Annotated in this window: 43 protein-coding genes; 24 read left to right on the top strand and 19 right to left on the bottom strand. The window is 73.9% G+C overall.

Annotation, left to right across the window (positions count from 1 at the left end):
- Window positions 1–114: 114 nt before the first annotated feature.
- Entirely contained in the window at window positions 115–1,110 is a 996-nt protein-coding gene (locus ACFY1T_RS34590; RefSeq protein ID WP_390791717.1) for a DUF5937 family protein, read from the bottom strand.
- An 89-nt stretch (window positions 1,111–1,199) separates the two neighbouring features.
- Here ACFY1T_RS34590 and ACFY1T_RS34585 point away from each other — a divergent pair, with 89 nt between their 5' ends.
- The gene (locus ACFY1T_RS34585) at window positions 1,200–2,150 is read left to right on the top strand and encodes an aldo/keto reductase (protein WP_390791714.1); all 951 of its coding nucleotides are present in this window, start codon (window positions 1,200–1,202) and stop codon (window positions 2,148–2,150) included.
- Window positions 2,151–2,189: 39 nt separating this feature from the next.
- Here the strand turns inward: ACFY1T_RS34585 and ACFY1T_RS34580 are convergent, their stop codons facing one another.
- The gene (locus tag ACFY1T_RS34580; RefSeq protein WP_390791713.1) at window positions 2,190–2,840 is read right to left on the bottom strand and encodes a hypothetical protein; all 651 of its coding nucleotides are present in this window, start codon (window positions 2,838–2,840) and stop codon (window positions 2,190–2,192) included.
- A gap of 132 nt (window positions 2,841–2,972) precedes the next feature.
- On the opposite strand from ACFY1T_RS34580, the gene ACFY1T_RS34575 reads away from it, so the two are divergent.
- The 9 genes from ACFY1T_RS34575 (at window position 2,973) to ACFY1T_RS34535 (ending at window position 10,455) form a co-directional block, all read left to right on the top strand.
- Window positions 2,973–3,650, top strand: coding sequence for a response regulator transcription factor (locus ACFY1T_RS34575; RefSeq protein WP_384705830.1), 678 nt, complete (start codon window positions 2,973–2,975; stop codon window positions 3,648–3,650).
- Between the two features lie 121 nt (window positions 3,651–3,771).
- Entirely contained in the window at window positions 3,772–5,154 is a 1,383-nt protein-coding gene (locus tag ACFY1T_RS34570) for an ATP-binding protein (protein WP_390791716.1), read from the top strand.
- A gap of 145 nt (window positions 5,155–5,299) precedes the next feature.
- Window positions 5,300–5,527 (top strand): hypothetical protein, encoded by a 228-nt coding sequence (locus ACFY1T_RS34565; protein WP_030161020.1) that lies wholly within the window; start codon window positions 5,300–5,302, stop codon window positions 5,525–5,527.
- Window positions 5,524–6,450 (top strand): sigma-70 family RNA polymerase sigma factor, encoded by a 927-nt coding sequence (locus ACFY1T_RS34560; RefSeq protein WP_390791712.1) that lies wholly within the window; start codon window positions 5,524–5,526, stop codon window positions 6,448–6,450. The genes ACFY1T_RS34565 and ACFY1T_RS34560 overlap by 4 nt, the downstream gene beginning before the upstream one ends.
- The gene (locus ACFY1T_RS34555; protein WP_390791711.1) at window positions 6,434–7,210 is read left to right on the top strand and encodes a hypothetical protein; all 777 of its coding nucleotides are present in this window, start codon (window positions 6,434–6,436) and stop codon (window positions 7,208–7,210) included. Before ACFY1T_RS34560 ends, ACFY1T_RS34555 begins: the two co-directional genes overlap by 17 nt.
- A gap of 100 nt (window positions 7,211–7,310) precedes the next feature.
- Window positions 7,311–7,757, top strand: a complete 447-nt coding sequence (locus tag ACFY1T_RS34550; RefSeq protein ID WP_384705837.1) for a GntR family transcriptional regulator — start codon at window positions 7,311–7,313, stop codon at window positions 7,755–7,757.
- Complete coding sequence (locus ACFY1T_RS34545; RefSeq protein WP_390791710.1) at window positions 7,754–8,689, top strand: ABC transporter ATP-binding protein; 936 nt, start codon at window positions 7,754–7,756, stop codon at window positions 8,687–8,689. The genes ACFY1T_RS34550 and ACFY1T_RS34545 overlap by 4 nt, the downstream gene beginning before the upstream one ends.
- Window positions 8,686–9,633: a transporter gene (locus ACFY1T_RS34540; RefSeq protein ID WP_390791709.1), complete on the top strand. Its 948-nt coding sequence runs from the start codon at window positions 8,686–8,688 to the stop codon at window positions 9,631–9,633. The genes ACFY1T_RS34545 and ACFY1T_RS34540 overlap by 4 nt, the downstream gene beginning before the upstream one ends.
- 48 nt (window positions 9,634–9,681) lie before the next feature.
- Window positions 9,682–10,455, top strand: a complete 774-nt coding sequence (locus tag ACFY1T_RS34535) for a class I SAM-dependent methyltransferase (RefSeq protein ID WP_384705843.1) — start codon at window positions 9,682–9,684, stop codon at window positions 10,453–10,455.
- A gap of 80 nt (window positions 10,456–10,535) precedes the next feature.
- Here ACFY1T_RS34535 and ACFY1T_RS34530 read toward each other — a convergent pair whose 3' ends face one another.
- The 3 genes from ACFY1T_RS34530 to ACFY1T_RS34520 form a co-directional block, all read right to left on the bottom strand.
- On the bottom strand, window positions 10,536–11,825 hold the full coding sequence (locus ACFY1T_RS34530; RefSeq protein WP_390791708.1) for a serine hydrolase domain-containing protein: 1,290 nt from the start codon (window positions 11,823–11,825) through the stop codon (window positions 10,536–10,538).
- A gap of 130 nt (window positions 11,826–11,955) precedes the next feature.
- Window positions 11,956–15,843, bottom strand: a complete 3,888-nt coding sequence (locus ACFY1T_RS34525) for a helix-turn-helix domain-containing protein (protein WP_390791707.1) — start codon at window positions 15,841–15,843, stop codon at window positions 11,956–11,958.
- 173 nt (window positions 15,844–16,016) lie between these two features.
- On the bottom strand, window positions 16,017–16,373 hold the full coding sequence (locus ACFY1T_RS34520) for a hypothetical protein (RefSeq protein WP_384705849.1): 357 nt from the start codon (window positions 16,371–16,373) through the stop codon (window positions 16,017–16,019).
- 355 nt (window positions 16,374–16,728) lie between these two features.
- Between ACFY1T_RS34520 and ACFY1T_RS34515 the strand changes: the two genes are divergently transcribed.
- Together ACFY1T_RS34515 and ACFY1T_RS34510 are read left to right on the top strand one after the other, a co-directional pair.
- On the top strand, window positions 16,729–18,843 hold the full coding sequence (locus tag ACFY1T_RS34515; RefSeq protein ID WP_390791706.1) for a SpoIIE family protein phosphatase: 2,115 nt from the start codon (window positions 16,729–16,731) through the stop codon (window positions 18,841–18,843).
- Between the two features lie 41 nt (window positions 18,844–18,884).
- On the top strand, window positions 18,885–19,892 hold the full coding sequence (locus tag ACFY1T_RS34510; RefSeq protein WP_390791705.1) for an endonuclease/exonuclease/phosphatase family protein: 1,008 nt from the start codon (window positions 18,885–18,887) through the stop codon (window positions 19,890–19,892).
- Here the strand turns inward: ACFY1T_RS34510 and ACFY1T_RS34505 are convergent.
- The 3 genes from ACFY1T_RS34505 to ACFY1T_RS34495 are packed head-to-tail and all read right to left on the bottom strand — an operon-like array spanning window position 19,861 to window position 21,539.
- The gene (locus ACFY1T_RS34505) at window positions 19,861–20,730 is read right to left on the bottom strand and encodes a hypothetical protein (protein WP_390791704.1); all 870 of its coding nucleotides are present in this window, start codon (window positions 20,728–20,730) and stop codon (window positions 19,861–19,863) included. The genes ACFY1T_RS34510 and ACFY1T_RS34505 overlap by 32 nt on opposite strands.
- Entirely contained in the window at window positions 20,730–21,053 is a 324-nt protein-coding gene (locus ACFY1T_RS34500) for a MazG-like family protein (RefSeq protein ID WP_390791703.1), read from the bottom strand. The genes ACFY1T_RS34505 and ACFY1T_RS34500 overlap by 1 nt, the downstream gene beginning before the upstream one ends.
- A gap of 42 nt (window positions 21,054–21,095) precedes the next feature.
- Entirely contained in the window at window positions 21,096–21,539 is a 444-nt protein-coding gene (locus ACFY1T_RS34495; protein WP_390791702.1) for a nuclear transport factor 2 family protein, read from the bottom strand.
- Window positions 21,540–21,640: 101 nt separating this feature from the next.
- Between ACFY1T_RS34495 and ACFY1T_RS34490 the strand changes: the two genes are divergently transcribed.
- Both ACFY1T_RS34490 and ACFY1T_RS34485 read left to right on the top strand, forming a co-directional pair.
- Complete coding sequence (locus ACFY1T_RS34490) at window positions 21,641–22,210, top strand: PadR family transcriptional regulator (RefSeq protein WP_384705859.1); 570 nt, start codon at window positions 21,641–21,643, stop codon at window positions 22,208–22,210.
- Window positions 22,197–22,973 (top strand): SGNH/GDSL hydrolase family protein, encoded by a 777-nt coding sequence (locus tag ACFY1T_RS34485; protein ID WP_390791701.1) that lies wholly within the window; start codon window positions 22,197–22,199, stop codon window positions 22,971–22,973. The genes ACFY1T_RS34490 and ACFY1T_RS34485 overlap by 14 nt, the downstream gene beginning before the upstream one ends.
- Before the next feature lie 4 nt (window positions 22,974–22,977).
- Here the strand turns inward: ACFY1T_RS34485 and ACFY1T_RS34480 are convergent, their stop codons facing one another.
- From ACFY1T_RS34480 to ACFY1T_RS34460, 5 genes are all read right to left on the bottom strand, one after another.
- Window positions 22,978–24,168, bottom strand: coding sequence for a low temperature requirement protein A (locus ACFY1T_RS34480; protein WP_390791700.1), 1,191 nt, complete (start codon window positions 24,166–24,168; stop codon window positions 22,978–22,980).
- 64 nt (window positions 24,169–24,232) lie between these two features.
- Complete coding sequence (locus tag ACFY1T_RS34475; protein ID WP_390791699.1) at window positions 24,233–26,224, bottom strand: hypothetical protein; 1,992 nt, start codon at window positions 26,222–26,224, stop codon at window positions 24,233–24,235.
- A 90-nt stretch (window positions 26,225–26,314) separates the two neighbouring features.
- Window positions 26,315–27,067: a hypothetical protein gene (locus tag ACFY1T_RS34470; RefSeq protein ID WP_390791698.1), complete on the bottom strand. Its 753-nt coding sequence runs from the start codon at window positions 27,065–27,067 to the stop codon at window positions 26,315–26,317.
- A 44-nt stretch (window positions 27,068–27,111) separates the two neighbouring features.
- Window positions 27,112–27,492: a hypothetical protein gene (locus ACFY1T_RS34465; protein WP_390791697.1), complete on the bottom strand. Its 381-nt coding sequence runs from the start codon at window positions 27,490–27,492 to the stop codon at window positions 27,112–27,114.
- 77 nt (window positions 27,493–27,569) lie between these two features.
- Entirely contained in the window at window positions 27,570–28,277 is a 708-nt protein-coding gene (locus ACFY1T_RS34460) for an aspartate/glutamate racemase family protein (protein WP_390791696.1), read from the bottom strand.
- 537 nt (window positions 28,278–28,814) lie between these two features.
- Here ACFY1T_RS34460 and ACFY1T_RS34455 point away from each other — a divergent pair.
- On the top strand, window positions 28,815–31,148 hold the full coding sequence (locus tag ACFY1T_RS34455; RefSeq protein ID WP_390791695.1) for a HelD family protein: 2,334 nt from the start codon (window positions 28,815–28,817) through the stop codon (window positions 31,146–31,148).
- 27 nt (window positions 31,149–31,175) lie between these two features.
- Here ACFY1T_RS34455 and ACFY1T_RS34450 read toward each other — a convergent pair whose 3' ends face one another.
- Window positions 31,176–32,090 (bottom strand): helix-turn-helix domain-containing protein, encoded by a 915-nt coding sequence (locus ACFY1T_RS34450; protein WP_390791694.1) that lies wholly within the window; start codon window positions 32,088–32,090, stop codon window positions 31,176–31,178.
- Window positions 32,091–32,191: 101 nt separating this feature from the next.
- On the opposite strand from ACFY1T_RS34450, the gene ACFY1T_RS34445 reads away from it, so the two are divergent.
- Together ACFY1T_RS34445 and ACFY1T_RS34440 are read left to right on the top strand one after the other, a co-directional pair.
- On the top strand, window positions 32,192–33,679 hold the full coding sequence (locus tag ACFY1T_RS34445) for an MFS transporter (protein WP_390791693.1): 1,488 nt from the start codon (window positions 32,192–32,194) through the stop codon (window positions 33,677–33,679).
- 197 nt (window positions 33,680–33,876) lie between these two features.
- Window positions 33,877–35,196: a cytochrome P450 gene (locus ACFY1T_RS34440; protein WP_390791692.1), complete on the top strand. Its 1,320-nt coding sequence runs from the start codon at window positions 33,877–33,879 to the stop codon at window positions 35,194–35,196.
- Window positions 35,197–35,223: 27 nt separating this feature from the next.
- On the opposite strand, the gene ACFY1T_RS34435 is transcribed toward ACFY1T_RS34440, so the two are convergent.
- Window positions 35,224–35,781 (bottom strand): DUF3291 domain-containing protein, encoded by a 558-nt coding sequence (locus ACFY1T_RS34435; RefSeq protein WP_390791691.1) that lies wholly within the window; start codon window positions 35,779–35,781, stop codon window positions 35,224–35,226.
- Between the two features lie 246 nt (window positions 35,782–36,027).
- Here ACFY1T_RS34435 and ACFY1T_RS34430 point away from each other — a divergent pair, with 246 nt between their 5' ends.
- The gene (locus tag ACFY1T_RS34430; protein ID WP_390791690.1) at window positions 36,028–36,642 is read left to right on the top strand and encodes a TetR/AcrR family transcriptional regulator; all 615 of its coding nucleotides are present in this window, start codon (window positions 36,028–36,030) and stop codon (window positions 36,640–36,642) included.
- On the top strand, window positions 36,626–38,269 hold the full coding sequence (locus tag ACFY1T_RS34425; protein WP_390791689.1) for an isovaleryl-CoA dehydrogenase: 1,644 nt from the start codon (window positions 36,626–36,628) through the stop codon (window positions 38,267–38,269). Before ACFY1T_RS34430 ends, ACFY1T_RS34425 begins: the two co-directional genes overlap by 17 nt.
- 306 nt (window positions 38,270–38,575) lie before the next feature.
- Here the strand turns inward: ACFY1T_RS34425 and ACFY1T_RS34420 are convergent, their stop codons facing one another.
- The gene (locus ACFY1T_RS34420; RefSeq protein ID WP_390791688.1) at window positions 38,576–39,067 is read right to left on the bottom strand and encodes a DUF3995 domain-containing protein; all 492 of its coding nucleotides are present in this window, start codon (window positions 39,065–39,067) and stop codon (window positions 38,576–38,578) included.
- Window positions 39,068–39,132: 65 nt separating this feature from the next.
- On the opposite strand from ACFY1T_RS34420, the gene ACFY1T_RS34415 reads away from it, so the two are divergent.
- Entirely contained in the window at window positions 39,133–39,723 is a 591-nt protein-coding gene (locus tag ACFY1T_RS34415; RefSeq protein ID WP_390791687.1) for a TetR/AcrR family transcriptional regulator, read from the top strand.
- A gap of 284 nt (window positions 39,724–40,007) precedes the next feature.
- On the opposite strand, the gene ACFY1T_RS34410 is transcribed toward ACFY1T_RS34415, so the two are convergent.
- A complete protein-coding gene (locus tag ACFY1T_RS34410) occupies window positions 40,008–40,595 on the bottom strand; it encodes a TetR family transcriptional regulator (RefSeq protein ID WP_390791686.1) in 588 nt (195 codons plus the stop codon).
- Between the two features lie 101 nt (window positions 40,596–40,696).
- Here ACFY1T_RS34410 and ACFY1T_RS34405 point away from each other — a divergent pair, with 101 nt between their 5' ends.
- Window positions 40,697–41,680: an aldo/keto reductase gene (locus tag ACFY1T_RS34405; RefSeq protein ID WP_390791685.1), complete on the top strand. Its 984-nt coding sequence runs from the start codon at window positions 40,697–40,699 to the stop codon at window positions 41,678–41,680.
- A 67-nt stretch (window positions 41,681–41,747) separates the two neighbouring features.
- On the opposite strand, the gene ACFY1T_RS34400 is transcribed toward ACFY1T_RS34405, so the two are convergent.
- The gene (locus ACFY1T_RS34400; RefSeq protein WP_390791684.1) at window positions 41,748–43,166 is read right to left on the bottom strand and encodes an amidase; all 1,419 of its coding nucleotides are present in this window, start codon (window positions 43,164–43,166) and stop codon (window positions 41,748–41,750) included.
- Window positions 43,167–43,269: 103 nt separating this feature from the next.
- Here ACFY1T_RS34400 and ACFY1T_RS34395 point away from each other — a divergent pair, with 103 nt between their 5' ends.
- A complete protein-coding gene (locus tag ACFY1T_RS34395; protein ID WP_390791683.1) occupies window positions 43,270–43,872 on the top strand; it encodes a TetR/AcrR family transcriptional regulator in 603 nt (200 codons plus the stop codon).
- 74 nt (window positions 43,873–43,946) lie between these two features.
- Window positions 43,947–44,234 carry a DUF6225 family protein gene (locus ACFY1T_RS34390; protein WP_390791682.1) on the top strand — a complete coding sequence of 96 codons (288 nt, stop codon included), beginning with the start codon at window positions 43,947–43,949 and terminating at the stop codon, window positions 44,232–44,234.
- On the opposite strand, the gene ACFY1T_RS34385 is transcribed toward ACFY1T_RS34390, so the two are convergent.
- Window positions 44,213–45,145 carry an alpha/beta fold hydrolase gene (locus tag ACFY1T_RS34385; protein ID WP_390791681.1) on the bottom strand — a complete coding sequence of 311 codons (933 nt, stop codon included), beginning with the start codon at window positions 45,143–45,145 and terminating at the stop codon, window positions 44,213–44,215. The genes ACFY1T_RS34390 and ACFY1T_RS34385 overlap by 22 nt on opposite strands.
- Before the next feature lie 90 nt (window positions 45,146–45,235).
- Here ACFY1T_RS34385 and ACFY1T_RS34380 point away from each other — a divergent pair, with 90 nt between their 5' ends.
- Entirely contained in the window at window positions 45,236–45,658 is a 423-nt protein-coding gene (locus ACFY1T_RS34380; protein ID WP_390791715.1) for a MarR family winged helix-turn-helix transcriptional regulator, read from the top strand.
- Window positions 45,659–45,765: the final 107 nt, after the last annotated feature.

Raw genomic sequence — 45,765 nt, 5'->3', positions numbered from 1 at the left:
GGGCGAAATCCCGAGTACGTCCAGTACAAGGGCTTCCGCCCGGCACACCGAGAGCACGCACCGGACGCCGCGGGACCGCCCTCCGGGCGGCCGGCGCTACTTTGCGGACACCCCCTAGGGCCTGTCGGTGCCGAGTAGGCTCTCGCCGACCGCGGTGCGGGCGTACAGGACCGAGCGGCCCGCGCGGTGCGCGCTGACCAGGCCCGCGTCGCGCAGCGCCGTCAGGTTCTGGGACACCCCGGCCGCCGACAGCCCCGTACGCCGGGCCAGTTCGGTGGTGGAGGCCGGGGCGTCCAGCTCCGTCAGCAGCAGGGTCCGCGAACGGCCCAGCACCGCGGCGACGGCTTCCGTCTTCGCGGTCGGCGGCCGGGAGGCCCACAGCGCGCCCACCCCGCGCGCCGGGTACGCGATCTGCGGCGGATCCGGCGGGGTCATCCGGGTCAGCAGGCCCGGCCCGAGGAAGGCCGAGGGCACCAGCAGCAGCCCCCGGCCGGCCATCTCCCGGGTCAGCGGCCGGGTGCGGCGCACCAGGCTCAGTGCGTTCTCGTCCCAACGCAACGCGCTGTGCAGCTCGTTGATGACCCGGCCCGCCCCCTGCTCGGCCGCCTGCCGGGCCCGGTGGAAGACGTCGGCCTCCAGCACCGCGCGGATCCGCGCCCAGTACGGGGCGAGCGCCAGCTTCCAGTACGCCTCGATCTCCTGGGCCAGCCGCGGCAGTCGGGCCGCCGGGTCCGCGTGCAGGGCCCGGGCGCGGGGGCCGAGCGAGTCCTGGTGGTGGCGGAGGTGGTCGAGATTGCGGCGCACCGTTTCGGCGGGCGCGGCCACCAGCTCGGCCAGCTCCGCCGCGAGGACGGGGGCCGGTCCGGCGGGTGCGGGGTTCAGGAAATGCGGCACGTACTTCGAGGACGGGACCAGCTCGGCGAGCCAGCCCCGGTCCAGCCCGGCAGCCGCCAGCCGGGGCCGCACCTGCGCTGCCCAGGGCCGGTACACGGGCGACACGGCGCCGTCGTTCAGCAGCCGCCGGAAACTGGTCACCACTTCCCAGAGCGGCGAGACGGCGAACCGCATCTGCGCCAGATCGCCCGCCGAGAACGCCAACTCCGCCAGCAGGACCACCCCTTGGACTCATCAAGACGCACATGGATTCAGCCATGCCTGAATCAATGGCCCCGACCCTACCGCGCACAGATCATTCCGGCATGACCTCCACGACCTCCACGACCTCCGCGACCCCCACGACGCCCACGACCACTCGGGCCGTCACCGCGGCGGCCTCCGGCACCTGGCGGCTCGGCGACCTCGAAGTCAACCGCCTGGGCTTCGGCGCGATGCGCCTGACCCAGGACGGCCCGGCGTTCGCCCCCGGCGCCGCCCCCAGCGACCGCACCCGGGCGATCGGCGTCCTGCGCCGCGCCGTCGAGCTCGGCGTGAACCACATCGACACCGCAGCCTTCTACTTCTCCCCGCTGCGCTCCGCCAACGAGCTGATCAACGCGGCCCTGGCCCCCTACCCGGACGACCTCGTCATCACCACCAAGGTCGGCCCCGGCCGGGCCCTGTCGGGGGAGTTCCTGCCGCACGCCACCCCCGACCAGCTGCGCGGTCAGGTCGAGGAGAACCTGCGCCAGCTCGGCCGCGACCACCTCGACGTGGTGAACCTGCGCATCGTCGGCACCGATTCGATCGCCGAGCGCTTCGGCGCCCTCGCCGACCTGCGCCGCGCGGGGCTCATCCGCCACCTCGGCCTGTCCAACGTGCAGCCCGGGCACCTCGCCGAGGCCCGGGCCATCGCGCCGGTGGTCTGCGTACAGAACCTGTACGGGCTCGGCGCCGCTCCCGAGCAGGAGGCGTTCCTGCGCACCTGCGGGGAGCAGGGGATCGCGTACGTGCCGTTCTACTCGATCGCCGGCACGGGACGCGAAGCGGGCGCGAGCGGCGTCGAGCACCCGCGGGTGCTCGCCGTGGCCCGCGCCCACGGGGTGGGCGCCGCCGAGATCCGGCTGGCGTGGACCCTGCACCGGGGACCGCACGTCCTGGCCATCCCCGGCACCGGGAACCCGGACCACCTCACCGCCAACGTGGCCGCGGGCGCCCTGCGCCTCTCCGCCGAAGACCTCGCGGCCCTGGACTCCGCCGGCGGGACGGAGTGAGGACCGGGCGCCGGGCAGGAGCGAGGCCCCGGCGTACCGTCAGCGGGGCCCGGCCGGACCCTGGCCGAGGACGGTGTTGCCGGTGACCGCGCCGTCGGCGCCCGCCAGCGTCACGGCGTGCCGGACCCCGTCCGTGCCGAGGACGACGGCCAGCCACGCGCTGCCGCCGCCCTGCTGGGCCACGGCCCGCAGCGATTCGAGCTTGCCCCCCTCGACGGCGGCCGTGGCCTTCTCCACCGCCTGGGCCGCCGCCAGTGCGGGCAGCGGCACCGGGGCGCCCTTCGCGGAGCCACCCGCCCGGCCGCCGCCGCCCGGGCCGCGGCCCGCCGCTCCCATTCCGCCGCCCGGGAAGTCACGGTCGCCGTCGACGACCTCGGGCTCGCCGCCCCGGTGCGGCAGCGGCCCGGGCCGGCCCTCCGCGTGCCTCTCCCCGGGACCGTGCGCGCGGACCTTGGCGGCGAAACCGCCCCGCACGTGGTCGTCGTGGCCGTGCTCGGCCGCCGCCACCGCGGCCAGCCCGCCACCGATCACGACGACCGCCCCGAGGGCCACCCATCTCGTACGCCCCTCACGGGCCAGCCGGACCAGCCGGCCGCGGCGGCCCGCCGCCGCACCGGCCGGGTCGGCCGCGGTCTTGGCCTCGCCCGGGTCCGCGGGCGGCTCGGCGGGCTGGGGACTGGACTGAGTCATCGACATGCTCCTCGCGTTCTGCGGGCACGCTGCCCGGCTGGGCAGATCGTGCGCGCCGGATGCTGAAGCTCTGCTGAAGCCGGCTGAAGACCTCTTCAGCAAGCGGCCGGGGCGACCTGAGAACCTGTCCCCATGCGCGTACTGGTGGTCGAGGACGAACGGCGGCTCGCCGCTGCCCTCCAGCGGGGTCTGCGGGCCGAGGGCTTCACCGTGGACGTCGCCCACGACGGGCCGCAGGGCCTGTGGCTGGCCGGCGAGCACGACTACGACGCCATCGTGCTCGACATCATGCTGCCCGGACTCAACGGCTACCGGGTCTGCGCCCGGCTGCGCGCGAGCGGCTGCGAGTCGGGGATCTTGATGCTGACCGCGAAGGACGGCGAGTACGACGAGGCCGAGGCCCTCGACACCGGCGCGGACGACTTCCTGTCCAAGCCCTTCTCCTACGTGGTCCTCGTCGCCCGGCTGCGCGCCCTCATCCGGCGCACCGGCCGCCGCAGCCCGCAGGTCATGGAGTTCGGCGACCTGGTGATCGACCCGGCCGGGCAGCGGTGCACGCGGGCCGGGACCGAGGCCCGGCTGACCTCGCGCGAGTTCGCGGTCCTCGTGTACCTCGCCCGGCGGGCAGGGGAGGTCGTCCCCAAGCGGGAGATACTGGAGCACGTCTGGGACGCGGCCTACGAGGGTGACCTCAACGTCGTCGAGGTCCATGTCAGCGCCCTGCGCCGGAAGATCGACGCCCCCTTCGGCCGGGCCGCCGTGGAGACCGTCCGCGGGGCGGGCTACCGGCTGGCGGCCGACGGTGGCTGACCGCAGGACCGGCAGCGCCGCCCGCTCTTCCGCCCGCTTCCCCGGTCACATCCCCCTGAGCGTCCCCGGCCGGATCCGTGAACTCGCGCGGGGCCCGCGGCCGAAGTCCGTACGCGAGCTGGTGAGCCGTCTGCGCCCCGGCTCCGTCCGTGCCCGGGCCACGCTCGGTGCCTCCCTGGTGGTGGCCCTGGCCCTCGGCGCCGCGTCCCTCGCCCTGGTCGGGATCCTGGACGGCAACCTGATGCGGGACGCCCAGGCCGCCGCCGAACGCCAGGCCCTCTCCACGGCCGGGCTGGTGGCCGCGGGCCGGTTCGACACGGTGGTGACCCCCGGACGCGGCACCGACTTCGTGCAGGTCGTCGACGCCCAGGGCCGGGTGCTGGCCGCGAGCCCGAACCTGGCCGGCCGGCCCGCCCTCTCCCCGGCCCGCCCGGGCAGGCCCGGCACGGTCCGCGACACCTGGAAGGAGGGCCCGGCGCGCGGCGACCGCCGCCACCGCGTCGTCCAGGTCACCACCGTCACCGGGGACGGGCTGGTCACCGTGTTCGCGGGGACTTCCCTGCGGGAGGCCGACACCGCCGACGACGTCATCACCGGCGTGCTCGCCGTCGTGGTTCCGCTGCTGGTGCTCACGGTGGCCCTGGTCACCTGGCGGGTGACCGGCTGGGCGCTGCGGCCCGTCGAGGCGATCCGCGCCGAGGTCGCCGCGATCGGTGACCGTGATCTGCACCGGCGGGTCCCCGTGCCGCGCAGCCGTGACGAGATCGCCCGGCTCGCCGTCACCATGAACGCCACCCTGGACCGGCTGGAGGCCGCCGGGATCCGCCAGCGCCGCTTCATCGCCGACGCCTCGCACGAGCTCCGCAGCCCGATCACCGTGCTCCGCACCCAGCTGGAGGTCGCCCAGGCGCACCCCGACCCGGAGCTGTGGGGCGAGCTGGTCAGCGGGGCGCTGGAGGACACCGTACGACTCCAGGACCTTGCCGCGGACCTGCTCCTGCTGGCCCGCCTGGACACCGGGGAGCCGCCGCCGGACGCCGCGGTGGACCTCGCGGACGTGGCCCGGGAGGCGGCCCGTTCGCGCCGCCGGGACCGGGTTCCCGTCGACATGGAGATCGCTCCCGCGGCCGTCGTGCGCGGCAGCACGCTGTGGCTCTCCCGGCTCGTGACCAACCTGCTGGACAACGCCCAGCGCCACGCCGACCGGCGGGTGCGGCTCGTGCTGCGGGTGGACGGGCCGCGGCGCACCGCCGTACTGGAGGTGCGCGACGACGGGCCGGGCATCGCGGCGGCGGACCGGGAGCGGGTCTTCGAGCGGTTCACCCGTCTCGACGACGCCCGCAGCCGCGACGAGGGAGGTTCCGGCCTGGGCCTGGCCATAGCCCGGGACATCGCCACCCGCCTGGGGGGATCCCTCTCCGTCGAGGACGCGCCGGCCGGCGCCCGGCTGGTGGCCCGGCTACCGCTGGAACCTGACGCAAGAGGGGCGGACACCGGGTTCTGATTGTTCCCCGTTCTGCTTTTTTCGCGCCTGTCCAACTCTGTTCACTCCATGCTTGCTTCGGCTCCTGAAGGGGGGCGTGGCAACGCCATGAGCCGCATCCCGGACAGACACCGAGCAGGCGCGAAAGCAGCCAGAGGACGGCGCGATGAAGAACAACCGGATGATCGTCACCGTGGTGGCGCTCTTAGCGATCTTCGCTTTCAGTGTGGTCATGGTGGTGGCGGGACAGCCCGTCGCGGCCGTCACCGCCCTGATCCCGTCGGTCGCACTGGGCGTGCAGCAGATCGTGCAGGCGGGCACCGGCGTGGCCGAGAGCCGTCGCGAGCGGGCCGCCGCACAGGTGCCCGACCGGGACGAGGAGCCGCGGGGATGAACCTCCACTCGGCACCCCAGGACCTCCCCCAGGGCCGGCGCGGCAAGCCCGGCCGGCCGCTGGGTCCCATCGCCGAAGGCACCGGAGCGGCGCACCGCGCCTGGCTGGAGCCGCTGCGCGATGCCATCCACGGCAGGGGGGTGACCCTGGACGAGCTCCAGGCGCGCACCGGCCGTGACAAGGGGCACATCTCCGAACTGCTGCGGGCCGTCGGACGCTACCCCCGCTGGGTGTTCGTCCGTACGGTGCTCCTCGCGCTGGAGCGGCCCGGCCCGCGGTACGACACGATGCGGCTGCGCTGGGTGATCGCGGCCCAGGACATCGGCAAGCGCACCTCGTGGATCAAGGACTGCCTCCACGAGGGCGGCGCCCGCCACCGCATCCCGACCGGCTCGGCCCCGCTGGACTTCCGGGCCTTCCAGCAGATGCACCGGCCGCAGTACACCAGCTACGCCGCGGCGTTCCTGCGCCGCAACGGGCTGGTCGAGAAGGCGGTCGACGACGTCTTCACGCTCCTGCTGATGCTGTGGCACGACGCGCTCGCCAGCGAGAACCCCGAGCGGTTCGCGTGGCCGATGCTGCGCCGGACGGTGCTCGAACGCGCCCCGAGGGAGAACGGCCGGCCCTCCCTCGTCGCGGCCGCCTTCGACACGGTCGCCCTCGACCTCGCCTCCGACCCGATCGGGCAGGTGGAGGAGTCGATGGCCCTGTTCCGGGCCGTCGGGGAGCTCGCGCCCATGCAGCGGGACGTCGTCGTCCTGCTGTACCTCTGCGGGCTCGAGGAGGCCCGGGCGGCGGACGAACTGGGCGTCTCCGCAGCCTCCGTACGGTCCACCGCACGGCACGCCAAACGCCATCTGCACGCCGCCCTGTACCCGGACACCACCACCGAGGAGGGGGTCCGCGGTGACCTCGACCATTGACCAGCTGCTGGCCCGCGCCCGTCTCCACGCGCCCTCGGACGCGCCCGCCGACATCGTGGACGCCGGCGGCGCGCCGCACCACCGGGCGGGAGCCCGGGCGCCCGGCGCGGCCGCGGGCGAACCGCAGAAGGACATGCGGGGAGCCGCCCGCGACCTCCGGGCCCTGTGCGAGACGGCCGTCACGGGCACCGCCGTCGCAGCGCTCGGGGACTTCCTCACGCACAAACTGCCCCAGCCTTCCGGGGCCCGCGTCCTGGGCTGCATCCTGCTGCTCACCGACGCGGAGGACTCCGCCCGCTTCTGGTGGCAGTACGCCGCCGGCGCCGGGGACTCGATCGCCTCGTACTGCCTTTACCTCCACCACCTCGCGCTCGGAGAGAACCACGAGGCGCTCTGGTGGCGCCGTCAGACGGCGCCACCGGCGACCGCCGAGGCGGCGGTCGCACCGGACGCGGCCACGGTGGTCTTCGACGGCGCGGAGCGCGACCTCGCCGCCGACGCGAGCCTGCCCACCACCCTGCGCGTCCTGCGGGCGCTGCGCCCCGGCGGTGCCGGGGCCCGGCGCGGCGCCGGCACGGTCGAGGCGGTCATGGAGTACGTCTCGGCCGCCGTCAGCTACGTGGACGACGATCTCGAACTGCCTTTGCCCGACCAGGACTTCACGGATCGCATCCGCGATCTGACGGCCGCGCCCACCCGCCCCCCGAAGCCGGGTCCGCGCACTGCACCCACCCTCCCGGCCAGGCTCCGTACCGCCTGAGCGGGCAGCGGCCGACGCCGCCTCGTGGGGAGGGGATTTGACGGACCGTGATCCCGCGCCACATCATTCCACTAAGGCATTAGTGGAATGAGGCAGACGCATGATCGAGTTTCAGGTGGACCGGCACAGCGGTGTCGCCACGTACCTGCAGCTCGTCAACCAGGTGAAACAGGCGCTCCGACTGGGCGTACTGGAACCGGGGGACCGGCTGCCGACTGCCAGGGCCGTGGTGGAAGCCACCGCGATCAACCCCAATACCGTGCTGAAGGCCTACCGCGAGCTGGAGCGCGAGGGGCTCGTCGAACCCCGCCCGGGACAGGGCACGTTCGTCACCCGCTCGCTCTCCCGCCCCGAGGCCGCGGCCGATTCGCCGCTGCGCGCCGACCTCGTCGACTGGGTGACCCGGGCGCACGCCGCCGGGCTGGGGCGCGAGGACGTCCTGGCGCTCGTCGAGGCGGCGCTGGCCGAGGCGGCGGCGCGGCCGCGGGGAGCGGCGCGGTCCACGCGGGCCGGCACGGAACGACCGTCACGAGAGGACACCCAGTGAACGACCCGACCGCCGAACCGGCGCTCCGGGCAACCGCGACAGGGCAGCGGTTCCGGGGGAACCGCGCCGCCCTGCACGACTGCGACTTCGAACTGCCGGCGGGCCGGATCGCGGCGCTCGTCGGCCCCAACGGGGCCGGAAAGAGCACGCTGTTCCACCTGATGACCGGCCTGCTGCGGCCCACCACCGGGGAGATACGCGTCTTCGGCTCCGTCCCCGGCACCCGGGCCGCCCGCGCCCGGACGGCCTTCGTGAGCCAGGACAAGCCGCTCTACCCGCAGTTCACGGTCGCCGAGATGCTGGCCGTGGGCCGCAGGCTCAGCCCGCGCCGCTGGAACCAGGCCAAGGCAGAGCGCATCGTCGGCGAGGGCGGGATCCCGCCGAAGGCCCGGATCGGCACCCTCTCCGGGGGCAAGCGCACCCGCGTCGCGCTGGCCCTGGCCCTCGGCAAGCAGGCCGACCTGCTCCTGCTGGACGAGCCGCTCGCCGACCTCGACCCGCTGGTGCGCCACGAGGTGACGGGCCTGCTCATGGCCGAGGTCGCCGACCGCGGCACCACCGTCGTGATCTCCTCGCACGTCCTGCCCGAGCTGGAGAACGTCTGCGACCACGTCCTGCTCCTGCAGGGCGGCCGGATCCGGCTCGCCGGCGACACCCAGGACCTGCGGGAGGCGTACACGAGCCTCACCGGCCGCGCCGACCCCGACACCCCGGACGGCCTGCCGCCCGGCGCCGACCGCGCGGCCGTCGTCCACGCCACCACCACCGGCCGCCACCTGTCCGCGCTCGTGCGCAACGCGCCCGGTACGTCCCTCCCGGCGGGGGTCGACGAGCGGTGGATCACCAAGGAGCCCTCCCTCGAAGAGCTCCTGCTCGCCCATCTGCGCTCCGAGCCCCGGAGCACCGCACACGCAACGGAGGCCGCGGCATGACGGGCACCCTGTGGCTCGCCTGGCGCCAGCAGCGCCCGCTCATCCTCACCGGAGCCCTGCTCGTCACCGCCCTCACGGTATGGGTCGCCCTGGGGCGGGCGGACCTGATCGAGGCCATCAGCGGCTACGACCTCTCCCAGTGCAAGGGCTGGAACGGCGAATGCCCGCCCGAGACCTACAACGCCATGACCGAGAGCAACGGGGGGATCCGCCTCCTGGGCGCCATCGGCCTGGCCCTCCCCGCGGCCATCGGCATGTTCTGGGGAGCCCCGCTCATCGGCCGCGAGCTGGAGAGCGGCACGATCAAGGTCGTCCTCACCCAGGACAGCGGCGCCCGCAGCTGGTTCGCCGCCCGCTTCGGCCTGGCCGCGCTCTGCGCCGTCACCGTCTCCGCCGCCGTCGCCGCACTCATCGCCTGGTGGTGGGCGCCGATCTCCAACATGTACGACGGCGTGTACTGGCACGACCCGTACATCCTCAACGCCTCCGGCCCCTCGGCCGTCGCCGGAGCGCTGTTCGCCCTGGCCGCGGGCACCGCGATCGGCCTGCTGGTCCGCCGTACGCTCCCCGCGATGGGCGCGACGCTCGCCGTGGTCCTCGGCACGGCCGCCGTACTGACCTTCTTCCGCCGGGACTTCGTCACCCCCGTGGACCGGATCACCCCCGGAATGCAGCCCAAGCAGCTCATCGGCAGCGCCTGGTCCGCGGGATACCGCTACCTCACCCCCGACGGGGCCCAGCACCCGCTGGAGAACTGCCTGTTCTCGGGCGAGCAGCTGCGCGCGTGCATGGACGAGCACGGCTTCACGGGCCGGGTGCACAAGGTGTACCCCAGCTCCGACTTCTGGACCTTCCAGGGGATCGACACCACGGTCTACCTGCTCCTCGCCCTGGCCCTCGTCACGCTGACGACCGTCCGGCTGCGCGGCCGCCGCCTCGGCTGAACCCGACGGCCCCGCCGCTTTCGACCGATTCTTCCGGAGGAACCTCCCGTGGCAACCAAGAAGAACCTCGTCGCCAACCGCACCACCCTCACCCACAAGGTCCGCTACGCGGCGCGCAACCCCGCGCGCATCGGCCCGTACGTCCGCCGGGCCGCCCGCGACAGCTGGCTGCGGCTCAAGCACCCCGACCACGTGGGCTACTACCGCGCGGTCATGGCCTCCGACACCGCCCGCAACCCCGAGGCCGCCGTCGGCAGCCAGACCCACGACCGGTGGCTGGCCCTCGGCAAGATGCAGTTCGACTACCTCGTGGAGCACGGCCTCACCCCGCACCACACGATGCTGGACATCGGCTGCGGCAACCTGCGCGCGGGATGGCGTTTCATCGAGCACCTCGGTCCCGGCCACTACTACGGGATCGACATCTCGCCCGACATCCTCATATCCGCCAAGCAGACCCTGGCCCGCCAGGAGCTCCAGGACAAGCTGCCGCACCTCACGCTCACCCAGGACCTCACCCTGGACTTCCTGCCCGACGCGTACTTCGACGTCGTGCACGCCCACAGCGTGTTCTCCCACTCGCCGATCGAGATCATCGAGGAGTGCTTCGCCCACGTCGGCCGCATCCTGGCCCCGGGCGGGTTCTTCGACTTCACCTTCGACCGCACCGAGGGCACCGAGCACCAGGTCCTGCGGGAGGACTTCTACTACCGTACGCAGACCCTCGTCGACCTCGCGGCCCGGCACGGGCTGAAGGCCCGGTTCATGGAGGACTGGGAGCGCTTCGGCCACGGCCAGTCCAAGATCCGCGTCACGGCCTGAACCGCCCGAACCCCACGACCGCCCGAACCACGGCCCGTACCGCCCGGTGGACAACCGCCGGACGGTACGGGCCGCAGGGGTCAGCGCGAGCCGTGCTCGGGCAGGTCCTGCTCGGCCGGGGCCGCGGTCAGCGCCGGGAGCAGCGCGAAGCTGCGCTGGGCGGGAGCCGCCGCGGGGCCGGCCGCCGGGGCCTTCTTCCCGCAGAACGCGCCTTCGAGCGTGCCGCCCAGAGCCGTGTTCGCCGCTCCCTTGTTCGAGGTGTTCGCCACCGCGGCAAGGCTGCGCTTGCCGTCACGGGTGGCGAAGGCGTAGGTGTAGAAGCCCTGCACCGTGCCGGTGTGCCCGTACACCGAGGTACCGCACGACAGGTCGTAGCGGCGCAGGCCCAGACCGTAGAAACGGGAGTTCGTGGCGTCCGTCGGGGTCATGGTGAGCATGGCGTCCAGCGTGGCCGGCTTCAGCAGCTTGCCGCCGAGCAGCGCGGACATGAAGGTGTTCAGGTCGGCCGCGTTCGAGATCATCGCGCCGGCCGACTGCGCCCAGGACACGGTCTGCTCGGTGGAGTCCACCAGCGGCGCCCCCGCCTCGTCCGGGTGCAGGTAGCCGTGCAGGTGCGCGCCCTTGATCTCCGTCGAGGGGTGGACGTACGAGGTGTTCTTCAGCTTCAGCGGCTTGATGATGCGCTTCTCGTACTCCTTGGCCACCCCGTGGCCGGTGGCCTTCTCGATGAGCATGCCGACGACCACGAAGTTGGTGTTGGAGTACTGGTACGAGACGCCCGGCTCGGTCGTGCGCGGCTCGCGCAGCGAGAGGGCGACCAGCTCCTGGTAGGTGAAGACCTTGTTCCGGACGGCCTCGAAGCCGGGCACGGTCTTGTCGAACATGGCGTTCGTGTAGTCCGACAACCCGCTGCGGTGGGTCAGCAGATGACGGACCGTGATCCGGTCGTCGGGCAGCAGGCCGGGCAGGTACTGGTTGACGGGGGCGTCCAGGCTGATCTTGCCCTCGTCCACCAGCTGCAGCAGGACGACGCTGGAGAACGACTTGGTGACGCTGCCGATCCGGAAGCGGCCGTTCAGGTCCATGGCCGCGCCCGTGGTGCGGTCCTGGACGCCCACCGCGCTGGTCAGCGGGGCACCGGAACCGGTGATGCGGACCATGGCGCCGGGCGCCCCGACCGCGGTGGTGTTCTTCAACGCCTGCGTCACGGCGTCCATGTCGGGCTTGGGCGCGGCCGCGGGGGCGGTCTGCGCCGAGGGGGCGGCGAACGGGTTCGCGGCCGCGTGGGCGGCGGTCGCCGGCACCGCTGCGGCCACGACGGCGAGCAGGGCGGCACTGAGGGTCAGGCGTCGGTCGAAAGGCTGGCGCAAGGTGTTCCTCAACTACGGGAAGACGGGAAGAGTTTCGCTTACACAGCCGCGAACTCGCCGCCGCGGGGCGGTCAAGTCCGCGGGATGTGATCGTACGTGCCCACCGGGCGGGCCCCGCGCACCCGCCGCCTCAGAACGGGCAGGCAGGAGCGTTTTTCAGCCACTCGCTGCCCGCGTGCAGTCCACAGATCTCCGCCAGCCGCGTACCCGGATCCGGGTTCCACAGCCGCACCGTTCCGTCGTTGCTGCTGCTCGCCACCGTTCGCCCGTCGGGGGAGAACACCACGCCCCACACCGCGCTCGTATGGCCTGTCAGGGACGCCCACAGGCGTCTTCCGGCCACCTCCCACAGCCGCACCGTACGGTCGTTGCCGCTGCTGGCCAGCCACCGCCCGTCGGGGGAGAAGGCGATGGCCCGGACGGACCCCGTGTGACCGGACAGCACCGCTTCGGCCCCGGCGCCCGGCCGCCGGGCGTCCCACAGGCGTACGGTGCCGTCGTTGCCGCCGCTCGCCAGCGTCCGCCCGCCCGGACCGAAGGCGACCGCCCGCACCGCGCCCGTATGACCGCTCAGCGTGGCCAGCGGCCGCCGCCCGGTCACGTCCCACAGGCGCACGGTCAGATCGTCACCGGCACTCGCGAGAGTGCGGCCGTCCGGGCTGAACGCCACGTCGTTCACGAAGTCCGTGTGCCCGGTGAGCGTGCCCAGCGCGGTACGGGAGGCCACGTCCCACAGCCGGACCGTCCGGTCCGAACCGGCCGAGGCCAGCAGCCGCCCGTCGGGGGAGAAGGCCACCGCGTAGACGATCCCGCCGTGCCCGGTGAGCGTGCCCAGCGCCGTACGGGAGGCCACGTCCCACAGCCGGACCGTCCCGTCGGAGCCCGCCGAGGCCAGCAGCCGGCCGTCGGGGGAGAAGGCCACCGAGAACACCGTACCGGTGTGGCCCTCGAGCGTCCCGGCCACCCGCCGCCCGGCCACCTCCCACAGCCGCACCGTGTGATCGGCGTCCGCGGTCGCCAGCAGCTTCCCGTCCGGGCTGTACGCAGCCTGCCAGAACTCCGTGAACGGGCGCGCGGCCAGCACCGGACCGCGCAAGTCCCAGAGCACCACCGACTGGTCGAAGGCGGCCGTGGCCAGCACCGCACCGCCCGGGTCCACCGCGACCCCGAGCACGTAGTCGGTGTGCCCGGCCAGCGTCGCGACCGGCCTGCCGCCGCGCACGTCCCACAGCCGGGTGGTGCCGTCGCCGCCCGCACTGACGACCGTCGCGCCGTCCGGGGTGTAGGCGACCGCGTTGATGTCGTCGTTGTGCCCGGACAGCGCCATCGTCGTACGGCGTCCGGCCACGTCCCACAGCCGCAGGGTCCGGTCGACGCCCCCGGAGGCCACGCTCCTTCCGTCCGGCGCGAACGCGACTCCCAGCACCTCGCCGGTGTGCCCCGCGAGTACGGCGAGCTGACGGCCCGCCACCGGATCCCACAGCCGCACGGTCTGGTCGGAACCCGCCGACACCAGCGTCCTGCCGTCGGGTGCGTACGCCAGCGCGTTGACCCTCCCGGCGTGGCCGGTCAGCTCGGTCACGGCCGACCCGCCGCCCTCGGGATCGCACAACCGCACCGTCCCGTCGGCGCCCGCGACGGCGAGCGTGTGCCCGTCGGGCGCGAAGGCCACGGCCCGGGCGTCCGTCGTCTGCGCGGGGAGCACCGCGATGTCGCGCCCGTCCGTGCCCCAGACCCGGACCGGACCTTCCGTGGACGTCGCGGCGAGCGTTCCGCCGTCCGGCGCGAACGCGATCGCGCGCACCCGGCCCGGCATCGTCAAGGTCGCCGTCGTCCGCCGGTCCGCCACCCTCCGCAGCAGCACCCTGCCGTCGGAACCGGCGCTCGCCAGCAGTCCCTTCCCGCTCCCCGGGGCGAACGCCACCGCGTTGACCGGGCCGCCGTGTCCGCCGAGCCGGGCGAGGAACGGCTGGGCCTGCGTGCTCAGCAGCGCGCCCCGCGACTCGGGGTTCGCCTCCGTGCGGTACGCCTTCTCCGCGAGCCGCATCGAGGCCTCGGGCTGACCGGCGGCGAGGGCGGTGGACCGGACGGCGAGGGCCTGCGCGCGGGCGGTGCGCTCCTGGCCGAGCGCGCCGGCCCGCTGCTGGTACGCCACCGCCCCGGCGGACAGGGCAAGGACCAGCAGGACGCCGAGCAGGGCCAGCATCCGCTGGCGGATCCGGACCTGGCGCCGGGCCTGCGTCCGCCGGGCGTCCTCCGCGGCCCGGCTCGCGTCCAGGAAGGCCGCCTCCCGGGGCCCGGGCCGGCTCCGGCCGTCGAGTCCGCGGGCCCAGGCGAGGGCGGCCCCCAGCCGGCTCCCGCGGTACAGGACGGACGGGTCGCGGCCCTCGCGCTCCCACTCCTCGGCGGCGTGGGCCAGCTGCCGGTGGACCAGCAGGCCGTCCCGGTCGGCGTGGATCCAGCCGCGCAGCCGCGGCCAGGCGTGCAGCAGGGCTTCGTGGGTGATCTCGACGCTGTCGCTGTCCAGCGTGATCAGCCGGGCCCGGACGAACGCGTCGAGGGCCTCCGCCGCGCCGTCCGCGTCGGCGAGCTGTTCCATCAGCCCGGTTCGGGCCATGCGCCGCCGTGTCGTCCCCGCGCCGTCGGCGACGTGGACCAGCGCCACCAGGATGCGGCGGATCGTCCGCTGCTCCCGCGGGTACAGGCGGGCGAACACGCTCTCGGCGGTGTGCGCGACGGCGCCCTGGATGCCGCCGGTGTCCTCGTACCCCGCGACGGTCAGGGTGGCCCCGGTACGGCGCTGCCAGGTGGCCATCAGCGCGTGGGACACCAGCGGCAGCGCACCCGACGGCGTGTCACCGGGCCCGGCCGCCGGGGCAGTGGCGGCGACCGCCGCGGGCTCCTCGCGCAAGCCGGCGTCGCGCAGCAGCAGTTGGACCAGACCCGGTTCGAGGGTGAGCCCGGCGAGCTCCGCCGGGCGGGTGATCGACTCGCGCAGTTCGGCGACGGACATCGGGGGGAGGACGAACAGCCCGTCGGTGCAGGCGGCGGCCAGCTCGGGCAGGTCCAGGCAGCTGCCGGTGAAGTCGGCCCGTACGCCGAGCACCACGACGGCCGGATCGGCCGACGCCGGCTCCGGCCCCGCCGTGGCCAGGGTGCACAGGACGTGGACGAACGCGCGCCGCTCGTCCTCGTCGGAGCAGAGGGTGAAGAGTTCCTCGAACTGGTCGACGAGCAGCACCGGCCGTACGCAGGGCGGCCGGTGCTCCCCGGACGGGTCCGGGGAGCCGTCCGCCAGGCCCCGGACGGCTTCGAGCAACCGCCGCGGTTGCTCGCGCAGTTCCCCTGTGGTGATGCCGAGACCTGCGCCCAGCACCTTCGCGGTGCGGTCCAGCAGCTCCTGGAGCGGATGCGCGGTCGGGGTGAACCGTACGACCGGCCACCCGTCGGCGCCCGCCATCGGGAACCCGCCGATCCGCCGCAGGGCCGGTACGAGACCGGCGCTGAGCAGGGAGGACTTGCCGGCCCCCGACCGGCCGACGAGCACCAGCGGGCCCCCGCCGATCCGGTCGAAGACCCGCTCGACCAGGGCGGCGGTCACCCGGTCTCGACCGAAGAACCAGCCCGCGTCGCGCGTGGTGAACGCGGCGAGGCCGCGGTAGGGGCACTCGCCGGCGGACTGCGGCTGCCCGGGCGGTGCGGGGGTGCGGGGCCTCGGCACCTCGGCCTCCGGGACCAGTTGGAGGAGCGCGCCCCCGGCCTCCAGCACCCGGTCGCAGCGCAGCGCGACGTCGTGGGTGACGCGTTTGGCGCCGGTTTCGATCTTGCTCAGGTAGCCCTTGCTGTAGTGCGTGCGACGGGCCAGGTCGGCCAGCGACAGACCGCGCTGCACCCGCAGCCGCCGCAACTGGGCGGGAAAGGCCGCGGCCGCTCCGGCGGCCCCGAGTGGATCGGGCTCGTGATCGGGCTCGTGATCGGTGTGGTGATCGGTGTCGCGTCCGCGGTCCGGGTCCCCCACGGCATCCCCCATGGCGCAGCACGCCCAGGTTGTGAGATGGAACGTCCCAGGCTACCGCGGGGGTCGGACGGCGGAACGCGTGTCGGATCGGCGTGGCGCAAACGCGGAGCACAGCGGCCTTCCGGGTCCGCCGGGGGAGCGGCGGACCCGGAAGGCCGCGAACGGGTGCCCGGTCAGGGGCGGTTGAGGGTGATGGAGTTGATCGGGCCGAGGTCCGCGTAGACGCCCGTGCCCTGGGCGATGGGGGATCCGCAGTTCTTGCCGTCGTAGCCGGTGCACAGGCTCGCGGTGGCCCCGCCGTACTGGTTGTTGAGGACCCAGTGGCGTCCGTACTGGTTGCTCAGGTTGTGTGCTCCGTAGCTGGTGAAGACGAGGGACGGCTTCACCGCCGGGTTCTGGTCCTGCGGGTAGACGCAGACCGACCCGTACGGACAGCCGGCCCAGTCGTCGGCGGGCCTGGCGCCCGCCTGGCCGCTCAGTGCCACGACGGCCGCCGCGGCGGTGGCGAGCGCGGCGGTGGCGCGGATCATCTTGCGCATCATGTCCCCCTGTTGGGTGTGCCTCGGTGTTGACGCCGGGAGGCGGGGGCGTCGTGGCGTCCCGTCGTCCCGGCGTGCTTGACGTCTTCAGCCTTGCCCCGAGGCCCGCGGGGGTCGACGGGTTTCCCGTCGCCCATCGGCGGGCCCGATTGGGAAACCCCCGCTGACCTGCACGGTCGCCGGACCGCGGGCAACCGTCACCGGTGGTCACCGGCCGGCTCTCCTGCGGCGTCGTGATGTCCTCCTCCCCGATGGCGGGCAGAATTGAAGAGGCAGCCCGTGGCCGCCGTGCGGGCGCCGGTCAGTCGCGCGCGCGAGCCAGACGCGCGCGGAAGGAGGCCTGCCGATGCCATCGGACCGGCTGGGGGACGCGGACGATCCCGGCCCGATCCGGTCCGAACCGGGGTCCTTGCTGGAACACGTGGTGGTGGCCGTCTTCGGCATCGACGACGAGGACCGGGTCTGCTACTGGGGCCCCGGCGCGCGGAACCTCTTCGGCCACGACGCCGGATCGGTGCTGACCCGGCCCGCCGCGGTCCTCTTCCCCGAGCCGCCCCCGGGCGGGGGCCCCGGCGGAGCCGCCCACCTGGCAGAGCGCGCCCGGGCCCTCGGCTACTGGCGCGTACGGCTGCCCGCGCTCCACCGGGACGGCTCGGTGTTCGACTGCGGCTTCCGGGTCTTCCCGATGACCGGGGCCACCGGCGCCTCCGTGGTCATCGGGCTGGCGAGCCGGGGCGACGAACTGGACCGGGTCAAGACCAACCTGTCCTTCCTCGACGCCCTCTTCGAGACCTGCCCCATCGGCCTGGTCATGCTCGACGAGGAGTTGCGCTACGTCCACCTCAACCAGGCCCTGGCCGACATGGACGGGGTCCCGCTCGACGAGCACCTGGGCCGCCGGATGGCGGAGATCATGATCACCGCGGACGGAGGGGAGTACCAGCGCATGCTGCGGTCCGTGGCCGAGGAGGGCCGGACCGTCATCGGCACCCTCGTGGGCCTGCGCACACCGGGCCACCCGGACCGCGACCAGGTGCGCTCGGTCAGCTTCTTCCCGCTGACGGGCGCGGGCGACACCCGGCGCGGGGTGGGCGGACTGCTGCTGGACGTCACCGACCGCGAGCGGGCCATCCTCGAGGCGACGGCCGCCCGCCAGCGGCTGGCCCTGCTCGACCGGGCGGCGGCCGGCATCGGCACCACCCTGGACCTGAACACCACCGCGCGCGAGCTGGTCGACGCGGTCGTCCCGGAGTTCTGCGACGCCAGCGTCGTCGAACTCGTGGAGTGGATGGACGAGACCGAGGCCTTCGACCCTGCGCTGCCGGTGGCCACCCGCCGGATCGCCTCCGGCACCACCCTGCCCGAGCCGGCCGTGGAACTCGTGAGCGGCCTGGAGGAGGTCATGTACCCGCCCGGCTCCCACACCCACCAGATGCTGAGCACGGGCCGTCCGCTCTGCTTCACGGTCGACCAGGACTTCGCGACCCGGACCGTCGTCCACCAGCAGCGTGCGCAGCTGCTGCTGGACAGCGGGCTGACCTGCATCCTCATGGCACCGCTCATCGCCCGCGGCACGGTGCAGGGCATCGCCATGTTCGGCCGCTCCGGCGCCCGCCCGGCCTTCGCCGAGGCGGACCTCGGGCTCGCCGGCGAACTGGCTTCCCGGGCCGCGCTGTGCCTGGACAACGCCCGGCTGTACGGCAAGGTCAGGGACATCGCGCTCACCCTCCAGCGGGCCCTGCTGCCCAGTGCCCCGGCGGCGGGCCCGTACGTGGACATCAGCCACCGCTATCTGCCCGGCAGCCGCGGCACCGAGGTGGGCGGCGACTGGTACGACGCGATCACCCTGCCCGACGACCGGGTGGCCCTCGTCGTCGGCGACGTGATGGGACACGGGGTCCCGGCCGCCGCGGCCATGGGGCGGCTGCGCATCACCGCGAAGACGCTCGCCCGGCACATGGCCGAGCCCGCCGCCCTCGTCGGGGAGCTCGACGCCTGCGCGCAGGAGGCCGGCATCGAGTGGGCGACCTTCCTCTACCTGCTGTACGACCCCCACACCGGCCGCGCCACCATCGCCAACGCCGGTCATCCGCCGCCGCTGGTACGGCACCGGGACGGGACCGTGCACGCCGTCGGCGACGTGCTCGGGGTGCCGCTCGGGGTGGGCGGCGTACCGTACCGGTCGATCGAGGTCGAGATTCCCGAGGGCGCCACAGTGGCCCTCTACACCGACGGCCTCGTCGAGGCACGGGGCCAGGACATCGACACGGGCATCGACGCGCTGTGCGACCAACTGCGCGCGCCCCTGGGCTCGCTGGAGGAGGGGGCCGACCGGATCCTCGCCAACCTGCTGCCCGACACGGCGACGGACGACACGGTCCTGGTCCTCGCCCGGATCAGTGCGGTTCCGGGCAGCCCGCCGGATCCGGGAACCGGATCTCCGCCCCTGGCGTCCCCCTAGTCTGCGGCGCGGGACGCGGCGCGGATCGGGAGCGGGGGCGCGTGGGCGGGCAGGGGGCGGAGCGGGGGCCTTGGCGGCGGCTTGGGCGGCCGGAGAAGCGGGTGTGGCGCGGGCGGGGGCGCGTCCTGACGGGGCTCGCGGTCCTCGTGGCCTGTCTGCTGGTCTGCCACGGAGCGGTGCCCGACGGGCTGCCGGGCCGTCCCGGCAGCCTGCTCGAAACGTTCCTGCCCTGGCTGGGCCTCGCCGTCCCGGTCCTCGCGGCCCCGGCGCTGCTGCGCCGCTCGGCCGTGGCCGCACTCGCGGCGCTGCTGCCCGCCGCCGCCTGGCTCGGGCTCTACGGCGGCCACCTGCTCCCCGGCGCGGACGGGGCACCCGGTCTCCTCGCCGTCCAGCACAACGTCAGCGACGAGAACCCCGATCCGGCGGGCACCGCACGTGCCCTGGCCGCCACGCGCGCCGACCTCCTCGCCCTGGAGGAGCTGACGCCGGCCGCAGCGCCGCAGTACGCGGCGGCGCTGGCGCCCCAGTACCCGTACCACGCGGTGGTGGGCACGGTCGGGCTCTGGTCGAAGCACCCGCTCGCGGACGTGCGGCCGGTGGACATCAGACCCGCCGGCTTCGGGGAGGACTGGAACCGCGCGCTGCGGGCCACCGCCCGCACGCCGCGGGGCGAGGCCGCCGTGTACGTGGCGCACCTGCCCTCCCTGCGGCTCGGCCCGGCGCACGGGTTCGGATCCGCACACCGCGACGAGAGCGCCGTACGGCTCGGCGCCGCGATCGCCTCGGAGCCGGCGGAGCCGCTGATCCTGCTCGGGGACCTCAACGGCACCGTCGACGACCGCGGGCTGGACCCCGTCACCTCGCGCATGGACCAGCCGAGCCGCGACTTCGCGTTCAGCTGGCCCGCCCCGCTGCCGCTGGCCCGGATCGACCAGGTCCTGACCCGCTCGGCGACCGTCACGCGGATCCGGGCGCTGCCCGCGACGGGCAGCGACCACCTGCCCGTCGCCGCCCGCCTCACATGGCCCGCTCCAGCACCAGGTCGGTGAAACGCCGCAGCCCGTGCTCGGCGTGGCCCATGAAGAGGTTGGGCTCCACGAGCTCCAGCTCCATCACGACCGGCGCCCCGTCGTCCGCCGTCGCGATGTCCACGCGCGCGTACAGCAGAGCCCCGGACCCCGGTACGGCCGCCAGCGCGGCACCGGCCAGGGCCAGTTCGGCCGCGGACGGCCGGTACGACACCAGATCCGGATGCGGCATGCGGTCGTTGTCGACGATCCCGAGGTCGGTCAGCACCGGCCCCTTGCGGATCGCGTGGCTGAAGGCGCCGCCGAGGAAGACGAGTGCCCGTTCGCCCTCGTCGATCCGCGACAGGTACGGCTGCACCATCGCGGTCGCTCCGGCCGCGTGGAGCCCCGCGACGTGCCCGGCCGCCGCCGCGTGGTGCCGCTGCGCGTAGCGCGCGGTGTCGCGGGCGCCGGCGGAGACGGCCGGCTTGACGACGAACTGTCCGTCCCCGGGCAGCACGACGGCCTCGCCGGGGGCGATGAACCGGGTCGGCACGACGGGGACGCCGCGGCCGGCGAGCTCCCCGAGGTAGCGCTTGTCGGTGTTCCAGCGCACCAGAGCGGCCGGGTTGTCGAGCCGCGTCGCATCCTGCACCGCGTCGGCCCAGGCCAGGTACTCCGGCCACCGCTCGGCGTAGTCCCAGGTGGACCTGATGACCACGGCGGCGCACCGCGACCAGTCGAAGTCCCGGGCGTCCCAGGCCGCCGCCGCGGCGTCGACCCCGCGGGCACGCAGCGCCTCGATCATCAGCGGCAGGTCGGCGTCCCAGGCCAAACCCGGCTCCGAGGTGGCCAGGGCCACCCGCGTGGGGGCGGCCATCAGCGGTTCCCCTTCTCTCCGGCCTCTTCGACGCGCAGCAGCACGCCCCGTTCGTCCCGTGTGTAGACGCGGTCGCGGTTCTTGGCCAGCTTCCGCTCCACCTCGGACTCGAGGTCGACACCGTTCATCTCGGCGAGCGCCGCGAGGTACAGGAACACGTCCGCGAGCTCCTCGCCGAAGTCGGGCAGTTTCCCGCGCCAGGCGGTGAAGGCCTCCCCGACCTCGGCCGTCAGCAGCCCGAACTCCAGGGGCACGTCGGTGGTGTTGAAGCCCTTCGCGAGCTTGTTGTCCCAGGCGAGCTGCTGGGCCGAGCGGATGTCCACCGGTTCCTCCGGGCGTGCGTACGATCGCTGGCTGCCCGCAGCCTAACGAGCGGCGCCTCCCCCGGCCGGGGCAGGGGCCAGGCCGTCCGCGACCAGCCCGGCGAGGACCGCCTCGCCCAGGGCGTGCACCGCGGACTGCGGCCGGACCATCACCGTGAACTCCTTGATCCGGCCGTCCTCGGCGAAGTGGACCAGGTCGATGCCGTGGATGGCCTTGCCGCCCACCGTGGCACGGAACAGCAGGACCTCCGACGGAGCCACGGAGCCGTCGACGCTCGTCTCGGCGCTGCCGGTGTACTGGCCGACGTAGCGGAAGTCCTCGAAGGTGCGCAGCAGCACCCCGAAGAGCCCCAGGACCATCGGCCGGCCCTCGAACGGGGTGAACTTCACCGGGCTGTACAAGCGCACGTCCTCGGTGAACAGGGCCTCCAGGGCGGCGAGGTCACGGCTGTCGACGGCGGCGCGGAAGCGGTCTGCTGCGGTCACGGCATCTCCCTGAGAGTCTTCTACTCATCAATGTGATTAGTCAGTTTCTTGAGTATCATGCGGGGAGTGTCCGTGCACAGAGGCGAGAAGGAGGCGATCCGATGGCTTTGCGCCACGCCGTACTGGCGGCGCTGCTGGACGAGGAGCTGAGCGGGTACCAGCTGGCGAAGGCCTTCGACCTCGGCGTCGCGAACTTCTGGCACGCCCTCCCGCAGCAGCTCTACGCCGAGCTGACCCGGCTGGAGAAGGACGGGCTGATCGCGGGCCGGGAAGTGGTCCAGGACACCCGGCCCAACAAGCGCCTGTTCACCGTCACCGACGCCGGGCTCGCCGAGCTGGACCAGTTCACGGCCGCCGCGACCAGGCCCTCCTCCATCCGCGACGACCTCATCGTGATGGTCCAGGCCGCCGACCACGTGGACACCGCGACGCTCGTCGCGCAGCTCACCGAGCGCGCCGCCTTCGCCCGGGCCAAGGTCGACCTGTTCGGCGGCCTGCTGCGCACCATGCGCGGCGACCGCTCCGAAGAGGAGTTCCTGCGCCGCGGCGAGCGCATCGGCCCGTACCTGACCTGCCTGCGCGGTCTCGCCTTCGAGCAGGGCAACCGCGACTGGTGCGAGCGTACGATCGCGGTCCTGCGGGAGCGGGAGGCGGCCCGTGCCGCGCGATGAGCACCGGTACCTGCGGTACGTGGCCCTGGGGGACAGCCAGACCGAGGGGCTCGGGGACGGCGACGACACCACCGGCCTGCGGGGGCTGGCCGACCGCCTCGCCGAGCACCTCGCGCTCCACAGCCCCGGCCTGCGGTACGCCAACCTGGCCGTCCGCGGCCGCCTCGCCGGGCAGGTCCGCGCCGAGCAGCTCGCACCGGCCCTCGCGCTGCGCCCGGACCTCGCGACCGTGGTCGCCGGGGTCAACGACATCCTCCGGCCGCGGTTCGACGCCGGCGAGGTCGCCGGCGACCTGGAGGCGATGTTCGGCGCGCTCACCGGCCAGGGCGCCCGGGTCCTCACCATGACCTTCCCGGACCTCGCGCGGATCACCCCGCTCGCCCGGCCGCTCTCCCCGCGGGTGAGCGAACTCAACGACCGGATCCGCACGGCTGCCGCCCGGCAGGGCGTGGTCGTCGTCGAGACCGGACACCATCCCGTGGTCACCGACCCCCGGCTGTGGAGCGCGGACCGGCTGCACGCCGGCCCGCTCGGCCACGAGCGGATCGCCGCCGCGCTCGCATACGCCCTCGGCCTGCCGGGCAGCGACGACTCCTGGACGCATCCGCTCCCCCCGGACGGGGCGCCCCGGTCCACGGTCGCCGCCGAACTGCGCTGGGCCGCCGCGTTCCTGGGCCCCTGGCTCGGCAGGCGCCTGCGCGGCCGTTCCTCCGGCGACGCCCGCACGGCCAAGCGCCCGGAGCTCCTGCCGGTGCTGCCGTGAGGGGTCAGGGGGTGGCGGCCGCCGCGAGGCGGCGGCGCTGGAGCGTGCGCGCGTAGAAGAGGTGCGCGATCGCCTCGGCGGCCAGGAGGAGGACCACCACCCAGGGCGCGAGGTGGCCGGCGGCCCAGACCACGAGCAGCGGGAAGCCGATGCCGGGAACGGCCCACACGGCGACGGCGGCCGGCGGGCGCCCGTAACGCAGCGCGATGCCCGCGTGGGCCGCGTGGTACATGGCCAGTCCGCCGGCCAGTACCCACACCGCACCGGTCGGCAGATGGGCGTGGTCGGCCTCCTCGACCGCGGTGGCCAGGCCGGCCGCCATGCACAGGACGCCCGCGGTGACGAAGAAGTGCAGGAAGCCGCCCACGTCGCGGGCGAGCAGATAGGCCTGCCGGTCGTCGGCCCTCGCGAGCATCAGCTCGGCCGAGGTCGAGCCGAAGTCGAAGTACGACCACCAGAGGGCGGCGAGGAGTACGAAACCCAGGACGCCGACGATCCCGGCCCGCGCGGTCCACGCGTGGTCGGCCGAGGTCACCAGCGCGATCACGGACTCGCCGAGCACGATGATGACGAACAGGCCGACCCGCTCGACGATGTGCCCGGTGTCCAGCCGGGCGGGGAGCCCGCGGCCGCGCGCGCTGAGCAGCAGCGCCATCTCGGCGGCGATGAGCACCGCCCAGACGACGTACTGCCAGGGCGCGGGCACGGCGGCGGAGGCGGCCCACAGCAGCCCCGAGGCCAGGCAGTAGCTCAGCGGGCGCCAGCGCGGGACGCGCAGGGGCTCGGGGTACCGGGTGGCCGGCCACCACAGCCCGAGCAGCACCAGCCGGGTGCCGGCGTACCCGAGGGCGTAGACGGAACCGCGGTCCGTGTCGGCCTCGGGCACGGCGCAGGCCATGACGGCGATGCAGAGCATGGCGGACAGCATGAGCAGCCGGCGGCGGGGCCCGTTGTCGGCGAAGAGGTTCGCCGAGACCATGAGGTTGATCCACAGCCACCAGGGCGGGAAGTAGAGCCCCAGGAACACGGCGAAGTCGCGCAGGCTCGGATCGCCGTGCAGCCCGTGCGAGAGCTGGGCGGCGAGCGCGACGAAGACGAGGTCGAAGAAGAGCTCGAGCCAGTCGGCGTGCCGTGCCTCCTGCCGGTGGCCGGCGTCGTCCGGCTCCGCGTCCGCTCCCGACTGTGGTGTGCCCATGGGTCCGCCCGGGTCCGTGCCGCCGCCCTCGCGGCCTGCTTGCCCGTATGACATCACGGTGTGACTAATCGAGGGCGGGTGACGCGGCGCCGGCCGCCAGGTCCCGCCGGCGTCCGGCGGCGGAGGCCAGCAGTACGCAGGTGGTGGCGAGGCACACGGCGAAGGAGGACACGGTGATCGAAAGGGACACCCCCGGAGTGCCCACCGAGAGGGCGGAGGTCGCCAGCAGGGCGGCGACCATCCCCGTGGCGTTGATCAGGTTGAGCCTGCGGCTCGCGTAGGCGTGCAGCACCTCGGCGCTGCCGGAGGGGTGCTGACGCCTGTTCTGGATCTGTTCCAGGAAGCCGGCCATGACCACGGCGAGGGGGATCACACCGGACCACTGGGCGTACTCCACGAAGAGCTCCAGGATCGTCGCGGCCAGGCAGACCAGCAGGCAGAGCAGGTTGACCCAGGCGACGCGGCGCACGTCTTTTCGGCGCGGCAGGTAGTACAGCCGCAGCGTGGTGAGCCCGACCCGGTGCGACGCCTCCCCGGAGGGTCCCTCGCCCTGCGCGAACTCCCCGAAGCTGACGTCGAACTGCTCCGGCAGTCCCCGGGGGGTCCCGTCGTCCCAGTCGGACGGGGCGAGGACCGGTTCGACGGCCCACCGCGGGTCGGACGTCGTGATGCCGGCCAGCTCGACCCCTTCGGGCGTGGGGACGGTCAGCTGGTTGCGGGCCTCGGTCGGCAGGCAGAGGTCCAGCTCCGCCGATACGCCGAGCAGCCCGTGGCGGCGCAGGACGCATTTGCCGTCGTAGCCGTAGTGCAGCCGCGGGGAGGTGCCGTAGGCGGTGTCCAACTCGGCGACCAGCGGCAGGTAGCGGGTGGCCGCGCGGATCCGGGCGCCCAGGTCGCCGTCCGTGACCTCGACGGCCCTCTCCAGCAGCGTCGCGACGGTATCGTGCTGGCGGCTCTGCACGGCGGAGCCGAGAGCGAGGGAGATCTCCCGGTGCGAGGCGTGCACCTCGACGCCGCGCCCGCGTCCGGCGTCGGCGCCGGTGCGGCCGGTGTCGGAGGCGTCCCCGCCCTCGTCCGCGAGCCAGTACGAGACCGCGTTCGCGATGTAGGACTGCACCTCGACCCGCTTGAGCGAGGGCACCACTCCGCCGTTCGCGTCCCGGATGTCGAGCTTGTCCAGCGTCTCGCCGTAGACCCACGGGAAGATGTCGATCACCGCGCGGGTGTCCTGGGTGCCGGAGGCGTACAGCGTCGAGGTGATCGAGTGGGACGCCTTGCGCCGGCCGGCCACCGCGACCACGTGGTCGCGGAGCATGACGGTGTGCGGGAAGTGCGCGAACTCCTCCGCGACGGACAGGCTCGCGGACACCTGCGGCATGCCCCGCCGGTCCGGACGCCGCCCGGCCTCCAGGGCCAGCGCCGCCGTCAGGGTGGGGGCGGGGGCCTGGCGTTCGCTGTAGTACGTGACGAGGTCGCGGGCGAGCCGGCCGATCCGCGCGGCGGCCAGGTCGCGCGGGGGCCGGGCACCGGACAGCAGCCCGTCCAGCTGTACGATCGCCCGGCCGTCGACCTCCGCCTGCGCGGCCAGGATCAGCGCGACGGACCGTACGACCTCCGCCAGCAGGGTCAGTTCGCGGGCGTCCGCCCCGGACTTCAGCGCGGCGGCCGCCGCCCGGCTCGCCGCTTCCGGATGGCCGGCGAGCAGGGCCGTGTGGGAGAAGGCGGCCAGCCGGCTCAGGGCCCGGTCCGGATTGGAACGGGCCAGGTGGCGGACCTGTTCGACGTACCAGCCGATCCTTTCGGTGTTGAACGGGTCCAGCGGCTGGAAGTAGTAGGCGGCGGCCAGCCGGTGCGCCCGTCTGAGCGTCGCGTCCTCCTCCTCGCGGAGCCGGTGGAGGAGGTCCTTGCGCAGCAGGGGCCGCAGCCGGAACTGCTCGGTCGCGGTCATGGGGCGGGCCTCGATCACGGGCAGCCGTACGAGCGGCCCGCTGTCGGCCGGCACTCCGAGCGCATCGGCGGTGTACTCGACGATGTCCGGATCGAACCAGTCGTACACGCAGAGGTGTTCGAGCAGCGAGCGCCGGGCGGGCGGCAGCGCGGCGAACGCACCGCGGATGCGGCGCAGGACGAGGTCCGTGTCCAGGGGTCAGCCCTCCCGGGTGAAGTGGGACAGGAACTCCGAGATCGCCGAAGGCAGCCCGTCCAGTCTGCTGCAGAGCTCCTCGGCGGACCCCTTGAGCTCGTCGATGCCGGCCAGGTCGATCCACTCCTGGACGGTCGCGGCGTCGAACGGCGGCAGGATCAGGTTCCGGACGGCGCCGGCGTAGGGGTGCGAGAGGCTGGGGACGCTGCGTCCGGCGAGGAAGACGGTGATGCGGCGGGTGGCCAGCAGGTCCGGCAGGAAGCCGGTGCTGATCCAGTTCTGCAGCGGGGGCTCGCAGCGGTCGAAGCCGTCCAGGACCACGATCGGGCCGGAGCCGGGCCCGGTCGCCGACTCCGCCAGACGCGCGACGAGTTCGTCGCTCATGGCCGAGTTCTGCGTCTCGCGGTCGGCGTTGACGCTCAGGGCGATGTCGAGGTGCGAGCGGTTCATCGACATCCCCTGGAAGTTCACCGTCGGCACCTCGCCGTAGCGCTGCTTGAGCGCGCGGAAGGAGTCCATGCGGATGCCCTGCCCGGACGCCTGCCGGTATATGTGGTTCAGCACGTCGAACGCCGCCCAGGTGGTGGCGAGGTCGACGTAGCAGACCGTGCTGTCACCGTGCCGCCGGTGCACCTCGATGAGCAGTGCGGTCTTGCCGATCCCCTCGTCGCCCTCGAAGAACAGGGCCCGGTGCGAGGCCCTGTCGCCGATCACGCGCGCGGCGTGGGCCAGTTGCTCGACGCGGTCTACGTGCACGCCGTCTCTCCCCCCCGGAAGTCCCCTGAGCGCTGCCGACCGGATCAGCTGGTGGGATCTCCGGTGCCGGTGCCGGTGCTGGTGCCGGTGCCAGGCGCGGTGCCGGGCCCGGTGCCGGGTCCCGTTGCGGGGTCGGGCTCGGGGTCGTCGTCCTTGCGCACGACGATCCAGCTGTCCTTGACCTTCGTGTCCACGATCCCGACCTTGCCGCCCTTGACCGTGCTGACCAGGGACTTCAGGATCTTGGAGCGCTTGGTGTGCACGGCCTGGTCGGCCGGGTCCCCCTCGGGGGCGGCCTCGACGGCGACGCCCCACAGCCGCAGCCGGAGCTTCTTGATCCGGTGCCGCATGGACCACAGGACGATTCCCAGCACCGCCACGACCACTGCGGCCACGGCGGCCTGCTGCCAGTTCTCGACGACCACGCCTACCCCCCTCGGTTGGCTTGATAGCGCCGAATGATGGCACGGGGCGGAGCGCTCGATTCCGAGCACCGATGGATTCAGGCCATGTGCGGGTGTGCCGAAAGGGCGGTCTCGACAGCCGCCTCGGCATGGATCCGTGCGGTGGGGAAGACGGGTACGGGGCTGTCCGCGGCGCCGACGAGCAGCTCGATCTCGGTGCAGCCGAGGATGATCCCCTGGGCTCCGGCGGCCACGAGCCCCTCGATGACGCGCTGGTAGGCGGCGCGGGACTCCTCGCGGACGATGCCGAGGCACAGCTCCTCGTAGATCACCCGGTGCACGAGCGCCCGCCCCTCGGCGTCGGGGACGCGGACCTCGAGCCCGCTCGCCGCGAGTCGGCCACGGTAGAACTCCTGCTCCATCGTGAACGCGGTGCCCAGCAGGCCGACGCGGGTCAGCCCCGCCGCCTTCACGGCATCGGCGGTGGCGTCGGCGAGGTGCAGCAGCGGCACGGAGATGCCCGCCTGGACCCGGTCGGCGACCTTGTGCATGGTGTTGGTGCAGATGAGGACGAGATCCGCCCCGGCCGCTTCCAGCCGCCGGGCCGCCGCCGCCAACACCTCGCCGGCCTCGGCCCACCGCCCTTCGGCCTGCAGTCGCTCGATCTCGGCGAAGTCCACGGAGTACAGCACGCACCGGGCCGAATGCAGCCCTCCCAGCCGGTCGCGCGTGAGCTCGTTCAACAGCCGGTAGTACTCGGCGGTCGACTCCCAGCTCATTCCTCCGAGCAGTCCGATCGTTTTCATAAGCAGATACGGTAACAGTCGTAAATGCCATAAGGATTGCTTTGATGTGCTGTCGGGTGGTCACGTACGCGCCGCCGGTGCCGGGAGGTCCCGGCGCCGGCGGCGGCTCGTGGATCGGGGTGGTCGCCCCCGCTGTCAGGACTCCGCGGATCCTTCCCGCATGACGTCCTGGAAGGCCGTCATGCACGGCATGCAGTGGTGGTCCGTTTCTGCGTTGCCTCCCGGCTGGAGGGGGCGGCCGCACAGGGTGGCCCGGCGGTCACGGGCGACGACGTGCCATACGAGGCCAGGCCCTGTGGCCGCCTCACCGACCTGCATTTCATACATGAGAGTGCTCCATGTGGTGGACAGCTCTGTGTATCCACCAAAGCAGTGCACGGCGCCGAAAGCCTGACGGGTGAGCCGTCCGGGTGACATCCGCCCATCCGGCTCGTTCGTCTGTGCGCTGTGGGCGCCTTTGGGAAACGGCATGCAAAAACCCCGGACCAATTGGCGGCCGGGGTATTCGTCTGCGTATATTTGATGTTTCACGACCTGATGACGGCAGGGCGTGAAGAGGCTTTACGAAGACATCGTATCGGGTCGGGAGTGGAATTGTCAACCGTGGAATTCCGTAATGAGCAGCAATTCATCGACGAGCTCTATGCGCGCCTGGACGGCCTGCGCGACCAGGCCGAACAGGCCGTGCAGCAGGCGCTGTCGGGGGCGGGCACCGGGTTTCAGGCGCGCCTGGAGCGGGATGTGGTCGTCGCCGAGCAGTCCGGTCTGCTTTCCGCGCTGAACGCCGGCGAGAACGGTCTGTGTTTCGGCCGTCTCGAGTTCTCCGACGGTCAGGACCACCACATCGGCCGCATCGGAATCAGGCAGGACGACGCGGACCGCACCCCCCTCGTCCTCGACTGGCGGGCCGAGGTGGCACGCCCGTTCTATCTCGCCACGGGGCATTTCCCGATGGGCCTGCGCCGGCGCCGCCACATCAGCACCCGCGGCCGCGAGGTCACGGCCCTGCACGACGAGATCCTCGACCTCGCCGACACCGAGCGCACCGGCCACGAGGGGGCGGACGCCGACGCCGTGCTGCTCGCCGCGCTCGACGCCGCCCGCACCGGCCGCATGCACGACATCGTCCAGACCATCCAGGCCGAGCAGGACCGCATCATCCGCTCACCCCACCGCGGCGTACTGGTGGTGGAGGGCGGTCCGGGAACCGGGAAGACGGCCGTCGCCCTGCACCGGGCCGCCTTCCTCCTCTACGCCCACCGCGAGCTGCTCGCCAAGCGCGGCGTACTGATCGTCGGACCCAACCCGGCGTTCCTCGGCTACATCGGCGAGGTGCTCCCCTCCCTCGGCGAGACCGGCGTCCTCCTCTCCACCCTCGGTGAGCTGTTCCCCGGCATCCGCGCGACCGGTACCGACCGGCCCGGCGCCGCCGCCGTCAAGGGCCGCGCCGAGATGGCCGACGTGCTCGCCCTCGTCGTACGCGACCGGCAGGCGCTGCCGGAGACCGTCCCCGCAGGCAGCGGCGAGGACAGCGCCGTGCTCCCGGAGCCGGCCCTGGAGATCGACCACGAGGACCACGGCACCCTGCGGCTCGACCGGACCATGGCGCACGAGGCCCGCGACCGGGCCCGCGCGACCGGGCTGCCGCACAACCTGGCCCGCCCGTACTTCGCCTTCCGGATCATCGACTCCCTCACGCAGCAGCTCGCGGACCAGCTCGGCGCCGACCCGTACGGGGGCCCCAACCTGCTCGGCGCCGACGACATCGCGCAGCTCGGCAAGGAGATCGCGACCAGCGCCGAGGTGCACGCCGCGATCGACGGCCTCTGGCCGCCCCTCACGCCCCGGCAGCTCATCGCCGACTTCCTCGCCGACCCCACCCATCTGCCGGCCGAAGAAGCCGAGTTGATCCGGCGCACGACGGACGACTGGACACCCGCCGACATCCCGCTGCTCGACGAGGCCGCCGAGCTCCTCGGCTTCGACGACAGCGCGGAGCGCGCGGCGCAGGAGCGTGAACGACAGGAGCGCATCGCGTACGCGCAGGGCGTCCTGGACCTGTCGCAGGGTTCCGAGAGCTACGAATTCGAGGACATGGAGAACGAGTTCCTCGCGGCGCACGACATCATCGATGCCGAACGGATGGCCGAGCGGCAGGAGGAGGCCGACCACCGCAGCGCGGCCGAGCGGGCCGCCGCCGACCGCACCTGGGCCTTCGGACACGTCATCGTGGACGAGGCGCAGGAACTGTCCGAGATGGCCTGGCGGTTGCTGATGCGGCGCTGTCCCACCCGGTCCATGACGCTGGTGGGCGACCCGGCCCAGACCGGCGACGAGGCGGGCTGCGGCTCGTGGAAGCGGATCCTGGACCCGTACGTCGGCGACCGCTTCGAGCTGGTACGGCTCGGCGTCAACTACCGCACGCCCGCCGAGATCATGGACCTCGCGGCCGCCGTGCTCCGGGCCCGCCACCCCGGATTCGAGCCGCCGAGCTCGGTGCGGTCCACGGGGCGGCGGCCCTGGGTGCGGGAGACGGACGACCTCCCCGGCGCGGTCGCGGACGCGGTGCGCGAAGGTGCTGCGGCCGATGCGCGGGGCGGCCGGCTGGCGGTGATCGCGCCGCGCCCGCTGCACGGGGCCCTGGCGGCCGCGCTGCCCGGCGTACGGGCGGGGGAGGAGCCGGACCTCACCCGGGCCGTGGTCCTGCTGGACCCGCGCCAGGCCAAGGGGCTGGAGTTCGACTCGGTGATCGTGGTGGAGCCCGCGGACCACGAGCCGAGCGACCTGTACGTCGCCCTGACCCGGGCCACGCAGACCCTCGGGGTGCTGCACACGGGCCGGCTGCCGGAGGGGCTGGCCGGGCGGCCTTAGGCGGCGCGGTGGAGGCGGGCGGGTGCGTCAGACCGCGGCCGGCGCGAGGAGTTCCAGCGGGTCCGGCGGCCCGAGGGGCTCCGGCCGGCGGCGGTCCACGGGCTCCGGCGCGGCCAGCCGCTCCAGTGCCGCCCGGCTCGCCTCGTCCACGGGCACCATCGTCACGAGGCGCGGGCCCGCCGCCGGCCCGAGCCACAGGTTGGTGTGCTCCAGGTGCAGCAGACCGACGTGCGCGTTGCGGACGTACTTGGTCTTGGCGCCCAGGCCGAGCACCTCGTGCCGCGCCCACAGCTCCCGGAACTCCGGCGACTGCGCCTCCAGTCGCGCCAGCAGGGCCTTCCAGGCCGGCTCGGCGAGGTGTTCCGCCATCGCCGCCCGGAACTTGGCCACGATCGTGCGGTTCACCTCGGCGACGTCGGCCATCGACGCCCGCCAGTCCGCGTTGGTGAACGCCAGCCACAGGCAGTTGCGGTCCTCGGGCGGCAGCGCGTCCAGGTCGCACAGCAGCCGTCCGTAGGTGGAGTTGTAGGCGAGGATGTCGTACCGGCTGTTCTGGATGCAGGCCGGGATCGGCCCGAGCTGGTCGAGCATCGCCCGCAGCGCCGGCGTCACGCTCGGACACGGCGCGTGCGGGGCCGGATCGAGGGTGCCGGCCAGCGCGAACAGGTGCGTGCGCTCGCTGGCGTCCAGCAGCAGCGCGCGCGCCAGGGCGTCCAGGACCTGCGGGGACACCTGGATCTCGCGGGCCTGCTCCAGCCAGGTGTACCAGGTGACGCCGACAGCGGAGAGCTGGGCGACCTCCTCGCGGCGCAGCCCGGGGGTGCGCCGGCGGCGGCCGCGCGGAAGCCCCACCTGCTCCGGGGTGATCCGCTCCCGGCGGCTGCGCAGGAATTCGGCGAGCTCGTGCCGGCGTACGTCGCTGTCGGGGGCAACAGTGGTCATGGAACCAGGGTGCCGCACCGCTCATCCCGTTGCCAGGTATTCCTTGTACCAGGATAAGAAGACTCTGGTACCAGGCTGAGCGTGGGGCGATCGTTTCCGTTGTGAGCGAAGCAACCGTACGCACCACCCGTCCCTCCCCGTCCGCCCCGGCGGGCCGCCCGGCCTCCGGGCCGGCCCCGGCCCCGGCCGCGCATCCCGGGCCCGCCCCGGCGGCGATCGGCCCGCTCGGGCTGTTCACCGTGCTGCTCGGCGCGGCCCTGCCCCTGATCGACTTCTTCATCGTCAACGTGGCGCTGCCCGCGATCGACAGCGACCTCGCGGCCGGACCCGCCACGCTGGAGCTGATCGTCGGCGGCTACGGCGTCGCGTACGCCGTGCTCCTCGTCCTCGGCGGCCGCCTCGGCGACACGGCCGGACGGCGCAGGCTCTTCCTGATCGGCATGGCCGCCTTCGGCGTCACCTCGCTGCTGTGCGGGCTGGCGCCCACCGCCTGGACCCTGGTCGGGGCGCGGGTGGCGCAGGGCGCGGCGGCCGCGCTGATGCTGCCGCAGGTGCTCGCCACCATCCAGGCGACCACCCAGGGGCCGCGCCGGGCCCGGGCGATGAGCCTGTACGGGGCCACCGCAGGGCTGTCGATGGTCGCCGGGCAGATCCTGGGCGGCGTCCTGGTCGCCGCCGACATCGCGGGCTTCGGCTGGCGCTCGGTGTTCCTGGTCAACGTGCCGGTGGTGGTCCTCGGGCTGGTGCTCGCCACCCGTGCCGTGCCGGAGACCCGCTCGGACCGGCCGGCCTCGGTCGACGTACCGGGGACGCTGCTGCTCGCCCTGTCCCTCGTATCCCTGCTGCTGCCGCTGACCGAGGGCCGGGCCGCCGGCTGGCCGCTGTGGACCTGGGTCTCGCTCGCAGTGTTCCCGTTCGCCGCCACGGCCTTCTACCGGACCGAGCGCCGCGCCGACCGGCTCGGCCGTACCCCGCTGGTGCCGCCGAGCCTGCTGCGACTGCAGTCGCTGCGGCGGGGCCTGGTCCTGCTGGTGCCGTTCTCGATCGGCTTCAGCGGTTTCATGTTCGTCATCGCGGTGGTCCTCCAGCAGGGTCTGCGGATGGGCCCGGTGGAGGCGGGGCTCGCGCTCGTGCCGATGGCGGTGGCCTTCTTCGCGGCCTCGCTCGCCGGACCGCGGCTGGTCGGCCGGTTCGGCAGCCGCGTCGTCACCGCGGGCGGCGTCCTCCAGGCCGTCGGCGTCATCCTGCTCACCCTCGAGGTCCTGCGCGGCTGGCCGGACCTCGGGCTGGCCTCGCTCGCCCCGGGCGTCGCCGTCGCCGGCCTCGGCCAGGGACTCCAACTGCCCGTCCTGATGCGGCTGATGCTGTCCGACGTGCCGGCCGACCGGGCGGGCGTGGGCGGCGGCGTCATGATCACCACGCAGCAGTCGGCGCTGGCCCTCGGCGTCGCCACCCTCGGCAGCCTGTTCCTCGCCCTGGTCCCGTCGGCGGGCATGCGGGACGCGCTCGCCGTCACTCTGCTGGTGCAGCTCGGCATGATCGCCCTGACGGTGCTCCTGAGCCTGCGCCTGCCGCGCATGGTGCGCTGACCGGCGACCGGCGACCGGCGACCGGCGACCGGCGACCGGCGACCGGCCACCGGCGACTCGTGACTCGTGCCCCGGCCTTCCCGGGACCCCGCCCTCCCGGAAGGGCGGGGTGTCACGACGTGCGCCGGCTCCCGTACAGTCCGTGATGCCCGCGCTCCGCCAGGGGCCGGGAACAGCGGCCGAACAGGAGAAGATCCGTGGCGACCGAAGCCGGCTTCGATCCCCGTCCGCCCGCCGCCCGTGAGGGCCGGCCGGTCCCCGAGCTGGATCCCGCCCTCGTGGAGCGGTGGCGCTCCGGCGGCGGCGAACTGGTGGACCTGCTGGCCGTGGTGCGCGAACGGCTCGGCGGGGTCGCGGCGTTCCGCCTCGGGCCGAGCCCCACGGTCCTGGTCACGGACCCCGGCGCCGTCCGGCACGTACTGGCCCTGCACCCCGACCGGTACGTCAAACGCTCCCACCGAGCCCGCCTGCTGATCGGCGACGGTGTACTCGCCGCCACCGGCGAGGCCTGGAAGAGCCAACGGCGGCTGCTGCAGTCCCAGTTCACCGGCACCGGCATGCGCCGCTACGAGCGGCGGATCGCGGAGGCGGCCCGGGTCACCGCCGAGCGCTGGACCGCGTACGCCCGCACCGGCCGGCCGCTCGACATAGGCCTGGAGATGCGCCGCTTCGCCCTGGACACCATCTGGCGCTCCCTGACCGGACATCCCCTCGACGACGGCACCGAGCGCGAACTGGGCGCCGTCGCCGCCGTGATGGCAGCGATGCCGACCCTGCCGGCCGACACCGCCCACGCCCGGGACGCGGTCGCCGCCGACCTCGCCAGGATCGACGCCGTCGCGCACCGCGCCATCGCGGCCGCCCGCGCCGGCGGGGCCGGGCCCGACGGTCCGGGCCTCCTGCACCTCTTGACCGGCGCGGCCGCCGAACGCCCCGAGTACACCGACCGGCTGATCCGCGACGAGCTGATCACGCTGCTCGTCGCCGGCCACGAGACCACCGCCACCACCCTGACCTGGCTCTACCTACTGCTCGACCGGCACCCCGAGACCCGCGACGAGGCCCTCGCCGCGGGCCCACCGGGCTCGGCGGAACGCCGCCGCGCCGTCCAGGCCCTGGTGTACGAGACCCTCCGGCTCTACCCGTCGGCGTGGATCCTGCCCCGGTACGCCGCCGAAGCCGACCTGGTGACCGGCTACGCCGTGGAAGCGGGCTCCGACGTGGTGGTCTGCCCGTACCTCACGCACCGCGACCCCGAGCTGTGGCCGGCCCCCGAACGGTTCGACCCCCGCCGCTTCACCACCCCGGACGGCCGCCCCGCCCACCCCGGCGCCTACCTCCCGTTCGGCATCGGCCCCCGCGCCTGCCTGGGCCTGCAGTTCGCACTCCGCGAGTCGACCGTCCTCCTCGAACACCTGCTGCCCGCCCACGTCCCGCTCTTGCGGTCCGTCCCCGCCAAGGCCGCGTACGGCATCACCGTCCGCCCGGACGGCCCCACCCCGGCGACGCTGCACTGAGCGCCCGGCTCCGCAAGGGCTTCCCCGTCAGTGAGACGGGTCGCGCTGTGGCCCGACGGCTTTGATCCCGGCCGGAGTTCCGTCCGGGGCGAACGAGTGGTGGAAGGTGAAGGCGTTCGGCGCGGAGCCGTGGTCGTGGAGGTGCTCCAGCCTGGAAACCCCGTCCTGCCAGGTGGGTATCACCCCGTCAGGGACCCACCAGAACACGTAATTCGGGTGCTCCGTCCTCTCGAACCAGTCGTAGCGCCTGTTCAGCGCCTCCCGGTGCGTACCGGTGTAGACGGCGTCGAGGGCGCGGCCCAGGTCGGTCCAGAGGGAGAGGGTCGTGGCCAGGGCGGTGGTCTGCGCCGTACGGCCCTTGCCGTACCAGGCCGGTACGGCGAACTCTCCCCATGCGCCCCAGTCCGCGTCGAAGAGCACGCCGCGATCACCGCCCGCCGCTTCGGCGCGCCCGAGGTACCCGGGGCACTGGCTCATCCTCCGGTAGACGGCCTCGCCGGTGGCGTAGAACTCGCGCGTGAGAGGTGCGGGATCGGCGAGGGGCGACTTCAGGACGCCGAACGTGTAAAGCGCGAGATGGGGCATGCGTCTCTCCCTGACTGCCTGAAGGAACTCCCGTACGACCGTGGGCGATCGCCGAGGACCAGGTGAAGGTAACTGCCTCCGCGGCCCCTGTCGAAGTTGCGTTTTCCCTGCCCGGATGCCCTCCCGCACCCGGCCCGCGGCCCTGTCCGGGCAGGCTCGACGGGCACACCGCCGACCACCGCGAAGCATGTGCCGGGCGCCGTCCGGGTCTGGCGTGAAGCAGTGAATCGGTGCTTCAATCCTTCCATGCCCTACCGCCGTCCGCCCTCCGTACAGGCCCGCCTCGACGCCCGCCGGGACCGGGTGCTCGAAGCCGCCGTACACCTGCTCTCCCGGGAGGGGTACGGCGGCTGCTCGGTCGCGGCCATCGCCGCCGAGGCCGGGATCTCCACCGGCAGCGTGTACCAGTCGTTCTCCGGGAAGTCCGAGCTGGCCGCCGCGCTCTTCCGCACGCTCGTGGCCCGGGAGCTCGAGGCCGTGGCCGCCGCGGCGGAGCGCCCGGGCGGGGCCGCACAGCGGGTGGCCGCCGCCGTCGAGACCTTCGCGTACCGGGCGCTGCAGGCGCCGCGCCGGGCCTTCGCCCTGCTGGCGGAACCGGCCGACCCCGCCGTCGACGCCGAACGGCTCGTCTTCCGCAGGGCGTTCCGCGACGTCTACGCCGGACAGATCGCGGCGGGCGTGGCCTGCGGAGAACTGCCCGCACAATCGCCCGAGTTGACTGCCGCCGCGCTCGTCGGCGCGATCGCCGAAGCGCTCGTCGGGCCGCTGGCCGACGGGGACGCGGCCCCGGGGGACGTCATCCCCGGCCTGATCACCTTCACCCTGCGTGCCCTTGGAGGACACGATGCCGCAGACGCATGAGGTCACCAACCAGGTGGATCCGCACCACGGCTACGACGCGGCCGCCGACCCGGCCCTGCTGGAGGCGGTCGCCCGGGAGGGCGCCGCGTGGGCGATACCCGAACTGCACCGGCTCGGCGCCCTCGCCGGCTCCGAACAGGCCGCGGAGTGGGGCCGCGTGGCCAACGAGAACCCGCCGGTGCTGCGCACCCACGACCGCTACGGCCACCGGATCGACGAGGTGGAGTTCCACCCGTACTGGCACGAGCTGATGGGCACCGCCGTCTCCCACGGGCTGCACGCCGCGCCCTGGGCCGAAGACCGGGCCGGGGCGCACGTCGCGAGGGCCGCGAAGTTCCTCGTATGGGGCCAGGTCGAGGCGGGTCACTCCTGTCCGGTGTCCATGACGTACGCCGCCGTACCCGCGCTCCGCGCGACCCCGGAGCTCGCCGCATGGCTGGAGCCGCTGCTCGCCTCCCGTACGTACGACTACGGACTGCGCCGGCCGGACACCAAGCAGGGCCTGATCGCGGGCATGTCGATGACCGAGAAGCAGGGCGGTTCCGACGTACGCGCCAACACCACCACCGCCGTCCCGGTCCCGGACGGCACCTACCGGCTGACCGGGCACAAGTGGTTCACCTCCGCGCCGATGTCGGACGTGTTCCTGACGCTGGCCCAGGCGCCGGGCGGGCTCTCGTGTTTCCTGCTGCCGCGGGTCCTGCCCGACGGCAGCAGGAACCGGCTGCTGCTCCAGCGCCTCAAGGACAAGCTCGGCAACCGGTCCAACGCCTCCGCCGAGATCGAGTACGACGAGGCCTTCGGCTGGCTGGTGGGGGAGGAGGGGCGCGGCGTCGCGACCATCATCGAGATGGTCAACATGACCCGGCTCGACTGCGTGCTCGGCGGGGCGTCCGGCATGCGGCTCGGCACCATCCGCGCCGTCCACCACGCCACGCAGCGGCGGGCGTTCGGCAAGGCGCTCATCGACCAGCCCCTGATGCGCAACGTCCTCGCCGACCTCGCGCTCGAATCCGAGGCGGCGACGGCCGTCGCCCTGCGCCTCGCGGGCGCCACGGACCGGGTGTCCCGGGGCAGCCAGGACGAGGCGCTGCTGCGCCGGCTGGGGCTGGCGGTCACCAAGTACTGGGTCTGCAAGCGCGCCCCCGGGCATGCGGCCGAAGCCCTCGAATGCCTGGGCGGCAACGGCTACATCGAGGACTCCGGCATGCCGCGCCTCTACCGGGAGGCCCCGCTGTCGTCGATCTGGGAGGGCTCCGGCAACGTCGCCGCCCTGGACTCGCTGCGGGCGATGGCCCGGCAGCCGGAGACCGTCGAGGCCTTCTTCGAGGAGGTCGGGCGGGCTTCGGGCGCCGACCGGCACCTGGACGCGGCGGTGGCCGGGCTGCACAAGCAGCTGGCCGATCCGGCCGAGGCCGAATACCGGGCCCGGCAGCTGACCGAGACGATGGCCCTGGCCTTCCAGGCGTCGCTGCTGCTGCGCCACGCCCCGGGCGCGGTGGCGGAGGCCTTCTGCGCGTCCCGCCTGGGCGGCGAGCACGGCGGCGCGTACGGGACGCTCCCGACGGGCGTGGACACGGAGACCATCCTGTCCCGGGCACGCACGCCGGAGGCCCCGACCGCCTGACGCCCCCGCGCCGACGGCCCCGCCGAGCGACCCGAGGACGGCTCCCGCCAGAGCGGTCCCGCAGGCGTACGGGCACGCCGGCTCGGCACGCCGGGCGCGGCCCCGCCGGAGCGGTCCGGCCGTGGCGGGGGCGTGGCCTCGAACGGGCGCCGGGTCTGTACGCGTAGGGGGCGGCTTCGGATGCCGTGCGCGGACTCGCCGGCGGCCGGTTCGCCCCGTCGGAGCGCCGCCGCATGCCGTGCGCCGACCCGCCGTGGCGGGGTACCGCAAGGGCGGGCGGTTCTTCGGGGCCGCGCCGTACGACGGTCAGGCGGCGCGGCGGCGGGTGCGCAGGGCCACGTACCCGGTGAGCCCGCCCAGTGCGACGCACAGCGGCGAGTAGAGCCGCAGGTCCCAGTGGCGGAACTCGGCCGGCTTGGACCACAGTCCGAGCCCGGAGCCCGCCAGTCCGCCGAGCCCGCGTGCCGCCATCGCTCCGGACACCGCCCACAGCCCTGCCCGTACCGGCCGGGACCGCCCGAACCGGCTCGCCGGCCGGGCCCCGGTCGCCACCAGCCCGGCGGCAGTGCCCAGTGCGCCCGCCACCGCGAGCGTCAGCGGCCCGGACGGCAGCTGCTCCTCCTCCACCCCGACCACCACGGCGGCGAACTCGGCCCGCGAGTCCAGCGGCCACGGGGAGAACACCCACACCACGTGCAGCGCGCCCGCGGCGAGCAGCCCTCCGGCAGCGGCCGCCGCCGCACCCCGCACCCCGGCTCCCGTCCGCTCCGCACCGATCCGCCTGGCCATGGCGCTCATGCCGAACCCCTCTCCCCAGTTCCGTACACCTCTGTATGGATGTTCCGTACAGTACTGTACGGAACATGGCCAAGGGGAGAGTGACCAAGGAGGAATGGACGGCGGCGGCGCTCCGGGCGCTGGCCCGCGGCGGTCTCGCGGCGGTGGCGGTGGACGTGCTCGCCCGCGAACTCGCGGTCTCCCGCGGCAGTTTCTACTGGCACTTCGAGAACCGGGAGGCCCTGCTCGTGGCCGCCCTGGAGACGTGGGAGCGGCGCGCCACCGCGGAGGTCGTCACCGCCGTCCGGGAGGAGGGCGATCCGTGGACGCGGGCGCGGATGCTGTTCGCCGTCGCGCTGGGCTCCGAGGAGATCGCCGGGCTGGAACCGGCGCTCGTCGCGCACACCGCGCACCCCGCGGTCGCCGAGGTCGTCGCCCGGGTCACCCGGACCCGGCTGGACTTCCTCGCGGAGATCTTCGGCGGTCTGGGCTTCGGGCCGCAGGAGGCCCGTCATCGCGCCCTGGCCGGGTACGCCGCCTACCTGGGCTGGCTGGAACTGCGCAGGACCGCCCCCGACACGGCCCCCGAGGTGCTGCCGGAGGACCCGGACGCGCAGCCGGCGCTGGACCACCTCATCGGCATGATCCTGACGCTCCCTGCCCCGCCGGCCTCGTAGGCGCCCGGCCCGGCCCCGTCCCGATGGGCGGCGGGCGGAGGGGGAGTGCCGGTGGACCGGCGCACCGGCGGGCCCACCGGCAGAGGCCGGGTGCCACGCCGGGGCGTGCCTTGGGGATCATGCCGGGACCACGCCGGGTGGCGCCGCGCCTCGCCGCGCTCTCGTCGGTCGCCGACGTCCCCGGCCACCGCCGGGGGGTGCCTCGACCGCGTCGACTCCCTCCGCCTTGCGATGCAAGGCACCACCCACCGCGGGCTGATCCGGCCTGACCCGAAAGACACGCCCTACGGGGCGTCCCGCGGCGGCGTCGTGATGCGGCGTACGGCCTCGACCACCGCGGCGCGGTGCCGGGCCAGCCGTTCGGGCGCCCAGCCGGTGCCCGCGCCGCCCGCGGCCGGCCCGCCCACGGCGCCGAACCAGGCCTGGGACAGGCCCAGTACGAGCGTGAGGATGTCGGCGGGATCCAGTGCGGCGTCGATGCGCCCCGCCGTCTGGGCCTGCTCCACCACCGCGATCTTGCCGCGGTAGGACTCCGCCTCCGTGTCCGTGGCGCCGGGCCGCTCCAGCTGCTTCCACACCACGAGCCGCATCAGTGCCGGCTGCGCGACGAGGTGGTCGAAGACGGCGCCCGCGTACCCCGGCAGGTCGTCGGCGTCGAACGGGACGGACTCCGAGCCGGTTGCCAGTGCCCGCTGGAGCACGGCGTCGAACAGCTGCTCCTTGTTGCCGTAGTAGACGTAGATGAGCCGCTTGTTCGCCTGCGCGGCCTCGGCGATGCGATCGACCCGCGCACCGGCGATGCCGTATGCGGCGAATTCGGAGAACGCCGCGTCGAGCAGGCGTGCCTTGGTCGCGCTGGAATCCCGTGCCATGGGCTCAGCCTAGCAAGTAACTATCTGGTTATTGACATGCGGCGCGAGCCGGGTGCATAGTCGAACTATCCAGTTAGTTACTTACGGAGGAGTACGGCACCATGGAGATTCGCGCACTGGGCGGTCAGGGACTCGAGGTCGGATCCGAAGGCCTCGGCCTGATGGGCATGAGCGCCCACTACGGAGCCATCGACGAGACCGAGGCCCTGGCCACCATCGACCGCGCGCTCGAGCTGGGCGTCACGCTGCTCGACACCGCCGAGGGGTACGGCCCCTTCCTGAACGAACAGCTCCTCGGCAAGGCGCTGGCCGGCCGTCGCGACGCCGCCGTGATCGCCACGAAGACGGGCGTGGAGTTCACCGACGAGGGCGGCTTCCGCGGCCACAACGGGACCCCCGAGTACATCCGCCGCTCGGCCGACCGCTCCCTGCGCCACCTCGGAACGGACCACATCGACCTGTACTACCTGCACCGCGTCGACCCGAACGTCCCGATCGAGGAGACCGTCGGGGCCATGGCCGACCTGGTCGCCGCGGGCAAGGTCCGCCACATCGGTCTGTGCGAGGCCGCGCCCGCCACCATCGCCCGTGCCCACGCCGTGCACCCGCTGGCCGCCGTGCAGACCGAGTACAGCCTCTTCGAGCGCGGCATCGAGTACGACGGCGTCCTCGACACCCTGCGCGATCTCGGCATCGGGCTCGTCGCGTACTCGCCGCTCGGCCGGGGCTTCCTGTCGGGCGTGATCACCACCCCGGACGATTTCGCGGCGGACGACTTCCGCCGTACGGACCCCCGCTTCCTGGGCGAGAACTTCGACCGGAACCTGGCCGTGGTCGACCAGGTCCGACGCCTCGCCGCGGAAAAGGGAGTCACCCCGTCCCAGCTGGCCCTGGCCTGGACCCTGCGCCGGGGCGCGGTGCCGATCCCGGGGACGAAGCGCCGCCGCTACCTGGAGGAGAACGTCGCCGCCACCGCGGTGACGATCACGGACGCGGACCTGGCCGCCATCGAGGCGGTGGCCCCGCACGGGGTCGTCTCGGGCGACCGCTACGCCCCGGAGCTGATGAAGTCCCTCAACGGCTGAGGCGCGGAGCGGCCGCCGCGGTCGGCCGGCCCGTCCGGCGGGGCCCGGCGGGGCCCGGCGGGGACCTTCACCCGCGGGGGTCCAGCGGGGTGAGGACACCGAGGCGGCTCTCGACCGCCTCGGCGGCGTCCAGGCACAGGTCCTCCCGGAACGCGCGCCCGACGATCTGGACCCCGCACGGAAGGCCGTCGGCCAGGCCCGTCGGCACGGCCACGGCCGGGACGCCCACGAAGCTGGTCACGGTGCACAGGCGCATACCCGCCGCGACGCGCTCGCGGCCCGGCCCGTCGCGCGATTCCAGCCCCGGCTCCACCGGCGGCTCGGTGAACACGGGGCCGAGCAACAGCGGGTACTCGTCGAGGAATTCGGCCCACGAACGGCGGATGTTCAGCCAACTGCCCATCAGCGCCACGAGTTCGTCGGCGCTCGCGGGCGGCGTCCGTTCCATGGCCATCGCGATGTACCGGTCCCCGCCCGCGCCGAGCAGCGTGCGCACCACGGGCCAGCCGGGGGCGAACTCGGTCACGGTGATCCGGCCGTAGGCGTCGAGGGCCTCGGCCATGCGCGGTACGTCCGCCACCTCGCGCACGTCGTACCCGGCATCCCGCAGCGCGCCGGCCGCGGCCGCCACGGCCGCGCGCACCGAGGGGTGGACGCCCTGGCCGCCGGGGTCCGCCACCACGGCGACCTTCACGGCCGCGGGCGGCAGCGCTTCGCCGTAGAGCGGCGCCGGCACGGCCCGCGGGTCGCGCGGATCGGTCCCGGCGAGCACCTCGTACGCCAGCCGCAGGTCGCCCACCGACCGCGCCAGGGGCCCCTCGGTGACGAGCATCTGGGACGCCGGGCCGGGGTCGTCCGGGCCGAGCATCCGCAGGTCCGCCGGGAACCGGCCCGTGGACGGCTTCAGGCCCGCCACTCCGCAGAACTGGGCCGGGATGCGCACCGATCCGCCCGAGTCGTTCCCGAGTCCGAGTGCCGCCATGCCCGTTGCCACGGCCACCGCGTCGCCCCCGCTGCTGCCGCCCGGGGTCCGGCCGCGGTCCCACGGGTTGAACGTGTCGCCGAACAGCTCGCTGCGGGTGTGCATCCCGGCCAGGACCAGGGTGGGCACGTTGGCGTGCCCGATCGGCACGGCTCCCGCGGCGCGCAGCCGGGCCACCGGGAGGGCGTCGGCCGGGGCCACCCGATCGCGGAAGCGCGGGGTGCCGAAGGTCGTGGGCACCCCTTCGACGGCGGTGGTCTCCTTCACGGTGAACGGCACGCCCGCGAGCGGCCCGAGTGCCGCGCCTTCGGCCCGCAGCCGGTCGGTGCGCGCCGCGGCCGCGCGGGCGCGTTCCGCCATCACCTGAGTGACCGCGTTCACCTGCGGGTTGACCTCGGCGATGCGCTCCAGGTGGCTGTCGACCAGCTCCGCGGCCGACACCTCGCCGCGGCGAACGGCCTCCGCCTGCGCGGCGGCCGACATCTTCCACAAGGGATCCAGCATGGTGCGAACCCTCTCCCCTCCACACGTTCCGATGCGCTTGCATCGGAACGGTACCCTGAGAACCGATGCAACCGCATCGAATAAGGGTGGGAGGGGAGCGGGCATGCCCAAGCAGGTGGATCACGAGGGCCGGCGCCGCCTCATCGCCGAGGCCGTCTGCCGGCTGGCCGACGAGCGCGGACTCGAAGGCGTGACCCTGCGCGACGTCGCCGCCCGCGCGCAGGTCTCCATGGGAGCCGTGCAGCGCTGCTTCCGCACCAAGGAGGAGATGCTCGTCTTCGCCCTCGGTCACGTGGGCGAGCGCATCGGCGAGCGGGTACGGGCCCGGCTGGTCAGGAGCCCGGCCCGGTCGGCCGGCACCGCCCTGGGGTACGCGGCCACCGAGGTCGCGCTGCTGCGGGAGGAGCACCGGGCCGAGGCCAGGGTCTGGCTGGCCTTCGTCGCGCAGGCGGCGGTCAGCGAGTCGCTCGCCGGCACGCTGCGGGCGAACTACGCCGCCCTGCACGAGTCGTTCGCGCAGCTCATCGCCGAGGCGGCGGAGGACGACGGCCGCACGGGGCCCGTCGACGCGCACCGTGAAGCCCGCGGTCTCCTCGCCCTCGCCGACGGGCTCACCGCACACGTCCTCATCGGCCACCTCGCCCCGTCCGAGGCGCAGGAGGTCCTCCGCGCGCACCTGGACCGTCTCCGGACGCACTCCGGGTGACGGTCGTCGCGGATGCGGGAAACAATCCGGCGCGCCGTGGCCGCGGTGCACCCTTCGCGCTCTAATGTCGCCGCATGGCTGACATGTTCGATCACAATCCGCAGGTGTGGACCGCTGGCCGGCTCCGCGAGGTGCTGGCAGCGCTGCCCGACGAGACCCCGATCCACATCGGCGTCGCCGACGGCCCCGGGGACTTCGAGGGCTACGGGGAGTACGTCCTCGTGGACGCCGAGCCCGTCGAAGTCGACGTCGACGGCGACGCCGAGGGCGATGGCGGCCACGGCGGCGAACCGGGTCATCGCGTCCAGTTCACGCTGTTCGCCGATGCCGCCGCCGGGGCCTACCACCTCGACCTGGACTGACCTTCCCGGTCGCCGTCTCCGCCGTCGCCCCCGTCGCCCCCGTCGTCCGGGTCGGCCCTGAGGAACTCGCAGACCAGGCGGTTCGTCTCCGCGGGCGCCGCCGTGGGCAGCGCGTAGTGGGTGAGCCGCGGGAGCCTCCCGATCCGGGCGTGCGGCACGGCCCCGCGGACGCGGGCCGCGACCTTCTCCGGATCGTGGGCGCCGCTGCGGCCCGCGAGCAGGACCAGCAGCGGGGCCTTCAGCGCCCCGCCGTCAGGGCGGCGGCCGGCGATCAGCTTCCGGTGCGCGAAGTCGGAGGCCGCCAGCGCGAACAGCCGCTTCCAGCCCGGGTCGGTGTCCGTGCCGGCCGTCTCCCGGTCGACGTAGGCGAGTGCGCGGGCCGTCCCCGGGCGCGCCAGCACGGGCAGTGAGCGCAGCAGGAATCCGGGGCGGAAGCCCGCGAAGCACCGGGTCGGGTCGAGGAGCACCAGCCGGTCGACCCGCTCGGGCGCCCGCAGGGCGTACGTCAGGGCGATCCAGGCACCGTACGAATGCCCCAGCAGGTGGGCGCGCCGGACGCCGAGCCCCTCGAGGAGCGCGTCCAGCCAGGCCATCAGGTCCGCGGTGGTGCGCAGAGGGCGGCCGGTACGGACACTGCGGCCGGCGTCGCCGAGGATGTCGACGGCGAGCACCCGGTGGCGGGCGCCGAGCGCCGCGGCGTTGGCGAACCAGACCGCGCCGGTGGCGCCCCCGCCGTGCAGGAGCAGCAGCGCGGGGGCCCCGGCCGGCCCATGGGCGTGGACGCGGGTCGGCCCGTACGGGGTCGGGACGTCGATCTCGGCGGTGCCGGCCGGCCAGCGCGCCAGCAGCGCCTCGTAGGCGGCGAAGAACTCTTGCGATGCGGGTGCGGATTCGGGTGTGGATGCGCTCACGGTCACGGCAGGCCCCCGGAAATCGTTTCGTTGACCGATTATCTCGCTCGGCGAGAGAATAGTCGAGTGAACGATGACGACACCCCCGCCATGCGGCTGGTCCACCTCCTGCGCGCGGTCACGGTGGAACTCCACCTGCGCGGCGCCGAGTTCGCGGCGCGCAACGACCTGCATCCGACCGATCTGCGGGCCCTGATCCGGCTGCTCGACGCCGACCGGGCGGGGGAGGCGGTCACCCCGGGGCGGCTCGGCGAGGCGCTGCGGCTCAACTCGGCGGGCACCACCGCCCTCCTCGACCGGCTGGAACGGCTGGGCCTGGTCCGCCGCAGCCGCGACGAGCAGGACCGGCGCCGGATCCTGCTCGTGGTGGAGCCGAAGGCCGTCGAGCTGGGCCGGTCCTTCTTCGGCCCGCTGATCGGAGGTCTGGTCGACGCGGCCGGGCAGTTCACGCCCGGTGAACTGGACGTCGTACGGCGCTACTTGACTGCGGCCCTGGACGCCGCCGCCCTCTAGGGGGTGTCCGCGAAGTGGCGCCGTCCGCCCGGAGGGCGGTCCCGCGGCGTCCGGTGCGTGCTCTCGGTGTGCCGGGCGGAAGCCCTTGTACTGGACGTACTCGGGAT

It is taken from the genome of Streptomyces sp. NPDC001194 (assembly GCF_042896985.1).
Lineage (GTDB): Bacteria > Actinomycetota > Actinomycetes > Streptomycetales > Streptomycetaceae > Streptomyces.
This window is presented reverse-complemented; position numbering and strand designations above follow the sequence as displayed.

Bases quoted from the DNA above. Each gene is read 5' to 3' on its own strand.
- ACFY1T_RS34585 (WP_390791714.1), top strand. From the start codon at position 1,200: ATGACCTCCACGACCTCCACGACCTCCGCGACCCCCACGACGCCCACG.
- ACFY1T_RS34580 (WP_390791713.1), bottom strand. From the start codon at position 2,840: ATGACTCAGTCCAGTCCCCAGCCCGCCGAGCCGCCCGCGGACCCGGGC.
- ACFY1T_RS34575 (WP_384705830.1), top strand. From the start codon at position 2,973: ATGCGCGTACTGGTGGTCGAGGACGAACGGCGGCTCGCCGCTGCCCTC.
- ACFY1T_RS34565 (WP_030161020.1), top strand. From the start codon at position 5,300: ATGAAGAACAACCGGATGATCGTCACCGTGGTGGCGCTCTTAGCGATC.
- ACFY1T_RS34560 (WP_390791712.1), top strand. From the start codon at position 5,524: ATGAACCTCCACTCGGCACCCCAGGACCTCCCCCAGGGCCGGCGCGGC.
- ACFY1T_RS34550 (WP_384705837.1), top strand. From the start codon at position 7,311: ATGATCGAGTTTCAGGTGGACCGGCACAGCGGTGTCGCCACGTACCTG.
- ACFY1T_RS34540 (WP_390791709.1), top strand. From the start codon at position 8,686: ATGACGGGCACCCTGTGGCTCGCCTGGCGCCAGCAGCGCCCGCTCATC.
- ACFY1T_RS34520 (WP_384705849.1), bottom strand. From the start codon at position 16,373: ATGATCCGCGCCACCGCCGCGCTCGCCACCGCCGCGGCGGCCGTCGTG.
- ACFY1T_RS34515 (WP_390791706.1), top strand. From the start codon at position 16,729: ATGCCATCGGACCGGCTGGGGGACGCGGACGATCCCGGCCCGATCCGG.
- ACFY1T_RS34505 (WP_390791704.1), bottom strand. From the start codon at position 20,730: ATGGCCGCCCCCACGCGGGTGGCCCTGGCCACCTCGGAGCCGGGTTTG.
- ACFY1T_RS34490 (WP_384705859.1), top strand. From the start codon at position 21,641: ATGGCTTTGCGCCACGCCGTACTGGCGGCGCTGCTGGACGAGGAGCTG.
- ACFY1T_RS34480 (WP_390791700.1), bottom strand. From the start codon at position 24,168: ATGGGCACACCACAGTCGGGAGCGGACGCGGAGCCGGACGACGCCGGC.
- ACFY1T_RS34460 (WP_390791696.1), bottom strand. From the start codon at position 28,277: ATGAAAACGATCGGACTGCTCGGAGGAATGAGCTGGGAGTCGACCGCC.
- ACFY1T_RS34455 (WP_390791695.1), top strand. From the start codon at position 28,815: ATGACGGCAGGGCGTGAAGAGGCTTTACGAAGACATCGTATCGGGTCG.
- ACFY1T_RS34450 (WP_390791694.1), bottom strand. From the start codon at position 32,090: ATGACCACTGTTGCCCCCGACAGCGACGTACGCCGGCACGAGCTCGCC.
- ACFY1T_RS34435 (WP_390791691.1), bottom strand. From the start codon at position 35,781: ATGCCCCATCTCGCGCTTTACACGTTCGGCGTCCTGAAGTCGCCCCTC.
- ACFY1T_RS34430 (WP_390791690.1), top strand. From the start codon at position 36,028: ATGCCCTACCGCCGTCCGCCCTCCGTACAGGCCCGCCTCGACGCCCGC.
- ACFY1T_RS34425 (WP_390791689.1), top strand. From the start codon at position 36,626: ATGCCGCAGACGCATGAGGTCACCAACCAGGTGGATCCGCACCACGGC.
- ACFY1T_RS34420 (WP_390791688.1), bottom strand. From the start codon at position 39,067: ATGAGCGCCATGGCCAGGCGGATCGGTGCGGAGCGGACGGGAGCCGGG.
- ACFY1T_RS34415 (WP_390791687.1), top strand. From the start codon at position 39,133: ATGGCCAAGGGGAGAGTGACCAAGGAGGAATGGACGGCGGCGGCGCTC.
- ACFY1T_RS34410 (WP_390791686.1), bottom strand. From the start codon at position 40,595: ATGGCACGGGATTCCAGCGCGACCAAGGCACGCCTGCTCGACGCGGCG.
- ACFY1T_RS34405 (WP_390791685.1), top strand. From the start codon at position 40,697: ATGGAGATTCGCGCACTGGGCGGTCAGGGACTCGAGGTCGGATCCGAA.
- ACFY1T_RS34400 (WP_390791684.1), bottom strand. From the start codon at position 43,166: ATGCTGGATCCCTTGTGGAAGATGTCGGCCGCCGCGCAGGCGGAGGCC.
- ACFY1T_RS34395 (WP_390791683.1), top strand. From the start codon at position 43,270: ATGCCCAAGCAGGTGGATCACGAGGGCCGGCGCCGCCTCATCGCCGAG.
- ACFY1T_RS34390 (WP_390791682.1), top strand. From the start codon at position 43,947: ATGGCTGACATGTTCGATCACAATCCGCAGGTGTGGACCGCTGGCCGG.
- ACFY1T_RS34380 (WP_390791715.1), top strand. From the start codon at position 45,236: ATGCGGCTGGTCCACCTCCTGCGCGCGGTCACGGTGGAACTCCACCTG.